The organism is Acinetobacter sp. ABJ-A23_2, from assembly GCF_044538765.1.
GTDB lineage: Bacteria > Pseudomonadota > Gammaproteobacteria > Pseudomonadales > Moraxellaceae > Acinetobacter > Acinetobacter nosocomialis_A.
Window position 1 is genome coordinate 1 of record NZ_JBIUCP010000023.1, and the last position, 57,671, is coordinate 57,671.

The following is a 57,671-nucleotide window of genomic DNA, read 5'->3' on the forward strand; positions in this document are numbered from 1 at the left end:
AATTTACTTAATATGATTAAAAGTATAATACTTTAATCTTAAGTCATTTTATGGGAATTCTTCATCTTATGAATTTTCCCACATTTCCTGCACTCTCTTACTTCATCATGTGAAATATCAAAGTCGTATTCCCAGATGTGCATACAGAAAAACTGTCTAAAATTATGGAGCATAGACACCTCCTTTTAAAAAACCAACACATATGAAAGTTCTTTATAGATTCAGAATACATCTAGACTAAACTGTCTACAAGAGAGCCTTTTACCCTATCTTTATTTGAAAAATACGAGAAAAGCTCGGGTTCAATGGAAAAAGAATGTATTTTAAAATTTCTATATCTCCTTCATGAGTGAAGATAATTAAAAACTAACATTGATTTCTGTATCTGTTTTTATAGCGAACAAGCAAGTTATGTTCACAGTGAAAACTTATGTGAATAGATCCATATCAACATAGATTGTTAAGATCAAAAAAAAACCGCCCCAGAAGGCAGTCGCTGAATTTTGACAGCGATACATAGAAGTGTGGTGGAAACACTTCTATATTCTTTAAATTATTTTTCTTCTTTTATCATTTTTATAAAAGCTTCTGATTTAAAGTAGTTGATGATGAGTTCACCATCATCACTTGTCTGTGCTGTTACTGATGAATTTTTAAAGTTATCAAACTCATTATTAAATTTAAAATCTGGAGGAATAAATTTTGAAATAGGTGGAAGTTGTGTCTCCCCACCTGTAGTCATTCTTTCTATAAATCCTGCTAACCATAAGATATATTCATCCTTATTTTTATGACTAGGCATTAGACTAATATCAATCTTAACGGCGCATTCATCTAGTGGTTTTGTCAGACATTCTTCGAAGTCAATAAAGTTATATTTAAGCTTAAATTTAGTGCCTTTAATTTCTTTACGGATTACGCCTATTAAGTTATTTAGGTGTTCCGTGGGACTATCCGAGAAAAGATCTTGTTCTTCAATTTTCTTATATACCTTTTCAGCAATCATTAAATATTGTGGCATTTCCTATCTCCTTTTCCTTCCTATTCTTGGGAGGTTGCTTACTCAGCTTTTTAAGGAAGTATGATAGAAATCATGTGTTTTAATGTAGTTGTTATTGAACTAATTGTAAGTAATGTGAATTTGTGCAGCTCGATTATTTATTAAAGCACAACATATAAAAATAATGAGAATTAAGACACTATTTTATCGATAAAACTCCTAAATTATCGAAATAATTTCTTGCAGTAAAATGCAGCTCACATTGTCAAAATGATCATTAAATAGACCTCTTATGATGTTTTAAAAATATCTTTTAAAACAATATTTTATATGAATTTTAATTTTATGATTTTTTAGAGTACAACAAAATCATACTGTTATTGTGATTTTTGACATATAAATTGAATATAAGAATGCTCAGATAAGCCTAACTTGGATGCAAATTAAATGCTTACATGATCAATCAGCTATATCAGCAATATAGTAATATGGCCTTAAGTGCTTGGGGTTTTACTGATTTACCTTCTTATACAGATAGATACGATTCTAATGAGAAAGATATAGTGATAAAGACAAATAACTGGTTGAATGATGATGCAGCAGAAGAAAAAACGCGTCAGGGTCTTACTGCCTTTGTAGCCCTTGATGATGCATTTATGAGTATCGCCTCACGCATCTATTTAATTAGAAATGCCAAGGAAACGATAGATTTACAATATTACATTTGGACCAATGATTTTGTGGGTAACCTCATTCTGCATGAATTGCTTAAGGCAGCAGATCGAGGAATAAAAGTTCGACTGTTAATTGATGATCAAAACGGCATAAAACTTGATGGCATATTAAGAAGTCTCTCACAGCATACCAATTTTGAAATTAGATTATTTAATCCCTACAAGTTTCGATATCTACGTATTTTTGACTATATTTTTCGGTTCAAAAAAGTAAATCACCGCATGCATAACAAGCTCATTATTGCAGATGCTTCGATTGCAGTAACAGGCGGTAGAAATATTAGTAGTGAATACTTTGAAGCAAGCAGTAAGTTTCAATTTACAGATATGGATATTTTGTTCTATGGAGACGCCGTAAGGCATGCTCAAGCTGTATTTGCCGATTTTTGGGAAAGTACTTTAAGTGTAAATGCAACTACCATTATTGGAACTTGTGCTGAGCATCATTTAAAAGCTTTAAGAGAGCATTATGAACAATTACACCATGAAGACCATAGCCTTACCGAAGATAAGCTTTATGATGCGCAGAGCTATTTAAAAGAGCTTTTAGAGCATAACCCTATTCAGTGGTCTAAAGCACACTTTGTAGCAGACTCGCCCAAGAAGATTTTGGGTACTGCAACTGAACATGAAATGCTTTATGGGCAAGTCATGTCTATTATGGGTAAACCTAAGCAGCACTTAGAACTCGCTTCGGCTTATTTTGTACCTACACAACAAGGTACTTATTATTTAAAGCAACTGCGAGTTGAAGGAATCAAAGTTCGTGCTTTAACCAACTCTTTTGCTGCGAACGATGTTGCGATCGTACATGCTTTTTATAGCCAATACCGCGTAGAAATGCTTAAAAATGGCATTGAGCTTTACGAGTTTAAACCAGTGTTAGAACGGCGACGTAGAACATGGTACGAAATTGTAACGGGTAGTGTTATACCAGCAAAAGGTAAAAACAAATCAAGTTTGCATGCTAAATTTTTTGATGTAGACGGCAAAGTATTTATTGGTTCTTTTAACTTCGACCCTCGCTCTACTTACTTAAATACTGAAGTTGGCTTAGTGATTGAGTCTAACCAATTACAAACCCAAATTTCCGTTATGTTAGATCGGCATTTGCCGCAAGTAGCCTATCAACTAAAACTAAATAGCCAAGGGCAAATTACTTGGCTAGATTATCAGTCGAATGGGCAAGTTATTGAATATGATAAAGACCCGGGAACTAGTCGCTTTCAGAGAACAATGATTAAAGCTGTTTCTTACCTGCCTATTGAATGGATGATGTAATTTTGAATATTACAAGAATCCAATTTCACTAAAGAATTTTTGATAGGCTTCTGCTTTCTTCTCAAGAGCTAATGGATAGGCTCTAGAAGAGGATGGTAACCGATATAAATGAATATTACGGTCTGCAAAGTAAGTTGATGTCGATGTCCCAATTAAAGGTTTTTCAGTGTTTTCAGGTAAAACCGAAATTAAGGTATCAGTGGCTTTGTCGCCTGTCATCATAATCGTCTGACATAAAGGAATTTGCTGAAGTAAAGCAGCCAAATCTGTTGGAGTTACAATTTCCAGAAATTTATCGGAAGCATTACCTTTGAGGCGTTTAATTTGATAAGCCGTATCGAAAATAGCAATACCTGTTTCAGTTAAGAAATTTCGGATCCGTTCTTCATTAAATGTTTTCTGATTTTCACTTAAAAAATAGGTTTTATCTTGGAAGAAGATTAAGCCAAAAATTCTCCACATGTCATTTTGAAAGTTTGGATAGTAAAAGTCCATCTTCCATTTATTACGGGGTGGTGGAAAACTCCCTAGCATTAATAAACGGGCATTTTCAGGTAAAAATGGTTGTAGTGGATGGGTTTCTATCTCAATTATCATAAAAAATCAGTATTTACTTTAAAAATTTATAAGTAACTTAACGCATTTTTAGGTTAATCACGAGTCAAGAAATGCAAATTCTGTTAATCAAAGCGTTAAGTTATTTCATTTTCCTCTTGTTGAGGAATGCTAATTTTAAAAATGCTGTGTGAATTTTGGTTGATGTAATCAACCTGTCCTTTATGTGCAATCACCAGCGCTTGTACAACTGAAAGTCCTAAGCCAGTTCCACCTAGCTCTTTATTTCTTGACTGCTCAAGCCGAAAAAAAGGATTAAATAATTCTTTATGGTGCTCAGCTGAAATACCTGGCCCTTCATCTTCTATTTCTAAAACCCAATCATGTTGATGATATTGGGTTGAAATTTTTAACTTGCCCGGATTTGCATATCGCGTGGCATTATCAAGTAAAGCAATTAAAACTTGTTCTATTCGTCTATGATCGCACTTCACTTCTGGTGCCTGAATATTGAAAGTTACTTTAAGTTGAGCAGTCTGTAGTTTTTCTTGAAACATGTGCACGACTTTATAGGCAGTCTCATTAAAATTTTTCGTTTCAATATTAAGTCTGAGTTGCTGGTTTTCAAAAAGACTTAGAGTACGTAAGTCTTCCACAAGGTTCGACAATCCTTCAACTTGACTCAGTAAATTTTTAAATAAAGCCGGCTCGGGTTTAAAGACACCATCGATAATACCTTGTAGCCGTCCTTGTAAAATTGTGACAGGTGTTCTTAACTCATGGGCAATGGCAGCATTCCAAACGTGCGCGTTTTGTACAGAAGTTTCAAGCTTTTGTGCCATATCATTAAAATTATGCATCAGTTCAGCAATTTCGGAAGTATGATGCACAGGGCTGTCCACACGTGCAGATAAATCACCCTGACTAATTTTTTTTGCTGCATCTGCTAATAGATTAATCGGCACAATAAAACGTTGAGCAAGTTTAATACCTAAAATAATTGAAAATGCCGTACCAAATAGAAGCACGGCGAATAACCATACGCCGTCTAAATAGTGGAAAAATTCATCGCTTTCTTTTAATTTTTCAAGAGAAATAAGACCAACTTCAATCGCAACATAATAGGTACCATAACCTAATATAAGCGAACTCAACGTAACAATTAGACTGGTAAAGCTAAGAGCAATAATCAGTTGTTTACTAATACCAGTTTTATTTTTCATGCGGATTGTCCAAACGGTAGCCTACCCCACGAACATTAATTAGCATGTTCTCTAAACCTAGCTCTTCCATTTTCTTTCGTAGCTTACTGACATGGCTATCAACTGTACGCTCAAGCGCATCACGATCTGGTAAGCAATGATTCATCAGTTCAGAACGGGTAAAAACTTTATGTGGATGAGGTAGCATTAATAGCAAAATTTTGTATTCAGTCAGGGTCAAATTAAGCGCTTGTTGCTTGTTACCTAAATATATATAAGCAGTATGAATTTCGGTATTAACCTCAATATTTTTATAAATCAGATTTCGGTTAGACATTTGCTGGTTTTGTTGAGTACGTCGTAGTACTGCTTGTACACGTGCAACCACTTCATTGGGATTAAATGGTTTTACGACAAAGTCATCTGCCCCAATTCTTAGAGCCATGACTTTATCAATTTCTTGATCTAAAGCAGTTAGCATAATCACAGGTGTAGCTGCTTTTTGCCGAATTTTATTTAGAACTTCCCATCCACTTAATTCGGGCATTTTTATATCGAGTATGACCAAATCAATAGGCTGAGTTGCATGTATTTCAATGGCCTGCTTACCATTCATGGCTCGTACGACACGCATGCCTTCGCGTTTTAAATAATGCTCGATAATATCGCCAATATCATAGTCATCTTCCACCACAAGAATAAGCTTGTCTTGACAATTAAACGTAAAGGTTGACTCGAACATAGCAATAAAACACGAGAAAAATTTGATTTATGATACGCGCATTTTTCCGCAAATCTCCACACTTTTTCCACACATTGGTGATTTTTGTTACACACACATCAAAAATAATGCCAGCATCTAGAAGTCTATTAGGTGTTACAAAAGTGCAGAAGCATTTTTTAGTTCCATTCATATTCTCAATTAGTCTTGCTTTGTATGGCTGTGGTAAAGAACAAGCGACAGATCAAGCTCAAGCGCAAGAAGCTAAAGTGACTGTTTTAGCAATTCAACCGCAGTCGGTGAACTTTAGTGAAAATCTACCTGCGCGTGTTCAGGCTTTCCGTACAGCCGAAATTCGTCCTCAGGTAGGTGGTATTGTTGAAAAAGTTCTGTTTGCACAAGGTAGTGAAGTTAAGGCTGGACAACCTTTATATAAAATAAACTCGGAGATTTTTGAAGCTGATGTAAATAGTAATCGAGCTGGCCTAAACAAAGCTGAAGCAGAAGTTAATCGTTTAAAAGTACAACTTGAACGCTATCAACAACTCTTACCAAGCAACGCAATTAGTAAGCAAGAAGTAAGTAATGCGGAATCGCAATATCGACAAGCGATTGCAGATGTTGCTCAAATGAAAGCTTTGCTTGCTCGCCAAAATCTTAATTTACAGTACGCCACAGTGCGAGCACCAATTTCCGGTCGTATTGGTAAATCATTTGTGACCGAAGGTGCTCTAGTCAGCCAAGCTGATAGCAATACGATGGCTACCATTCAACAAATTGACCGAGTGTATGTCGACGTAAAACAGTCTATTGGTGAATATGAGCGCTTAAAGGAAGCTTTACAAAGTGGCGAGTTATCTGCCAACAATCAAAAGGGTGTGCAAATTTTAAATAGTTTGGGACAACCTTATAACGTGTCGGCAAAAATGCTTTTTGAAGATATTAATGTTGACCCTGAAACGGGTGATGTCACCATCCGTATTGAAGTGACCAATCCTGAAAGAAAATTACTACCGGGCATGTATGTGCGCGTCAACATTGAACGCGCATCTGTTCCTCAGGCTTTACTTGTTCCGGAACAAGCTATTCAGCGCAATATGAACGGCGACCCACAAGTTTATGTTGTAAATGCCAAAGGTGGTGCAGATATACGTCCTGTAGAGCTGGGCCAACAATATCAACAATTTTATCTCATCAATAAGGGCTTGAAAGCTGGAGATAAAGTTGTCGTTGAAGGGATTGAGCGTATTCAGCCTAACCAAAAGCTAGCGATTTCAGCATGGAAAGTCGCCTCGGCAGAAAATACGGTGAAGCAAGGAGATGCTAAATGATGTCTCAATTCTTTATTCGCCGCCCTGTTTTTGCGTGGGTAATTGCGATTTTTATTATTTTATTTGGTGTACTAAGTATTCCGAAGTTGCCTATTGCACGCTTTCCGAGTGTCGCACCGCCTCAGGTGAACATTACAGCAAGCTATCCTGGCGCTACTCCCAAAACGATTAATGATAGCGTTATTACCCTCATTGAACGGGAAATGTCGGGAGTAAAAAACTTACTCTACTATAGCGCGACAACCGATTCGTCAGGAACCGCTGAAATTACTGCAACGTTTAAACCCGGCACTGATGTCGATATGGCTCAGGTCGATGTACAAAACAAGATTAAAGCGGTTGAAGCCCGCTTACCGCAAGTTGTTCGTCAACAAGGTCTAGCAGTCGAAGCATCGTCTTCAGGCTTTTTAATGCTGGTCGGTTTAAACTCACCTAACCATCGTTATTCAGAGGTCGATTTAAGTGATTACTTGGTCCGTAATGTGGTCGAAGAGCTTAAGCGTGTTGAGGGTGTCGGAAAAATTCAGTCTTTTGGTGCTGAAAAAGCAATGCGGATTTGGGTTGACCCCAATAAATTGATTTCTTATGGTCTATCGATTAGCGATGTAAACAATGCGATTCGCAGCAATAACATTGATATTGCACCAGGTCGGCTTGGTGACCGCCCTTTAGTTAACGGGCAGCTAATTACAGTGCCTTTATCTGCTCAAGGGCAACTCGAAACAGTTGAGCAGTTTAAGAATATTAGCTTAAAGAGCAATATTAGCGGTGCTCATATTAAGTTATCGGATGTAGCCGATGTAGAAATGGGCGCACAATCGTATAGCTTTGCAATTTTAGAAAATGGTAAACCTGCAACGGCTGCGGCAATTCAGCTTAGTCCTGGTGCAAATGCAGTAAAAACAGCCGATGCGGTAAAGCAGAAACTCGATGAATTAAAAGTAAACCTACCCGAAGGAATGCAATTCAGTATTCCTTATGACACTGCGCCTTTCGTTAAAATTTCGATAGAAAAAGTAGTTCATACCTTACTTGAAGCCATGGTGCTGGTTTTTATTGTGATGTATGTATTTCTTCATAATGTTCGCTATACCTTAATTCCTGCGATCGTAGCACCAATTGCCCTGCTCGGCACCTTTACCATCATGCTTTTGACAGGTTACTCAATTAATGTGTTGACCATGTTCGGTATGGTGCTTGCCATCGGAATTATTGTTGATGATGCGATTGTGGTGGTCGAGAATGTTGAACGGATTATGGCAACTGAAGGCTTATCGCCTAAAGAAGCGACCTCTAAGGCCATGACCGAGATTACCAGCCCAATTATTGGTATTACCTTAGTGTTGGCGGCTGTATTTCTACCTATGGCTTTGGCAAGTGGTTCGGTTGGTATTATCTATCGCCAATTTACGATTACCATGTCGGTTTCAATTTTATTCTCGGCATTTTTAGCTTTAACTTTAACTCCTGCACTTTGTGCAACCTTGCTCAAACCAATTGATGCGAACCATCAAAAAAAAGGGTTTTATGCATGGTTTGATCGAAGCTTTGATAAAGTCACAAAAAAATATGAAGTTATTCTTTTAAAAGTAGTTAAACATACGATTCCGACATTCATCATTTTTGTGGTGATTACAGGCCTAACTTTTGCCGGTATGAAATATTGGCCAACCGCTTTTATGCCTGAAGAAGATCAGGGCTGGTTTTTAACTTCGTTCCAATTGCCTTCAGATGCAACTGCAGAACGGACTCAAAAAATTGTCAAAGAGTTTGAAGGTCATCTAAATGAACAATCAGATGTAAAAAGCAATATTTCAATTATGGGTTGGGGATTTAGTGGCGCTGGCCAAAACGTTGCGCTTGCTTTTACAACCTTAAAAGATTTTGGCGAACGGGATAAATCTACAACTGACTATACCAACTTTGTTAATGCAGAAATGGCGAAAAGTAAGGAAGGTACAACGATGTCTGTACTTCCTCCAGCCATTGATGAGTTAGGTACATCTTCAGGCTTTAGCTTGCGTTTACAAGATAAGGCCAATTTAGGAATGCCGGCTTTAATTTCAGCGCAAAATAAACTCATGGAAATGGCCGCTCAAAACAAAAAGTTTTATATGGTTTATCCAGAAGGCTTGCCACAAGGTGACAATATTAGTTTGAAAATAGACCGTGAGAAGTTAAATACCTTAGGTGTTAGCTTTGCTTCTGTTTCAGATATTATTTCGACTTCTATGGGGTCTATGTATATTAATGACTTCCCAAATCAGGGCCGTATGCAGCAAGTTATTGTTCAAGCCAATGCACAATCGCGAATGCATTTAAAAGATATTTTGAACTTGAAGGTTGCAGGCGCAAATGGACAACTGGTGTCTTTATCTGAGGTGGTTACTCCGCAATGGAACAAGTTACCGCAGCAATATAATCGATATAATGGCCGTCCTTCATTAAGTATTGCTGGGGTTCCTAATATTGGAGTTTCTTCAGGCGATGCAATGCGAGAAATGGAAAAATTGATTGCTAAACTTCCTCAAGGCATTGGCTATGAATGGACAGGTATTTCTTTGCAGGAAAAACAGTCTGAATCGCAAATGGCATTTCTCATTGCTTTATCGATGTTGGTCGTATTCTTAGTGTTAGCTGCACTTTATGAAAGTTGGTCAATTCCACTCTCCGTTATGTTGGTTGTTCCTTTAGGTATTTTTGGAGCTATTTTGGCCATTATGTTAAGAGGAATGCCAAATGATATTTTCTTCAAAATTGGTCTGATTACTATTATTGGTTTGTCTGCCAAAAATGCGATTTTAATTGTTGAGTTTGCAAAAATGCTTAAAGAAGAAGGTATGAGCTTAATTGAAGCGGCGGTTGCGGCAGCGAAGTTACGTTTACGTCCAATTTTAATGACTTCCCTTGCCTTTACTTGTGGTGTAATTCCGTTGGTAATTGCAAGTGGTGCGAGTTCAGAAACTCAGCATGCTCTAGGGACTGGTGTATTTGGAGGTATGATCTCTGCAACTATTCTGGCTGTATTTTTCGTGCCGGTCTTCTTTATTTTTGTATTGGGAGCCGCAGAGAAACTATTTTTAAAGAAGAAAACTAATCCATAAAACTGATTGAGGCGAAACAGTTAAGTGTTTCGCCTCAATCATTTCTTTTATATTCATGCTAAAACCAAATTGTTTAAGAGTTTAAGACCTTAAAGACTTTGCCTGTTCTTGGATGAGCAAAGGTATTGTCTTGATCTAAATTGATGACTTTGTCTGAAATTACAATCTTGGAAAGCGGTAACCAGTTTTGCTCTATTGCGGTTGAAGCCAAATTTTTTTCAAGCGCATTTTCAAAAATTTGCTCTACTACGATTTCCATACCACACATACTTTTTGCATTAACTTCTTTTAAAATATGACGTTTAGACATTTTAGTCTCCATTTTTTTATTCTTAACGTTAAAAATGATAAAGGGTGTTTTGCTACAACATGTAAAATTTAGCATTTGAAGTGTTTTTTTTGTTTTAAACATATTTATTTAATAATTAAATGAATAGTGAAATAATTATTTCAAATAGGAGTTATTATTAAACTAGCTTATAAAAAAGCTTAATTATTTTAAGTAAATTTAATTTATAAGACTATATTTAAAGGGTTCACGTATGAACCCCTTTATTTAACTTTAAACCTGTACAGCATTGTCGAGTGAACTATCATCTTTATTTTTATTATTATCCTTACTAATCAAAGAGTCAGTATCGCTATCGGTACTAAAGCTCTTACTGTTTTTTTGCTTCTTCTTGTACACGCACATGCCAATAGCAATACCTGTTCCTAGTACTAAAATTGATTTTAACATTTTGCACCTCTTCAGTTGACGGAGAAACTTTTGAGAAATCAACTTAAATTAATAGCACATTCTTTGTTATTTAAGGACTTTGATTTGAGTCGCTTTTGTAAGGTATTTAATTTTTATGTTAATTGAAGAGTGTAATAGTTTCATAAATAAATTTTGATACAAAGCAAAAAGCCTATTCTAAAAATAGAATAGGCTTTCTACTGTATTTCAGGATTAAGCAGTATTATTAATTGCTTTATGCAATCTTATTTATCTTTAAATACAATTCCAATGTATTTAATGCTGAACTTTTAGTCAAGATGGGAAAGGGATCATTTGCAATTAATTGGTCATTCTTGTGATGAGATTCACATTTTATAATTGGGCAATAAAAAACGCCCATTTCTACTTCTCATAAAGAAATGGGCGCATGTGAAAACCACTAAAGACCTGAAATACCAAATGTTCTTACATTTAGTAATATCGATTCTAATTAATTTACCGAATGGTTGACAATTAAACTATTTGTACTTTTTCTAGTCATTTCGGCCAATAAAAAATGCAAAATAATTCGCTATTTTTAATATGTTTAGCAATAAATTATTTATTTAGAATACAATTTAGTACGGTTAACCAGTTAGAAAAACAAATCTTTTCTATAGTCTTATTTGAATAATGCCTTTTTTGCATTGCTTCAATGAGTAGTTGTAGCCCCCTAACATCTTCAATTTCATGGCTAATGAGTGCTCCATCAAAGTCGGAACCAAAACCGACATGATCTTCCCCCATTTGATCTATTAAATATTCAAGATGCTCTAAAAGTACATCAATGGATGTGTTGGCATCACGTTGCCCGTCTTTACGTAAAAAAGCCACATCAAAATTTACCCCAACTATGCCTTTAGAGTCTCTGATCGCTTTGAGTTGGTCATTTGTTAGGTTTCTGGCTTGTGGACATAAAGCATGGACATTCGAATGAGTCGCGACAATTGGCTGCTGAAGAATGTGAGCTGTATCCCAAAAAGCTTTTTCATTCATATGGGAAACATCAATCACCATTTTTTTATCAGCACAGCGCTTTATAAATGCTTTGCCCTCGTGTGTAAGGCCAGCTCCCGTATCGGGTGAATGGGGAAATTTAGCGTTTAAACCATGTCCAAAACGACTGGGTCTATTCCAAAGCGGTCCAATGCTACGAAGCCCTGCATCATAAAATACATCGAGTAAATCTGGATTGTGCTGTAATGCTTCGGCGCCTTCCATATGCAATACAATGGCTAACTTTTGTTTTGCTAAACAGTGCTGAATATCCTGAACAGTTGTGCAAATTTGAATATCGTTAGAATATTCAGCCAGTTGTTTTGCTAAATCGAGTTGTTCCAGACAAATTTGTTCAATTTGCTGTTGTGTGAAGTCAGATGAAGTTTGGTCAAAAAGCTTATTAGGATGGTGCTGCTGAACATAGGCAAAAGGTGGCAAGAAAATAGCAAACATACCGCCAACAAAGCCTGCTTCTTGACAGCGTTTTAAATCGAGATGTCCCGCTAAACGGTCATGAATAAAAGCTTGAGCAGGATTGCGATGATCGCTTAACCACAGGCGCGTTAATGCATCGTTATGACCATCAAAAACAGGAACTGAGCCATGATTCATATTTACGTTCTCACCGCTATTCATCTGCAATATTTTGAACAGGAATATTTTGCTGAACCGTAAATTGCTTTGAATTTTTAGTGTTACGGAACACCAGTTTTTCTAGTGAGGAATCGAGTTCGCTCTCGGCACGTGCCTGTTCAATCAGCTGATGATATGGCGATTTACCACAGACAGGGTCTGCATTGCTTGCATCGCCTGTTAACATATAGGCTTGGCAACGACAGCCACCAAAGTCGCGGTCTTTATCTGGACAACTACGGCACCCTTCTGGCATCCATGCATCGCCACGGAAGTGATTAAAACCTGTAGATTTATACCAAATATTGGAAAGGCTTTGTTCACGAACATTTGGGAAAGAAATAGGCAACTGTCTAGCGGCGTGACAAGGCAAAGCCATACCATCTGGCGCTACCGTAAAGAAAATTTTACCCCAGCCATTCATACAGGCTTTTGGTCTTTCTTCGTAATAGTCAGGGACTACAAAAATAAGTTTGCAAGGATGATTTTGCGCTTTTAACTTGTCGCGATATTCATTGGTAATACGTTCGGCACGTATGAGTTGTTCTTGTGTTGGTAATAAACCCTGACGGTTTAAAAATGCCCAACCATAAAACTGACAAATTGCTAACTCGACTGTATCTGCATTAAGTTCAAGGCAAAGCTCGATAATTTTATCAATCTGGTCAATATTATGCCGATGGATCACAAAATTAAGAACCATCGGATAATCATATTTCTTAACAAGTCGGCACATTTCATACTTTTGTTCAAAAGCATGTTTTGATCCTGCCAAAGCATCATTAACAACTGGGTCACTTGCTTGAAAGCTAATTTGAATATGGTCTAGGCCAGCTTGTTTTAAATGAGAGATACGCTGTTCGGTAAGTCCCATGCCTGAGGTAATGAGATTGGTGTAGAACCCGAGTTGGTGTGCATGTGCCACAAGCTGTTCCAGATCTTGACGTACTAAAGGTTCACCACCTGAAAACCCGAGCTGTACAGCACCCATTTGCCGAGCTTGATTGAAAACGTCAAACCACTCTTGAGTAGTCAGTTCATTTTTGTGCTGTGCGTAGTCTAAAGGGTTCGAGCAATATGGACATTGTAGCGGACAACGATACGTTAGCTCCGCTAGTAGCCATAGGGGTAAACCAACACCATTGGTCATATAAAATCAATCCAGTGCTGTTGCTGGGCAACTAACATGTAATCAATAACATCGTTGTCAATTTCGGCTATATCGCCAAATTGTTGCTTGAGTTGGGCAATAATGGCAGAAACGTTATTTTTTCCATCAATATACTGTCCAATGGCCCCTGCACTTTCATTTAATTTGATCATGCCTTCAGGATATAAAATCACAAAGCCATTTTGAGCGGGTTCAAATTGAAAGCGATAACCTTGTCGCCATGTCGGCACAAGATTTATATCAAATTGTTCTTTATTCATTTAAATAGTCCTTTGTGCCATACCCGTTCTTTGGTCACGCTATGATACGGTGCTTCATTGTGTACGTATGCCAGTGTTAAGGCATCTAAAATGCTCCATAAAATATCCAGTTTAAATTGCAATATTTCCAGCATTCTTTGTTGTTGTTCATGTGTGGTAAATGAATCAAGCGTGATTGTTAAACCATGTTCAACATCACGGCGTGCTTGACTTAAACGAGAGCGGAAATATTCATAGCCCTTGTCATCAATCCAAGGGTAATGCTGTGGCCATGACTCAAGTCGTGACTGATGAATTTGAGGCGCAAATAGCTCAGTTAAAGAGCTGCTTGCTGCCTCACGCCATGACGCACGGCGTGCGAAATTTACATAGGCATCTACGGCAAAGCGTACCCCAGGTAAAACTAATTCTTCGGAAATAACCTGTTCACGGCTCAAACCAACAGCTTCAGCTAAACGTAGCCAAGCCTCTCGGCCACCACCGTCAGGATATTCACCATCCTGATCAATCATGCGTTGAATCCATTCCTGACGCACACGTTGATCAGGACAATTTGCCATGATCGCGGCATCTTTGAGTGGAATATTGATCTGATAGTAGTAGCGGTTTGCAACCCAAGCCTGAATCTGTTGCTGGGTCGCTTTACCTTCATACATCATCACATGAAATGGATGATAGATATGATAATACTGACCTTTATCAATAATGGCTTGTTTAAATTGTTCGGTTGTTAAAGCTTCAGGTGTTTGAGTCATGTTTCACCTTAGAGTTCGATCTGCATGCCATCATAGGCAACCTCTACACCATTTGCCTTTAGTTCGGCAAACTGAGCGGAGTCTTCATTTAAAATCGGATTGGTATTGTTAATATGAATCAGCACTTTTTTCGGTGTATTGAGTTGGTTCAAATAAGACAGTGAACCACCTTCACCACTAATATATAAATGCCCCATTTCACGGCCAGTTTTTTTACCTACACCCGTTTGTTGCATTTCATCATCGGTCCAAAGTGTACCGTCAATCATGACACAATCAGAACTTTGCATAATCTGCATGATTTGATCGTCAATCTTTCCAAGCCCTGGCGCATAAAACAACTGTTTTTGCGTTTTATGATCTTTGATGATTAAAGCAATATTGTCGCCTTCATGCGGGTCATGGCGATGTGGCGAGTATGGCGGCGCAGCGCTTTGAATAATTAAAGGTAAAAATTCTAAATTTTCGAAACCATCAATTTTAAAAGCTTGTTTAGGATTAATTTCATTGTATTGAAGACCGCCATTCCAATGCTTCAACATGTTAAAGACTGGAAAACCTGTGGTCAGGTCTTGATAGACCATTTCAGTACACCACACATTCATTGGACAGCCTTCGCGTAAAGTTAACAGTCCAGTGGTATGGTCAAGCTGGCTATCCATTAAAATAACGTTGGTAATGCCCGTGTCACGTAATTTACGCGCAGGTTGAGCTGCTTTAAAATCAAATAATTGCTGGCGGATATCTGGTGATGCGTTTAATAAAATCCAGTCTACGCCATTTTCTGAAATCGCAATTGAAGATTGAGTACGTACTTTGGCATTAATCGTACCTGTACGCACACCATGACAATTAGGACAATTACAGTTCCACTGAGGGAAGCCGCCTCCAGCTGCTGAACCTAAAATATAAATATACATAAAATTAATATCTTATTAGAAAGACATAAGCCCTAGAACAAAACTAGGGCTTATGACAGATTTGAATAGAAATAATTAACGTACTTCAAAGTACATTGTTACTTCAAAACCAATACGTAAATCAGTGAAAGCTGGTTTTGTCCATTGCATAAATTTTTCTCCAGTCAGGATTAATCTTGTGAAATGAATCACTTGATCAAATCTTATAAAGCAATTAAAAATTTATTCTAATTAAAAATGTCACGTTTGTAGATAAGCTTGGTACAAGATATTGTTCGATAATTGTGTTTTTTGTCCAAATTTTAATAACTCCTTATCAATTAAAGGTGATTAAAAGGCCATAGCAGATGTATATTCTTCTATGACGGATGTTTTACACGGCTGAGTTCATTAAGTGTTGCTGCGCAATATAAAGCTCTTGCCCCTCTTTAGGCTGACATTGCACCCAAGTTCCATCGGCTTGTAGCTCCCACGCTTGACGATTATCTTTTAGATAATTGTTTAGCCCATCTTCAATCACTTGTTTCTTTAATTTTTTACTTTCAATTGGGAAGCAGGTTTCGATACGCGAGAACAAATTACGTTCCATCCAGTCTGCACTAGCGCAAAATACTTTTGTATCACCATCATTATAAAAATAGTAAACCCGAGTATGTTCTAAATAGCGTCCAACAATTGAACGTACTCGAATGTTATCGGACAACCCTGCAACTTGTGGTCTTAAACAGCAAATTGAGCGAATAATTAAATCAATTTGTACACCCGCTTGGGAAGCTTTATAAAGTGCGCTAATGAGCTGTGGTTCAGTGAGTGCATTCACTTTAATGATGATATGTGCCTTCTTGCCAGCAAGACGATTTTTAATTTCCTGCTCAATAAGCTCTAGCAACTGAGAGTGCAAGGTAAAAGGTGCATGAAAAAGTTTTTTAAGCTTCGCCATTTTGCCCATACCAGTCAGTTCTTGGAAAATCTTATGTACGTCTTCACAAATTTCAGCATCACTGGTAAGCAGGCCAAAATCGGTATAAATTTTGGCATTCACCGCATGATAGTTGCCTGTACCTAAGTGGACATATCTTTTCATTTTGTCTTGTTCACGGCGAACGACCAAAATCATTTTAGCGTGAGTTTTATAGCCAACAATGCCATACACCACAACCGCGCCCGCTTCTTGCAATACGTTGGCTACTTCAATATTTGATTCTTCGTCAAAACGTGCCCGTAACTCAATGACCGCAGTAACTTCTTTTCCATTACGCGCAGCTTCTGCCAAAAGTTGAACAATTTCCGAGTTGGCGCCACTACGGTATAAGGTTTGTTTAATTGCCAAGACATTTGGATCTTGTGCAGCCTCACGAAGGAACTTGATAACAGGTGCAAAAGAGTCAAATGGATGATGAAGTAAAACATCGCCTGCTTTTAACACATCAAAAATTGGCTTTTTGCTATAGAGAAGTTTTGGTAAAACTTGTTGATACGGTTTATAGCGTAAATCTGGCAAATCAAAGTTTGAAATAAAACGGGCTAAGTTGACAGGACCATCGACGTAATAAAGATGTTCAGCATCTAAATCAAATTGTTCTAATAAATAGTTAGCAATTTCTTCAGGACATTTTTTTGCTACTTCCAAACGAACCGCTTGGCCAAAACGGCGTGAAGACAATTCACCCTTTAAAGCTGCAGCTAAGTCTTCTACATCTTCAGAAACTGTTAAATCGGCATTTCTGGTTACACGAAATTGGTGGCAGCCTGTCGCTTTCATGCCGGGGAATAAATCGGAAATGTGCTGATGAATAATAGCCGAGAGCAGAATGTAATGCTCTGCACCACCAGAAATATGTTCTGGAATTTTAACAAGTCTTGGTAACGAACGCGGTGCCGGTACAATAGCTAAATCAATTTGGCGTCCGAAAGCGTCTTTACCTTCCAAAGTCACAATAAAATTAAGGCTTTTATTGACCAATCTTGGAAATGGATGCGCAGGGTCTAAACTAATTGGAGTAACTACAGGTTGTACTTCTTTAAAAAAGTACTCTTTAATCCAGTCTTTATGCTTTTCTAATATATCGCCGTGCTGAATAAAGTGAACGCCATAACCTTGTAGCTGTGGCAACAACGTATAATTTAAAATGTTATATTGCTCTTCAACGGCTTCATGCGCATTTTTCGAAATTTGCTTTAATACTTCTACTAATGGCAAACCTTCTGGCCCAGTTGCTTGACTCATTAAGCTAATTTTCTGGATTAAACTTGCCACACGGATTTCGAAAAACTCATCCAGATTACGCGAAAAAATGATTAAAAAATTTAAACGTTCAAGTAATGGGTGTTCAATATCTTTGGCCTGAGCAAGCACTCGTTTATGAAACTCTAATAAAGAGAGTTCTCTATTAATATATGTCTCTAAATTATGCTGGTTTGAGCTAGATAAAGTAGGTAATGATGTCATTCTTGACTCTTATAATTGATAAAAAGTGAACATGAATAAAAAAGATTAATTTAGTAATGTATAACCGATTTTATTCACCGGACATTTTGTAACTGTTTTATTGCAAATTCATGAATTTTTTATGAAAACCTTAAAATTAAGATCTATTTTAGCGCCTTATCTATTTCCTTTTGATCATGCTTATCTACCATCATCTTAGCATTATTTTTTTAAAGATCATCTGGTTTTGATTAAGATTTAGTTTTCATCAAATATTCACACAGTATGCGTATTTTTTATGCATCTTAATTCACCAATTGATAAAAAATGACGACTTTAAATATATTGTTTAAGACAACATCTTTATGTCTGGCGATGGCTTTATTAGCCGGTTGTAATGATAACAATGACAGTGATTCAAATACATCTGCACCACGAAGTAACCAGACTGTCGATATTTTAGCTTTTAATGACTTTCATGGAAATTTAGAACCGCCTAAACGTTATGTTGACGCAGCTAACCCAAATGATGCATCTCAGACAGTACGTATTCCAGTTGGGGGTGTGAGTTACTTTGCAGACGCAATTAAGAAACTTAGAGCTCAAAACCCTAATAATGCTGTTGTTTCAGCGGGTGACTTAATTAGCGCTTCCCCACTGACTTCTTCACTATTTTTAGATGAACCTACCATTGATGTCATGAATGATATTCAAATTGACTTTAATGCAGTGGGTAACCATGAGTTTGACCGCGGTACAGATGAATTACGTCGTTTGCAAAATGGTGGCTGTCAACAATATACAAGCACAGCACCCTGCCAAATTAATAAAAACTTTAGTGGTGCAAAATTTAACTTCCTTGCAGCAAACGTCGCGATGAAAAACGATGCAAGCAAAACGATTTTTCCAGCCTATAAAGTCAAAACTTATGGCGGAATTCCGGTTGCATTTATTGGTTTAACGCTTAAAGCGACTCCAAGTATTGTATCTGCGGCGGGCATTAAAGACGTTGAGTTTCGTGATGAAGCCGATACGGTAAATGCCCTAATTCCTGAACTACAAAAACAAGGCATTCAGGCATTTGTGGTGGTAGTCCATGAAGGTGCAGCACCAAGTACTAAGCTTAATCAAAAAACATGTGATGGTTTAAGTGGGCCTATTTTAGGTATTTTAGATCGCTTAAATCCGGCAGTTGATATTGTTGTTTCAGGTCACACACATCAATCTTATATTTGTGACTATGCAACTAAAAACCCGGCTAAACCGTTCTTACTGACTTCAGCTGGTCAATATGGCACACTGATTACCGATATTAAGATTGAGCTAGATGGTAAAACCGGCGACATCATTAAAAAAGATGCTAAACAAGTTCCGGTTCAAAGTGAGGCCTATACTTCAGGTACCACCACTGTAAGCCTTACAGATCTTTATCAAAAATTTAGTAAGACACCAAGTATCGAAGCGATTTTAGACAAATACCGTCAAGCAGTAACTACTATTTCTGGGCGTGTGGTTGGAACGTCTACTGCCGTTGTGAGCCGTACTCAAGTCGAAAGTGGTGAAAGTCCGTTAGGCGATATGATTGCCGATGCACAGCAAGCCTCTGCTCTTAAAGCAAGCGACCAAGGTTCAGACTTTACACTCATGAACCCAGGCGGTGTACGTGCCGACCTACTGATTAACAGCAGTAACCAAATTACCTTCGGTGATATTTTTGCGGTTCAACCTTTTGGTAATTCGATTGTGACGCTGAGCTTAACCGGTAAACAAATTCGAGATGTGCTTGAGCAGCAATGGACTGGTGGAAATGCAAGCTCACCTAAAATTTTACAACCATCTAAAGAGTTAAGTTATCAATATTCAGCAAATACAACTGTTTCACCGAGAGCAAGCAATATTATGATTGCTGGTTCCCCATTGGTTGACACCAAGGTATACCGTGTAACAGTCAATAGCTTCTTAGCAGATGGTGGTGACAACTTTACGGTGTTAAAGGATGGTCAGAACCGTGTTGGTGGTGGTCAAGATATTGATGCCTTTGAGAGCTATGTTGCTAAAAATTCACCGTTAATTATTCCGGCTACGACCCGAATTAAAGTCATCAAGTAATTGATTGAGTGACGTATAAAGGACAGTAGAAGCTGTCCTTTATTTTTTTATATGAAAATTTAGAAGGGATTCTTTATTCAGTATAGAGATTAAGTTCTACACTGCTGATGTCTGCTCCAGTATTTGCAAAAATAATATCCATAACTTCGTGCAATAGTTCCTTCACTTTTTCATGTTCAAAGCTTGAAGTTTCGGCTGTTTTTAAGCAAATCAGATTACAACTCATTTTGTCTTTTCTGAGTTTATAAATACTTTTACTTTTTCCCAAAAACACTCTTTTGACGAGTTTACGATTTTCAAATTCAGATAAAATTCGGTAAATAGTTCCTAGCGTAATTTTATATTCATTTTTAAGTTGTGCATAAATACTATCGGCACTTAAGCCGTGAGGGTTCTGATTTAAAATTTCAAAAACCTGTATTCTCGATTTTTTTATCGGTAGTCCATTTAATAATGATTTTGATATTGTCGTCATGTTAATTAACCTTAAAGTTTAGAAATATAGAAAGTTTTAAAAATTATTTTGTCTATATTTACCTGAAAATTATGGATATTTACTCACTAAAAAGCTCAAAGCCTATTCCCCTATGAATAAGCTTTGAGTCTAGATTTAACTTAGAAACTATAAGTCGCTTTCACAAAGTAATTGCGGCCATAAAGTTTGGTATTAAAAGTTTTGTTTTTATCTTCCAAGTCAACATCGGTCAGGTTTTTTACACCGTAGTCCAGTGTTAAACGTGGCGTAATAGGAGATGTAAACGTGACGTCATAGGTCGTATAAGCTGGTAATTCTTTAGTCGCTGAGTACATTTGTTTGCCGACATAACTCACGCCTGCATTTACACGGAAGTCTTGAACTGGTGCCCAAGAAATAGAGCCATTGGCAAGCCATTCTGGTCGTTCGGTTAAGTCTTTACCTGTAGTTTTGTTTTTCGCGTCTAGATAAGTTGCGTTTGCCTTAACACCTAAATTGTCAGTGAAATCATATCCACCTGTAAGCTCCACACCTTTGAGTTCTGCGCGGCTCACATTGGTCCAGATTTTTCTAAAATCACCTACTAAACGCGGGTCACCATCACTTAAGGTAATGGCTTCAATCAAGTTCTTTACATCATTTTGGAAAACCGTAACGCCAGCATTCCAGTTTGGACGGGTCACAATTAAGGATGCTTCATAGTTGGTACTTTCTTCTGGCGCTAGGTTTGGATTACCTCGAATATGACAGCTGCCACCACATGAAATCATTGAGTAGTTAATATCTAGCTGAGCAGGTGCTGGTACTTTATAAGCTTGTCCCACACCACCTTTAAGTATGACTCCTTCAGCAAGTTGATAGGCTAAATAGGCTTTACCCGTCGTTTTACCATCAAAGTCATCAAAATCGTCGTAACGACCACCTAATGTTAGGGTGAGTGCATCATTAATATGGGTATCGTTTTGCACAAAAATGCCGTAGCTCTTTTGCTGATTCTTTCCAGTCCCGATATAACTTACAACATCTGTAATTTTCTGATCTTTATAATCGAAACCAGCAGTCGTGTTATTCATGAGCCAGTCAAAGTTGGCAAAAGCACGGCCAATTAAATTTTCTTGTTTATAGTGACGGCTTTGCGGCGCATCGTACTCACTATCATAGTCATAAATTTTGGCTGTTTCTTTACCAATATAAGCTTCTGTTTTACCCCAAGCCCATTTACCACGGTGAGCAATGCCTACATTGGTTCGCTTCATTTCAGATTCTTGAATGGATGTCGCTGCATCTTGTGTAAGTGGGCGCTTATCGTTGTTATAACCCAAATCTAGATCTAGAGTTTGCTGATCATTAATGTTCCAACTTAAAGTACCATTTACATTCTTGGTGTCTTTTTCTACAAAATATGCACCGTCCGGATCTGGTTTGCCTTTTCTATACCACGCATCACGGTTATAGGCATCACCTGCCAGAGTGAAACTTAAATTATCGGTTAAACCACCATATAGGTTAAATCCATAATGGTACTGGTTTTTACCATCGCCTCGGTCTGCTCGGTTATATTGACCAAAAATAGAACCATGTAATTGTCCATCTTCTGCTTTTTTAGTAATGATGTTAATGACACCGCCCATCGCATCTGCGCCATAGAGTGATGACATAGGCCCACGAATCACTTCAACACGCTCAATGCTATTTAAAGGAATTGCGCTCCAGTCAAAGTCATTACCTCGCCACATGGCGCCATTAGATGACATGCGTTTACCGTTTAAAAGAATTAAGGTGTAGTTCCCCGAGGTATTCAGCATTCCCCGTATAACGATTTTATCTTGGCCACTGTTATAGTTATAAACCCCAGCTTGTTTTTGTAAAACATCGGCAAGGCTCAGCGCAGCACTTCTTTCAATATCTTCACTTGTGATTACACTAATTGATGCGGGTGCTTTATCTACATCTTGTTCTTTTAAAGCAGCAGAAACCACAATAGTTTTAAGTTTTTGAACAGGTTCATTTGTGCCCTGTTGCCCAATATCTGTATTTGCTTGGACTGCGAATGGAAGCAGTGTTGAGAGAGCGACCACCAGCGCCTTTTTCGTTAATGTCATTTATCGGTCCTTATACTTTATAACGATTACCATATGATAATTGTTATCATTTATGATGTGCCGAGCATGATAGCCCCATGACTTTTATTGTTCAAGATAAAAGTAATTATTATTTATATAATGATAATCATTATTGTTTGTTTGGTTTAAAAAAGTTAACATTGCAATTTGGTATGCCTAAAAACCTATTGAAAACAAGCTTAAAGTAGACATAACAATGCTCTCTCGATTTTTTATTTATCACCCCATTTTTGTATCTGTCATTGCCATTACTATTCTTATTTTTGGTTTTTTCTCTATTCGGGCAATGCCAGTTGAACGTTATCCAAACCTTGCTCCTCCAAGCGTTAGAGTGGTTGCTAACTACCGCGGTGCTTCGGCCGAAACAGTTGAAGAAAGCGTAACGCAGATTTTAGAACAACAAATCAAAGGACTGGATAACTTACTTTATTTCACTTCAAATAGTGAATCTTCGGGAACGGGTAGTATTGATATTCACTTTAAAATTGGTACGGATATCGATAAAGCACAATTACAAGTACAAAATCGCATTAACAGTGCATTAAACCGTCTCCCCGAGCAAGTGCAACGGCAAGGGGTAAATATTTGGAAAACCACAGGTGATATGCTGTTAATTGTGGGGCTATACGATGAGACAGGTAAAGCCAGCAATATCGATTTATCAGACTATATGGTTAATCACTTTGAACACCCCCTCTCACAATTGCAAGGAATTGGTGAAGTGGATGTGTTTGGTTCAAGTTATGCAATGCGTATTTGGTTAAATCCAAATCAGCTTAGAAATTATCAACTTATGCCGAGTGATATTAAACAGGCACTTGAAGATTACAATACTCAAATTGCTGCGGGCTCAATTGGTGCCATGCCTTCTGCTTCTGATCAGAATATTTATGCCAAAGTTACTGCTGGTTCTCGGTTAAAAACAGTCGATGATTTTAAATCGGTTGTCGTTAAAGCTAATGTAGATGGCAGTTTGGTTTATTTAAAAGATGTGGCGAGAGTTGAATTAGGTGCTGAAAACTATGAAAGTATTAATACGCTAAACGGCTACCCTTCTGCTGGTTTGGGCATTTCATTGAGTCCTGATGCGAACGCAATTGAAACCTCTGCTCTAATTAAAGCAAAAATTGAACAGCTCAAGCAGCACCTACCCGTTGGATATAAAGTGGTTTATCCACGGGACAATACGTCGTTTATTGAAGAGTCGATTAAACAAGTCATTATTACTTTGCTTGAAGCAGTAGTTTTAGTCGTCATCGTCATGTACCTCTTTTTGCAAAATTGGCGTGCTACGCTCATTCCCACCATTACTGTTCCTATTGTGATTTGCGGCACTTTTGTTGTGTTGTATTTATCTGGAATGAGCATTAACACCCTTACCCTGTTTGCACTAGTTCTAGCAATCGGATTATTGGTTGATGACACGATTGTCGTGGTTGAAAATGTTGAACGGCTTATACATGAACAACAATTAAGTGTTCGGGATGCATGTTCGGCATCCATGCAGGAAATTAGCGGTGCATTGATTGGTATTACCTTGGTACTAACCGCCGTATTTATCCCAATGGCTTTTTTTAGTGGTTCAACGGGGATGATTTACCGCCAGTTTTCAATCACCTTAGCGGCTGCGATGTTGTTATCTTTATTGGTAGCCATGTTTATTACGCCTGCTTTGTGTGCTGTCTTACTAAAAAAACAAACTCAAAAACCTAAATGGGGACAGAAGCTTGAGACTTTGCTTGAAAAAATTAAAGTTGGTTTTAGTTTTTTAGCGACAAGCTTAATCAAATTTAAAACACTTTCATGTCTTGTCGTGTTGGCTTTGGTCGCTGTTTTAATCATTATTTATCGTGGTTTACCGACGAGCTTTATTCCAAATGAAGATCAAGGTTTATTGGCTGTGCCTTATAGTTTGCATAACAGTGCATCTATGAGCCAAACGCAAGAAGTAGGTAAACTGGTTAATAACTATTTCTTTGAACATGAAGCCAAAAATATCAATACCGTACTTGTAGTCAATGGACAAAATTTTTCAGGTAGCGGTCCAAACTTAGGTATGGCGTTTGTTTCATTAAAACATTGGAATGAACGTAAAGGTGAAGCCAATACTGCAAGTGCTATACGTGAGCGTGCGCAAAGTTATTTGCAAAAAAATTTACCGGCTAAAGTCATGGTAGGTATGCCTGCAAGTGTTTCTGGTTTAGGTCAGTCTGATGCCTTAGAACTTTGGCTTAGAGATGTAAATGGTCAAGGACGTGATGAACTCATTAAACAATATAAAGCCTTAGAAAAAGAATCTCACAATTACCCTGCGTTTGAAAATTTAAGTCCGCTTGTAGATGAAAATAAGGCTGAAGTTTTTATTCAACTCGACCAGAATAAAGCCAAGATATTAGGGATTGATCAACAAGCGATTCGTTCAACTTTATCGACTGCTTGGGGTGGAAACTATGTGGGAGATTTTGTTGAAAGAGGCAAAATTAAACGAATCATTATGCAAGGTGATGCTGAATTTCGCTCTAAACCTGAAGATTTAGCTTATTGGCACGTCCGTAATAATACAGGTGGAATGCTTTCTCTTGCGCATTTTGGTCAAAGTGAGTGGACTGGTGGCCCAGAAACACTAACAAGATTTATGGGACTTGCTGCAATACAACTTGAAGCAAATGTTAGTTCTGGCTTTAGCTCAGGTCAGGCAATGCAACAGTTAAGTGATATGGTGAGCAAACAATCTGGTGTAGATGTCGCATGGAGTGGCCTTTCGTTACAAGAGCAACAATCGAGCCAGCAAGCCTTATTCTTATACATTATCTCTATTTTATTTATTTTCTTATGTTTAGCTGCTTTATATGAAAGCTGGAAAGTGCCTCTTATTATTTTGCTTGGGCTTCCGCTAGGAATTACCGGAACTATTGTATTTGCTCAAATCTTTAACTTACCAAATGATGTGTATTTCCAAATCGCGTTACTTACGGGTATTGGCTTATCTTGTAAAAACGCGATTTTAATTGTGGAGTTCGCAACTAAAGCCATAAAACAAGGTAAAGGCTATGTTACTGCTGCGTGTGAGGCTTTAGCTTTACGCTTACGTCCAATTTTAATGACGTCTTTAGCTTTTGGTGCAGGTGTTATTCCCCTTGTCGTTGCTACAGGTGCTGGTGCCGTGAGTCGCCATGAAATTGGTATGAGTGTATTTGGCAGTGTAGTTATAGGAACTTTACTGGTGCCTGTATTTACGGTGTTTTTCTTTGTTTTTGTACATAGTTTACCGGCTTTGCAATGGTCGCTTGGACGGGTTTGGTTTAGACGCGTATCTAAATATAGAAAAGATCATCCATCTTTATAGAACAAAAAAAGCAGATCAATGATCTGCTTTTTTATTGTTTAAATTTAAGCGACTAGTTTCTCAATCCATACTTCTAAAGTTGGTTGTTCTGCTAAATCTTCAAAGCTTACCTGAGCACCGTAAGCCTGCCATTTACCCACTAATGTCATGAGTCGTACCGAATCAAGCCCAAGCATAAGTAAATCATCATTTAACTGAATGTCTGAAGCTGGAATCTGTAGTTGCTCACTTACCGCTTGAACAATCCCTGCTTGGGTTAATGGCGAGGCTGCTTGTTCTAGTTCCCAAGCACGAGTCACTTGTTGAGTTGTCATAACTTGCCCACAACGTGTACTTGCATATTTTAATGCCATGTCGTGTTCTTCACGGCTAAAGTCAGCGAGTGCATCTCCACATAAAAATGGTTGTATGTTGAGCATAAATGCTTCTGCTGCACTCATGAGACAGCCAATATGGGCATAAACACCACAAATAATGAGCTGATCACGACCTGACTCACGCATAAGTTGTTCAAGCGGTGAAAACTTAAATGCGCTATAACGCCATTTTGTTAAAACGGTATCATTTTTCTGAGGCGTAATTTCCGGCAAAATTTGAGTAATATACGGATCATCTTTTAGACCAGTTCCCCAAAAATCAGTTAATAGTTGACGATGTTCAGGCGTCTGATTACCGGGCTGTGCAGTATAAACCACTGGAATATTAAATTTACGTGCGGTTTCAATCAGTTCTTTGGTATTTTTAATAAGCTCTGGAATAGGCGCTTGAGTTTGGTCATAAAAATCTAAAAAATACTGCTGCATGTCATGGACCAGTAACACTGCGCGATTGGTATGTAACTGCCAATGGGTTTTATTGGGTGTAAACTCATGGGCTTGAGGCATGTTGTAACTCGTAATTTTAGGAATACTCATCAAATTTTTCCTTTTTTATATTTAAGCAAGAACATTGATTTTAGTTTCAAGTTGTTGACGTAATCTTTTTTTGTCGATTTTTCCAAAGGCTGTATATGGAAACTGTTCGATAAATTCCACTCGATCGGGAATTTTGTAGGTAGCAAGACCATAGTCTTTAAGATGCTGACGAACTGACATTGCAAGGCGAATTGGGCTTGGATCATCGGTTTGTGATTGCCATGCAATAAAGGCACAGCTTTTTTCACCCATAATCTCATCAGGCATAGCAACCAGTGCTGCCAAGCGGATTTGTGGATGGGTTAATAACGCTTGTTCCACTTCTTCAGTCGCAATTTTTTCACCAGCACGATTAATTTGTTCTTTTGAACGGCCTTCCACAACAATGCAGCCATCTTCGCGAATACGTACTAAATCGCCTGTGCGATAAAAACCGTCTGGTGTAAAAGAACGAGCATTATGCTCCGGTGCTTGGTAATAGCCTCGAATGGTATAGGGGCCACGAGTGAGTAAATGCCCTATCTCTCCAGCTTCTACGGGTTGGTCATGATCATCTAGCACCAAAATTTCATCATCTGGCGAGATTTTTAAACCTTGGGTATGAATAATTTGTTCTTTTGACATGCCAAAACGGGTGTAGTTCACAAGTCCTTCAGCCATGCCAAAGACCTGTTGCAAATTAACCTTAAACTCATCAATTAAACGTAAGGCAACAGCATCAGGTAATCGTGCTCCTCCAACCTGTAAACAGCGTAAAGTTGATAATATTGGATCTTTATCTTTGGCCGCTTTATCCATCCATGGTCGAACCAATGCAGGAACTAAACAAGCATCTGTCACACCATGTTTTTTAATAAGTGGGAATGCAGTTTCAGGGCTTGGGTCCGTCCCTAAAACCACTGCGCCACCAGCATAAAAAATACCTAAAGAACCAGCCGAGCTCATTGAAAAGTTATGTGCTGCGGGTAAAACCATCAGTAAACGTGATGACTGATTAAGTTGGCAGATTTTGGCGCTCTCACGCACACTATATAAATAGTCGTCATGGGTACGTGGAATCAGTTTCGGAACACCTGTGCTGCCCCCTGAAAGCTGTAAAAAAGCCACTTGATCTGCTGTAGTTGGCGAGATGGCTTCATCTGAAATATAGGTTTCTTTTAATAGGTTTTCGATAGCAACAAAATGACCAACGTCACCAAGTACAAATACATGCTCTAAGCAAGGTGCTGTTTGCTGAAGCTTTTCGGCAAGCTCTCGGTAGTCAAATTTTTGTGCACCAAAATCAGCACAGAAATAAGCTTTTGCTTGAGTTTGTTTAAAAAAACTACTGAGTTCTGCATAGCGATGTGCAGGTAAAGACATCACAGGTAAAGCGCCTAATCGAATCAGTGCGAAAAATAGAACATAAAACTGGTAGCGGTTTGGCATTTGTACGACGGCTTTATCACCCGCACGTAAGCCATATTGATATAAATGGCTTGCACAACAGTCAACTAAGTTATCAAATTCTTCATAACTAACAGCTTTATCCCCATCATATACTGCAATATTTTGTGCATACTTTTGAGCACTTTCACGCAAGAAATCACTCAGATTTTGCCCAATCCAATAGCCTTTTTTACGGTAAGCCATGGCAAATTCTGCTGGATATGGCACAGCGCCAACTAAATAATTCTTAGTTGTCATTTATTTATTCCTTATCTTGGTAATTGGTCTGGTGAAATGTGCAAGCCATCAAGTACGGTACGAAACTTTGCAGCAGTTTCGGCATGTTCAGCTTGTGGACGTGAGGCTTCAACAATTCCTGCACCAGCAAATAAACGGGCAATATTTTGATAAATGCGAGCACAGCGCACGGTCACTGACCATTCACCATTACCTTGTTCATCTGCCCAGCCCATCGTTCCTGCAAATAATTCACGGTTAAATGGTTCAAGTTGCTGAATTAGTTCTTTCGCAATTGGACTAGGCTCCCCACAAATTGCAGGGGTTGGGTGCAAGCGTTCAATTAAGTCAAAAACATGTGTATCGGCTTGCTTAAGTTCGCCAGTAATGTGTGATGCCAAGTGCCAAAGGCGTTTGGTACGAATGAGTGATGGTTGCTTAGGTACTTTTAACTGCTTACAAAAAGGTGTGAGCTCATCGGCAATCATTTCGATGACGAGTGCATGCTCATGTTGATCTTTTTGTGAAGCAAGTAATGCTCTGCCGTTGTTTTGGTCTAGGGTTGGATCGTCATCACGAGCCAATGTGCCAGCAACCGGTTTACTCCAGATTCTTGTATTTTGCTTTGCAATTAAAAGTTCGGGGCTTGCACCGACAAACCATCCTTCACTTTGAGGATGCCTCGCGACGGCATAGTTATAGCCTTCGGGATTATGCTTAGCTAAGTTATAAAATAAGTCCGAGACGGAAATATTTTGTTCAAATTCAAGTTGTAAAATACGAGCAAGTACAGCTTTATCAAGTTTTTTTGCTTGCATCTGCTGAACTAAATACTCAACTTGCTGTTGGTAATGTTCACCTAAAGGGAAATAGTCCGCCTTTTCTAAAGATAAAGAACCAAAATCAATATCAGACTGTGCATAGAGTACTTTCTGATAGATTTTTGCATTTTGCATCAGCATTAAATTGACATCGGCTGCCGAGCAAAATGGTAGTCCACCCATAATCTTGACGTCTTTATAACCGTCATTCATTGCAAGTTCTAATTGAGCTCGTGCTTCATCTAACCAATCTTTTAAAAGGCTATTTTTAGCGACTTGAATATCTCGTAATTTTTGATGACTATTGATGGTGTATTCTGGCGTTGTGAAAATAAAACCTGCGTCATTTCCACAATTTAAAATTTCTTGGGCTAATGCAACGCGGCTTTCAGTAAAATTTTCTCGTTGGATAAAATACGGATGCTGTGCCGACATCTCGCAACTCCTTATACAGTTATTTTGTTGTAATGAATAAATGTTTAAACGCCTAAAGTGGCTCCTCCATCAACCACAATTTCTTGCATGGTAATTTGTGCAGCTTGATCAGAAAGTAAAAAGCTGACCGTATTGGCAATATCTTCAGGCTGGGCTAATTTTCTTAAGGGAATGCCTGTACGGTATTGGCTTAAATCTCCATCGATTACCGCAGGCGGAGGTGAATTATCTGTCCAGAGCTGCTGCTGCATTTGAGTTAGCGTAGAGCCTGGTGAAACAATATTAAGCCTTACTTGGTGAGGTGCGATTTCAAGCGCAAGATTACGGCAGTAATGGCTCAGTGCAGCTTTACTCGTTGCATACATGCCAAGTTGTATACGTGGCATACGTGAACTGTTCGAGCTAATCGTGACAATACTTCCCTGCTTTTTTTCACAAAAGTGCTTGGCAAGTTGTTGACTTATTGCGATGGGTGCCATGACATTTACAGCGAAAAGTGTTTGCCAGTCTTCTGTTTTTGCTTCAAGCATAGAGCGCATAATCAAAACGCCCGCCGCATTCACTAAACCCGTTACGCTATGTTTGTTTAAAATATCTGTAATGAGCTTCGCTGTTGTTTCTTGATCAGTAATATCTTGCTGAAAGCCATGCCAACGTGATATTTCACTGCTTTCTATCTTTTGTGTGATTTCCCATTGTCCGGGATTTTCCTGTCGGTCGATGCCGATCACTTGATACCCTTGCTGCAATAATTTTTTTGTAATAGCAGCTCCAATACCTCTTGCAGCACCTGTGACTACGATGGTAGAGCTCATGTTTTACTCCAGTTTGACTCGAATAGTAAATTCCGCGACATAATTGCAAATAATTATCATTATTATCAAGTGCGATAAATATCAAACATAAGATTACAATCTAAATCAAGTTATTTATTAACCAAGAATTAGACTTATTTTATTGATTTTTAATAATTTTAATAAAACCTGTCTTTTTTTATTGATTATAATGATAATTGTTTTCATTTACTAATGAGAATCATTTTGTTAATTTGACCGCGCTTTCTTGTCGAGATGGACTCAAAATGAAGCCATTTTCTCATCCCTTACATCCCCTATTTCAACAACTCAATGTTGGGAGTGAGGTCTGGTGGAATACCGTTAAAAAAATAGGTAGTCCGCTAGTTAACCTACAAAAAAATAAAGCGCTCTGTACCTTTGTTTGGCGTGGTCCTGAGCCTAAAGAAAGTATCTTTGTCTATATTGATATTTATTCACAAAGCTCTTCTATCTATCAAAAGTGGAATCGTTTTAGCCATATAGCTGGAACAAATGTGTACTTCTTTGAAATAGAGCTGCCCTTAGCTTGGACTGGTAGTTATGTTGTAGTGACCGCTAGTGAAGAAGCGCCAGAAACAGATTGTGCGGCAACACGACGCTCATGGTGGCAAACACAGCTTAAACAAAATTCTCAAATTGACTCATTCAATCAACATCAGTTTTATAAGGGACATCTGGCCCGATACATCAATCAAATTCAACTCGAAAACACAAAAGCTTTCATAGACGATTGCCCAATTACAAAGATATTTCAATGGTCAAGTCGCTTATGCCAACAGGACTATTTGGTCGACATTTTTATTAGTCATCAAGCAACTCAAGAAGTCTTGCCTCTCGTTATATTGCTTGATGGCCAAATCTGGAGTCGAGAGCTTTCAATTCTGCCCGAAATTCAACATTTGTCTGATTCAAATAAGATTCGTCCAGCAGTTTATGTTTTTGTTCATAGTTTAAATAGTCAACAACGCCAACAAGATTATGGTTGCCATGATGCATTTAGTCAGGCGTTGGTTGATGAACTCATTGAAATACTCTTAAAAGAATATTCTTTTATTTCTAAAACAGACATTACGTTATGTGGTCAAAGTTTAGGTGGTTTATGTGCTTTACATAGTACTTTGTTGTTCCCGACCATTTTTACTTCCCTGATTTTGCAATCTGGATCTTATTGGTGGTCAGATTTTTCAAACAGTATTTTAGGGCAAAAACATAAAGGTAATCTTTTAGAACTGCTTCAAAACGTATCTCATCAATTATCAAAAACAACTCGAATTTATATCAGTGCCGGCACGTATGAAACCGATATGCGGGACGATGCCCTTCAGCTTTATCAACAATTGCAATCATTCAATCAAGTGAGCTTTCACACTTTTCAGGGCGGACATGATGCCGTGAATTGGCGTACTGACTTGCTTAAGGCATTGCAACAAACTCTTTCACTATAACCATTTGTTTCATCAAGGATAACAATATCATGAGCAACTTACAGGAAAATTATATTAATCCTTTCGATAATGAAAGTTTGTCTTTTCAGGTTTTAAAAAATCAACAAGGTGAGTTCAGTTTATGGCCTGCTCAACATCAGGTGCCATCGGGGTGGGATATTCAGCATGGACCTGATACACGGGCTTCGTGTATCGCATACGTAGAAAAGCACTGGCTTGCAATTAACCCCTTTCAACAAGCGTAAAGGAGTATTGTCATGAATCAAGCATTAAACAATGAATTTACTCCGGACCTTTCTCAACCCGCTCGTTTTGAATTGGCATCTACTCAGCTCGGTATTTTTCTTGCCGATCATTTAAGTTCAATTGAAGATTTATATACCATTGCGCATTGTTTGGAATTACCAAAAACTGTCGATATCCCAACGTTTAAAAAAGCAATTCAGATCGGCTTAAATGAAGCCGACACAGTCATTGCTTCGTATTCATCTGACCCATCTCAACCGTTTATTGAGCTTAATAACCAAGTTCAGTTTCAAATTGAAGAATTTGATTTTTGTCATTTAACGCCTAAAAAAGCTCAGCAACGTTTATGGGACTGGATGCCATCAGATCGTCAATGTGCTAAATCACTTAAAGCGGGTGAATCTCAACTGTTTCGTCAGGTGTTGTTTACAACGCATGACAAAGTGTATTGGTATCAACGTTATCACCACATCATGCTTGATGGTTTTAGCATGATTAACTTGACTAAACGTATTGTTGAACTCTATCAGCAATTACAAGAAGAAAAAGACCTTTCAATTTCTCCGTTCATTGGCGTTAATGATGTTATTTCTGAGCGTCAGGCTTATGAAAATAGTCATCAATTTAAAATAGACCAAGCTTTCTGGAAGGCATATTGTGAAGATTTACCTAGTCCAGTTAGTTTAAGTACACATCATTTAGCGGCAAAAACCACAGCGACATTTATTAAGCATCAGTTGCGTTTTTCGACAGGAATTTTAGAGCAAATTCAGGCTTTAGCTGCGCAATCTAAATTAGCTTTGAATGACATAATGATGTCATTGTCATTACATTATATTTACAAACTGACTGATAAAGCTGATTTGGTTAACGGTATTCCATTTATGCGCCGTTTAGGTTCAAAAGCGATTCGCTCAACCTTACCTACGGTAAATGTCTTGCCTGTGAAGTTTAAAGTTGCTGAAAAAGACAGTTGGGTAAGCTTGGCTCAACATGTACAAGAGCAATTACGACAAATTCGTCCACATCAGAAATACGATGCTGAACAAATTTTAAGAGATTTAAATAGTATCGATATTCATGAACGAATGTACGGCCCTATTTTAAACTATAAAGCTTTTGATCAAGACCTGATGTTAGATGGTGAAAAAGTCAAAACACACCATATTTCTACAGGGCCAATTGATGATTTTGAGTTTTCTTTTATTGTTCAAGATCATGAACTCATTATTGAACTACGTGCAGATTCGCAGCGTTATACACAAGATGAACTATTTAACCATGGTCAACGCTTAACTTTATTGCTTGAACAGGCTCTAATTCGTCCAGAACACGCATGTAGCAATTTTAATATTACGACACCACAAGAGCTTGCTGCCCTAACTCAAAGTGGTATTGGTCCACGTGTTAGTCACCCTGAACAATATAATAATGTTCTAGATATTTTTTATGAGCAAATTAAAAAGTATCCCGAACGTACCGCAATTGTGAGTGGCGAACGTCCAAGCCTTCAGCATCTTAGTTTTGCTGAACTTGCAGTACAAGTGAATCAACTCACTCGTTTTTTACAAGAAAATGGGGCCAAAAAGCAAACTGTCATTGCTGGAGCTATTCCTCGTTCGATTGACTCAGTTGTGGTGATGTTATCTGTACTCAATTCTGGTGCGAGTTTCTTACCTCTCGATTTAGATTATCCAATCGATCGTATGCAGATGATGTGTGAAGATGCCAATCCATTATTTGTATTAACCACACAAGCACTTGCACAGCAATTACCACAAAATATTCAGCAGTTATACCTTGATCATGAAGATGTTCAAACGCAAATTCGAAAGCAAGATGCGAGTGATATTGCTGCCGAAAATCGTAAATTTGATTTCCAAGATGTCGCGTATGTAATTTTTACCTCAGGTAGTACTGGCCGCCCTAAGGGGGTAATGAATACACATGGTTCTTTACTCAACCTCATTTTGTCGCATAAACCAACCATTTACTGGCCCGTATTAGAAGCTGTAAATCAGCGTTTCCCTGAGCGTCCGTTACGTGCAGCGCATACACACTCTTTCTCTTTTGATTCATCTTGGTTGCAAGTTTTCTGGATGTTATGGGGCCAAGAGCTACATATTTTTGATGAAAACATGCGTCGAGATGCATTTGGTTTAGTGCAAGAAATTCAGCAACGACAAATCGATACACTTGATTTACCGCCATCTTTTTGTGCGCAAATGATGACGAATGGTTTATTTGCTGAAAATCAGCATCACCCAAGTCTTATTTTGATTGGTGGTGAAGCTGCACCTTTAGCTTTATGGCAACAGCTAAATGCTCAGCCAGCGCTTTTTGCTCATAATTTGTATGGCCCAACCGAATATACGGTTGATACTTTCCGAGCAGAATTAAAACAGACAGCTCGCCCTGTCATTGGTAACCCTATTGGTAATACACAGGCCTATGTACTAGATCGTCATTTACAACGATGCCCTACAGGCGTGATTGGTGAACTTTATATTTCTGGCTTTGGCATTGCCAATGGTTATTTAGGTCGAGCTGATTTAAGTGCTGCCCGCTTTGTAGCGAATCCATTTGAACATGGACAGCGCATGTACCGTACGGGTGATTTAGTCCGCTGGAATAGTTCGGGTAAACTTGAATTTATGGGACGCTGTGATGACCAGATTAAAATTCGTGGTTATCGAGTTGAGATCGGTGAAGTTGAAAATGCACTTTCGATTTTAGCCAATGTTGAAAGCGCAGTCGTGATTGCAGAACCGATTAATAACAGTCATCGTTTACTCGGTTATTGTGTGGTCAAAGATATTGAACTTGATGAAAAAAACAGTGAGCAATTAAGTCAGCAATATTTAAGTCAGTTACGTCAAAACCTGCCTGAATATATGGTGCCTTCTGCCCTGACTGTTATGTCCGAATTTCCACGAAATGTAAGTGGTAAAGTCGATAAAAAAGCACTGCCAAAGCCTCAAATTCGTACCCATAGCCGAATGGCCGAAACGTCTGAACAACAACTTTTATGTCAAATTACTGCATCTGTTCTTAAGCTTGACGCAATTGGAATTGATGACGACTTCTTTATGACAGGTGGCGATAGTATTTCGGCCATTATGCTTTGTACTCAATTACGCCAACGTGGTTACGGCTTAAGACCAAGTGATGTATTCCAATTTAAAACAGTCGCCGCTATGGCACCGCAACTCACCCGTTTAGATGAACAACAAACGGCTGTTTCAAAACCGTTATTTTCAGCAGACCTAGAACAAAAGGTTCAAGAAAAATATGGAAAGAACAGCACTATTTTACCTTTGCTTCCTTTGCAAAAAGGTATGCTGTTCTTGTCTCAAGTAGAAAATCAATCGAACTATAATGCCTTTACTCGTCTTAGTTTAAATGGAGACATTGATCCAGTACGTTTACAGCAAGCGTTGATTACCGTATTAAAACGTCACCCGCAACTAGGTGGGCATTTTGATAGTGAATTAGCTGAAGAACCTGTTTTTATCTATTCATTACATCCTACTCAAGCTTGGCCAGTTCAGTTTTGCTCAGTCACTCCCGATCTTCTTGAGCAAACTATTCAAGAGGCATTACAGCAACCGATTCACCTCGACCAACCCTACGGCTTAATTCGGGCAACCTTAATTCAACATGCCCCAGAACAATCCGAATTACTGATTATGGTGCATCATCTGTTAACTGATGGTTGGTCAACTCCGCTGTTTTTACAAGACTTTATTAAGGCTTATCAGCAAACTAATCAACAATTGCCAGTGCTTGAATATAGTTATGAAACAGTGATTAAAGCTTTATCTGGACGTGACCATGAAACATCAAAAGTAATTTGGCAACGTGATTTAGCAGATTTACAGCCACTTATTTTATTTAATCAAGCACAGCAAGCTGTACAGGAAACTTCATATCGTTTAAGTGCTGAGTTGGGTGCGAAACTTCAACACAAATTACGCCAGCAAGGCATCACGCTCAATGTCTTCATGCAAATGATTTGGGCAATGACTTTAAATATTTATGCTCATCGTGAAGATATTGTGTTTGGTACACCTGTTTCTGGGCGTTCAGCACCTATCAATGGTTTAGAGCAGCAGATCGGATTGTTTTTAAATACGATTCCAGTACGTGTAAAGCTCAACATGCAGCAAACACTTTGGGAACAATTGACTCAGTTACAACAATTACATGTTGAACATTTAGAGCATGATGGTTTAGGACTAGGCGCAATTCAGCAACTAGTGGGGCAAGGCAATCTTTTCGATAGTTTGTTAGTCGTAGAAAACTATCCTGATAATCAGTATTTACAGCAAAAACTTGGTGATGCTGCGATTTCAAGACTCACAAATCGTGGTTATAGCCATTACCCGCTTGCTTTGTTAGTTATCCCTGATCATCAAATTGAGCTATTGCTTGAACAGCGTGGTGTAATTGATCAGCCTGAACACTTCCTTGAGCGAATGGTTCAATTGATTGAAATTGCATTAAATGAACCAGAGACTTCTCTAGCTCACTATCGCTTACAACTGGCCGAAGAACGCGATTTAATCCAGAAAAGGAATCAAACCCAATACTATGTTCGCCAGAGCACGTTACAGCAATTACTCAGAGAACAAGCTCGAATTACGCCTGAACAAACGGCGTTATTTGATGAAAATCATCAGCTCAGTTTCAGTGAAGTGCGTTTGCAAGTTTGTGCTTTAGCACAGCAATTGCAAAGCGCGGGTGTACAGGCTGGAGATATTGTTGCGGTTGCCCTACCAAGATCAGTCAAACTGAGTATCGCTATTTTAGCAGTGATTGAAGCAGGTGCAGCTTATTTACCTATTGATTTACAACATCCGACTGAACGCATCAAATTTATGTTGCGGGATGCCAAATCTAAACTTGTGATTGGTGAACAAAAAGATCTAGCTGCTATTGCCCATCCATCAATAGCCACCTTTGGTTTTAATGAATTGTTTGATGAAACAAAGGTTGATTTAAGCAGCTATAAAACGACAGTCATTACCCCACAGCATCCGGCCTATTTAATCTATACATCGGGTACAACAGGTCAGCCAAAAGGCGTCATGGTTTCTCACCAAGCCATTGTGAACCGTATTTTATGGATGCAATCAGAATATCCACTGTCAGCCAACGATACGATTTTGCAAAAAACGCCATGCACTTTTGATGTTTCAGTATGGGAGTTTTTCTGGTCATATTTAGTGGGTGCACGATTAGTTATGGCACCTGTGGATGCACACCGTGACCCATTGGCATTATTAAGTCTCATTCAAAAATATCAGGTAACAACATTACATTTTGTACCATCAATGTTGGCTGTTTTTGAAAATGCTGCTACCGAAATTTTGTCATCTGCTCAGCGTCAAAGTTTGCCAATCCGCCGAGTGTTCTGTAGTGGTGAGGCATTACCAACGGCTTTAGCAAAATCATTTACCGACCACTTTAGCTGTGAGCTACATAACTTATATGGCCCAACGGAAGCTGCGGTAGATGTAAGTTATATGGACGCAACACTGGGATTACATTCGCAAGAAAGTAGCGTTGCGATTGGATATCCAGTCTGGAATACCCAGCTTTATATTTTAGATCAATACTTACGCCCTGTTCCTATTGGAGTAGACGGTGAGCTTTATTTAGCAGGCCACCAACTCGCCATGGGATATTTACATCGAGCAGACTTAACAGCAACACGTTTTGTGGCCAACCCATTCGCAGCAGGTCAACGCATGTACCGTACTGGTGATATTGCCCGTTGGCATGCAGACGGTAGTATTCAATATGTGAGCCGTGCTGATGACCAGTTAAAGATACGTGGGCAACGTATTGAACTGGGTGAAATTGAACAACAATTACGCTTAATCAGCGGTCTTGATGTGGTTGTACATCCTATCGTTACTGAACAAAATAAAGCTGGTGTTCAGTTGGTTGCTTACTTGCAAACAAAAGCACCTGTGGACATCGACCAGTTAAAGAAACAATTGGCGAAACAGCTTCCTGCATATATGGTGCCAACACACTATATGTTGGTCGAGAAATTCCCATTAAGTCATAATGGTAAACTGGACCGTAAAGCACTGCCGCAACCACAACTTAACCCTTCAAATACAGAAAAACAGTACGCCACCACTGCTTTTGAACATGAACTGACACGTATTTTCCAACAAGTTTTAAATACCAATCAAAATATTGGTGTTAACGAAGATTTCTTTGCTATTGGTGGGCATTCCATTTTGGTGATGAAGCTTGCAATTGAAATCCGAAAAGTATTTAAGCGGACCATTCCAATTGGCCAGTTGATGAGTCATGTCACGATTCAACGTTTAGCTGCTTTACTGCTTACACAAGAACGTTTAGCAGAAGTTGAACAAACTGGCATGCAACCAATTTTACCAATCCGTTCTGGCTCTGGGCATCCATTGTTCTGTTTCTACCCAGGTTCTGGTTCGGCATGGCAATATACGGTTCTGAATCGTTATCTGCATTCTGATTTACCCATTATTGGATTGCAGTCACCTCGACCAGATGGCCTATTGGCAAATAGCAATGACATGGACGAACTGGTTGAAAAACAACTTGAGATTATTCGCAAGCAACAAACAACAGGACCTTATACTTTATTAGGTTATTCACTTGGCGGCACTGTGGCTTATGCAGTTGCAGCAAAGCTCACTGAACAAGGTGAAAAAGTTGATTATCTCGGCTTGTTAGACACTTACCCTGCTGAAATTCATCAGTGGTTAGATTTGTCGGTAGAAGAAATGAATGCTGAAGCTGAACAAGAACAGCTTCAATTCTTCAATGATATTTTAGCCGATGCAGATACGGCATTAAGTGAAGAAACCCGCCGTTTACAAGAAGATATTTTCGCGAACTATCGCGATGCCGTCCGTTTATTAAAACCGTATAAAATGCCGCAGCTTAATGGTGAACTACACTTAGTTGTTGCTGAAAAAGACTTGCTGCCGTATATCCAACCAGAACAACAATGGTCACCTTTAGTTAAAAAACTCAATATTGTTCGACTAAGTGAAGCGGACCATACCGATATATTGTCTCCGCAGCAGCTTGAAACACTTGGCCCGATTTTAAACCGCATGATCTGTCAAGCACGCGGTTTAGAGGAGCACACGCCATGAGCTTCAAATCTATATTGACCGATTTTAGTCTTTTAAAACGTAATGCTCATTTCCGACATGTATTTATTGCCCGCACATTGTCATTGTTAACCATTGGCATGTTGGTCGTGGCTATTCCAAAACAGGTCTATGACATTACGGGTAACTCGCTTAACGTTGCCGTCGCAATGGCTTTTGAAGGCATAGCCATGTTTATTGGCTTGTTACTTGGTGGTTTGCTGTCAGATCGCAAAGATCGAAAATGGCTGATTTTATTGGCACGTGGTGTGTGTGGTTTAGGCTTTGCTGGCCTCGCCATCAACGCCATGTTTGAGCACCCTTCGCTCTATGCCATTTATTTTCTCTCAGCATGGGATGGTTTCTTTGGTGCACTGGGTGTAACGGCAATGATGGCGATCATGCCTGTGATTGTAGGGCGCGAAAATATTGTACAAGCCCGTGCGATCAGTATGGTATCCGTACGGCTTGCAACCGTTATTTCACCAGCAATCGGCGGTATTTTAATTGCTGCTAGCGGTGTAGCAACTGTGTATTGGGTCTCAACCGTGGGTACTTTACTCACTGTGTTTTTATTAATGGGGCTGCCTGCACTTAAACCGCAACATTCATCAAATGGCGAAAGTCCTCTTCGCCAATTAGCTCAAGGGTTTAAGTTTGTTTTTAAAAATAAAGTGGTTGGCAGCACCATTTTAATTGGAACATTGCTTAGTTTTAGCAGTGCTATTCGCATTATTTTTCCGCAAATGGCAGATGAAATTTTTCACGGTGGTGCATTTGAACTCGGACTTATGTATTCAGCCGTGCCTTTAGGCTCAACTTTGGGTGCCTTACTAAGTGGATGGACAACAAGGTTACTCAAACCAGGCTTAGCCATGCTCTATACGTGCTTAGGTGTTTTTAGCTGCATGATTATGATTGGACTTTCACCTTGGCTCATCGTGACTTTACCCATTTTGTGTGTCTTCGGATATTTGATGTCGATTGCCAACTTGCTTCAATACAGCATTGTGCAAGGACATACACCTGATGAATATTTAGGGCGTATTAACGCAATTTGGCTTGCGCAAGATGCGTTAGGCGATTCGATTGCCACTACAACTTTAGGTCTATTAACTCGGTTTTTACCAATATCAGGAAGTATCCTCTTCTTTGGCATATTAAGCTTTGCAGTAGGATTTATGTTCTTATTCAACTCTCAAGATATGCGTGAAACTGGATTCCAAGATCCTAAATTACAAGAAAATTAATCTCTAAATAAAAAAGAAGGCAATTTGTTGCCTTCTTTGCTTTAAGCAGAATGACGTGCCTGAAAAACCCAAGTCATAATATGGTCTTGTTCTACAGCCCAGCCACCTTGATATTGTTCCAAGAGTTGATAGCGCTGCTGAATTTTTGGCAAAAAAGTGAGCGTTAATGTTTTATTTTCAAAATTAATATCAACGATAGATGCTTCTAAGAAATCTATATATTGCTTTGCAGTGGGATAAACCGCTTTATATAGACTTTCTTTTATAGAAAAAATTAAGCTCACATAGCGGGCAAAATCAAAAAACTCAGCCGCTTTATTTTTCCATAAATCAAACTCAGATGGCGTTAAAACAAGATGTGCGCTCTCTCGAGCAAATTCTGAGGTCACCCAGTGCTCAATATCAATTCCCAAATAAACTGCATTGTTAGATAGCGCAACAATTAACTTATTTTGTGAATGACTAATACTACCCAAAACATGAGATGGCCAGATGGGTAAAGGTTCGTGCATCGAGGTTATTGGCTGATCTAAACAGAAATGATGATTTAAAACAGCTTGAGCTAATACCCTGCCACATAAGTACTCATTTTTACGTTTGACACACGCTTGAGCAATTTTTAGAGGATGCTCTAATTGTTGGTCTATATACAAATGCGTTGTTTGCGATAAATCTAACCCATAACAAAATAACTCTGATGTAAGAAAAATAGGACTCGAAATTTCATAAATTGATGTACTGATTTGTTCAGGAATGTATAGATAATGACTCACTGTATTCGACTTCAAAATAAATATTTTTAATGAGTTATCTCCTATCTTAACTTACTTACTGCAAATCAATAAATAATTATATTTATCATTTGATAATAATTATTATTTACTTATACTATTTGGTAAATTTTGACTTTAATTTACTTATAAACAGCGATTATGAAACTTATAGGACTTTTTTTGACCCTGTTGGGAGCGGTCAGTATCTATTGTAGTCATAGCAACCAAAATTTGTTGTCTCAACACCTTCCTACTTTCTTTAAGTATTTGGGTTTAGTGCTATTAAGTATTGGATTCATTGCACTTTTTGCAAGCTTACCGAAAGTGGTTGCCGCTTTTTGCTGGTTCATGCTCATCATTTTTGCGTGGTCTTTCCTCCCTTTTATGGCGCTTTTTAAACGGAAACTGATTTCATGAAAGCTAAAATTCAGTCTCCTATCCAGCCAGACTGGTGGAGTAAAACTTTTGCTGGTGGTGTTTTTGGTCTAAGTCTTTCTATCGCGATTGGTAATTTGATTGTTTTATTAGGCCAACCTTATGTTGCCATGGATTTATTGGTGCAAGTGGGTATGTGGAGTGTTCCTTGGTTTTGGATGCCTATTATGTTTGGCAGTTATTTTTTTACGACCGGACGAAAAGCGCTGATCTATTTATTCATTGCTAATGCCCTAGCGTATAGCTGTATTTTTGTCTTACGGGGTTAACCATGAAAGTACGTTCAGACATCATGAAATTAGCAAAAAGCATGCATACTTGGGTGGGTGTATGTGCAGGTATTTTGCTTTTTATCTGTTTCTTTGCTGGTGGGCTCAGCATGTTTCAGCACCATATTAGTAAGTGGGCTACGCCAACACAGCAAGTTCTACCGAAAGTCTCACCCGATCAATATAATGAGCTTATTCAAAAAGTACAGACTGCCTATCCTGCTGCGCAAAAGAACTTCACACTCAATTTATCGTCCAATGAATTTCACTATGCACCCATTACTTGGAGTGAACATGAACGTGGAGATGGCTTTAATGCGGCTCAGTCTACGTGGATGGCAAGCTTAAATAACAATGGCGAGTTAATTGTTGCTCAAGAAAACTTATCTAAAGCAGGCTGGCTAATTGAACAATTGCATGAAACAGCAGGCATACCGGGCATGGCAGGCCATCACGGATTAGGTCTCTATGTGATGGGCGTGGTTTCAATTTTATATTTTCTTGCCCTGCTTTCAGGAGTGATCATACTTTTACCAACCTTAGTAAAGGATTACTTTGTCATTCGGCCTGGCAAAAATAAAAAGCGCTTTTGGCTAGATGCGCATAACGTGATTGGAATTACGAGCTTACCATTCCATATCATTATTAGTATTAGCGTTATTGTGTTTGCTTTTCATGACTTTTTTTATGATGCGATTGGACAACTTGCTCTCAAAGGACAGCCAGTTTTTCAGCGTTCTCCCCCAGCGCTGATTCAACCTAAACAAACACAAATTGATGTGCAGCAAATATTAGCTCAAACAAAAAAAGTAGCACCTGAATATTCAGTTGACTATATCCAGTTCAGTAACCTCGATAAACCTGAAAAAGCCAATGCACGTATTGCTCTCTATAGCTCAGATCAGATGTTACGTGGAGCAAATCAAGACTTTATGCGTATGAACCCCTACGCCGTTGAGCACTTTAATCATAAAGGTATTAACACACAGACTGATGCTGGAAATAAGTTAATCAACGCCATGTTTAGTCTACATTTTGGAAGTTTTGGTGGTACGGGCGTACGCTGGATTTATTTTGTGTTAGGTGTTGGTGGCGCTTTCTTGTTTTATACAGGTAACATTCTTTGGGTTGAAACCCGCGCACGTAAACAAAAGCGTGCTGAAGATCCTGTTCCTGTTCAACGTAAAGATGTAGTGTTCCTTGCGAACTTAACGATAGGTGCATGTTTAGGGTGTGTTTTAGCCGTCGTAGGTACAATGTTGGCCAGTCGTTGGCTTTTCGCAGCGCTTAACATTGAAAGTATGAACCACCTCTTTATGTATGGTTATTATGCGGTTTTCCTACTGAGTTTGATTTATACCTTTGTGATTGGCTATGCAAAAGCTTTACCACAACTGTTGTTAACTTTGGTTTTAGTGTTATTTGCGATTCCGCTTACATCCCTTTTAGCCTACTTTATTCCTCAAAGTGGCTTATGGGTACATGGTGGAGAAATCTTAGTGGTTGATTTCTTAGCTATCATTTTTGCTTTCGCTTTCTGGCGTTTTTATCAACAAGCCCAAGATCGCCGAAAATCTGCTCCAACTGGTAGTTTATGGGCTAGCTAACAACCATGAACTAACTAGACTGAAATAATGTGTGAAATATGAAAAATTATAAAATCCACATTGTTTCGGTCAGTTGTTTAATCTCTTGAATATCATGACTCACATAAATCATCGGAATTTTTATTTCCTCTTTTACCTTCTGAAAAAAAGGAATAATTTCAGCTTTATGGTTTGCATCTAGTGCCGATAACGGCTCATCAAGCAGTAACAGCTTAGGTGAATATAACAATGCTCGACCCAGTGCTACGCGCTGTTTTTCTCCTCCTGAGAGTTTGATAGGCATACGTTGTAATAAGTGGTCTAACTTTAATAACTCAATAATATAATCTGCTTCAAAGTGACGTTCTTGTTGGGACAGGTGCTTAAGACCAAATAATAAGTTTTGCTTTACCGTTTTATGCGGAAAAAGCTGAGCATCTTGGAAGACCAATCCAACATGCCGCTTTTGCGTGCTCAAGTTAATTTTTTGATCTGAATCAAACCATGTTTGGCCCTGTATTTTAATGAGCCCACTACGCGGTGTGTTCAGCCCTGCAATGGCATGTAAAATAGACGTTTTACCTGACCCAGATGCACCAAATAATCCAATAACAGTAGCATCTGACTGGAAACTAGGTTCAATATGAAATTGACCCATGTATAGCTGAAAACGGCAATCAATCAACATAATCTTACCGCCCTAAGCGCTTCTTTTGATAACGATGAAACCACTGTGCAAACCATAGCGCTAAAAAAGCCACGCTTAACGATAAAATAATTAGCCTTTGAATAGCGGCCTCGGTATCGGGTTGTTGCATTAAGCTATACATGGCCAAAGGCAAAGTACGTGTTTCATTTGAAATATTACCTACAAAAGTAATAGTGGCTCCAAACTCACCTAAACTGCGGCAAAAGCACAAAATGGCACCAATTAAAATGCCACTGCTGGCAAGCGGTAAAGTGACATGAAAAAATGCCCCTAAAGATGAGGCACCTAATGTCTTTGCTGCCATTTCTAAACGTTGATCGACCAGTTCAATCGCTAGACGAATAGATTGTACCAATAGCGGAAAACCCATTACTGCTGAAGCAAGAACGGCACCTTTCCAGTTAAATGCAAAATCAATTCCGAGCGGTGCCAAATATTGTCCAACAACGCCGCGGCTCCCAAAAACTTGTAAAAGCAAATAGCCAGGAACAACTGGTGGTAACACCAAAGGTAAAAACACCAATGTTTCAATGAATGACTTACCCCAGAACTCTTTTCGTGCCAAAAACCATCCCACACAAATTGCGGGAATAATACTGACCACAAGACAACTTGCCGCTACCTTACAAGAAAGTTGAAGAACGCTGAGTTCTTCTGGGGTTAAAGAAAACATCATGGTTTAACTGGAGCTAGCACACTAAAGCCATATTTTTTAAAGACTGCTTTAGCTTGGTTGCTTTGTAAAAATTGATAGAACTTTGCTGAGTTTGAGTTCTTTTTAATCAACCCTACAGGATAAATAATTGGCGAATGTGTATTTATCGGAAATACACCAGCTACATTCACGTCTTTGCTAATGGCTGCATCGGTTGCATAGACAATGCCAACCTGACATTCACCACGCGCAACAAAATTTAATGCAGCTCGAACATCTTCTGTTTCAACTAACTTTGGCTCAATACGACTCCACCAACCTAAATTGGTAAAAGCTTGTTTAGCATATTTGCCTACAGGCACACTTTTGGTATCCCCTGTACAAATCTTGCCTGTAAATACTTTATTGGGATCGGTCGTTTTATCTAGTTTTATATTTAGTGACTGCCCTTTAGGGGTAATTAGAACCAGACGGTTGCCTAATAAATTTATACGGTCATTTGTTGCAACTCGTTTTTTATTTTGCAGATAATCCATCCACTGGGTATCTGCTGAAATAAAGATATCTGCCGGTGCCCCAGCTTCAATTTGTTTCGCTAATGTCGATGAGCCTGCATATGAGGTTTTAACTTCTACTTTATTTTGTTTTTCATAAATTTTTTCTAAATCGTTAATCGCATTGGTTAAGCTCGCTGCTGCATAAATGGTAACCGATTCAGCCTTGGCTGGAACATTAAAGACCAATCCTATGCTGAAGACTGAATAGGCTAAAGCCAACTTTTTTATCTTCGTATCACTTACCATTATATTTACCTTTTTGTCGTTTTTTGCAGCGATATATACCCAAGAATATAGCGATAACTATAGACGATGAAAAGTAGAAGTTATTTATAAAGATGGGTATTTTTTCTGAACAATTAAAAATTATAGTTAAGCAAAACTGATTCGCTCTTAAATTCTTTGATTTATAAAATATTTCTCATCTTATTTCTTTAAATAGCTACTCATAATTTGATAATCATGTTCTAAGGCTTGTCGAGCATTGATTTCCATTTGTCGGTAATGCTGTAAGACTTTCTGGCCCAAAGCTGTAATGGCTGCCCCACCACCATGTGTTCCGCCTGTTTGAGTTTCCACCAAAGCTGTTTCGAAGCATTGATTCATAGTGTCGACCAACTGCCACGCACGTCGGTAGCTCATATTCATAGATTTTGCGGCTTGTGAGATCGAACCAGTTTTCTCAATCGCCTCAAGTAAGTCTGCCTTACCCGGACCAAACGCAATGTTCTGCTCTAAAAGAATTCTAATCTGTAATTTTAAGTTTTGTTCTTTCATAGACTTAGTTCACAAAAGTTTATTTTATGCTCGCTAACATTATAGGGAAGTTTAACAAGCTAAGACATATACAAATTTAAATCTCGATTAGCTCTTAAAAATAGTCTTATTAAAAAATTAAAACTGCACAAAGTGGATAAAGATCTGGAAAAAACGGATAGAGGCCAAAGCCTAATCGCGGTTCAATCAGTTAAAAGCTGAATGAATAGGATTGAGCAAATGACCTCATCTAATTTAAAACAATGGAATGATTTTGTAGATGGATGTATCGACTTCCGTCCTAACGATGGCGTGTTTCGCATTGCACGTAATATGTTTACTGAGCCTGAACTATTTGACTTGGAAATGGAACTTATTTTTGAAAAGGTTTGGATTTATGCATGCCACGAAAGTGAGATCCCAAACAATCATGATTTCCTAACAGTTCAAATTGGTCGCCAACCGATTATTGTGAGCCGTGATGGTAAAGGCGAACTACATGCCATGGTCAATGCTTGTGAACACCGCGGTGCCACTTTAACCCGTGTTGCCAAAGGCAACCAGTCTACATTTACCTGTCCGTTCCATGCATGGTGCTATAAGTCAGATGGCCGCTTGGTTAAAGTCAAAGCACCTGGTGAATATTGTGAAGATTTTGATAAATCAAGTCGTGGTTTAAAACAAGGCCGTATTGCCAGCTACCGTGGTTTCGTATTTGTAAGCCTTGATACTCAAGCAACAGACTCTCTAGAAGACTTTTTGGGCGATGCAAAACTGTTTCTTGATTTAATGGTTAACCAGTCCCCAACAGATGAACTCGAAGTATTACAAGGCAAGTCATCTTATACCTTTGCAGGTAACTGGAAGCTACAAAATGAAAATGGCCTAGATGGTTACCATGTAAGTACTGTTCACTATAACTATGTTTCTACAGTCCAACATCGCCAACAAGTCAATGCATCAAAAGGTGAAGAACTCGATACTCTTGACTATAGCAAGTTAGGTGCCGGTGACTCAGAAACTGACGATGGCTGGTTTAGTTTCAAAAATGGCCATAGTGTTTTATTCAGTGATATGCCGAACCCAACTGTTCGACCAGGCTATAGCACAGTTATGCCGTATATGGTCGAAAAATACGGTGACAAATATGCTGAATGGGCAATGCATCGTTTAAGAAACTTAAACTTGTACCCTAGTCTATTCTTTATGGACCAAATTAGTTCACAGCTTCGTATTATTCGTCCTGTGGCATGGAATAAAACCGAAGTCATCAGTCAATGCATTGGGGTTAAAGGCGAATCTGCTGAAGCGCGCCGTAACCGTATTCGCCAGTTTGAAGATTTCTTTAACGTATCAGGCCTTGGTACACCAGACGATTTAGTCGAATTCCGTGAACAGCAAAAAGGTTTCCAAGCACGTCTTGAACGTTGGAGCGATATTTCTCGCGGCTGTCAGTCTTGGGAATATGGCGCGACCAAAAACTCACAAGATTTAGGCATTCAACCCGTCATTACTGGCCGAGAGTTTACCCACGAAGGACTCTATGTAAACCAGCATGGACACTGGCAACGTCTAATGCTCGACGGATTAAACAAGAAAGCATTAAAAATGCAGGATATTACTTTTGAGAACAATGCCCTAATGGATGAGGTGTAACCATGTCACAAGAACTAAATTTTGCTGTATCTCAGTTTTTGTACAAAAAAGCAGAACTTTGTGACGCTTATGACTGGGATGCCTACCTAGAGCTTTACGATGAAGATAGTGAATATCATATTCCACAGTGGATTGATGACCATAACTATGTTCAAGATCCAAATCAGGGTTTGTCTTATATTTATTATGCAGACCGTACAGGACTTGAAGACCGTGTATTCCGTATTCGTACAGGAAAAGCAGCGTCTGCAACACCGTTACCACGTACGTTACACAGCATAAACAACATTCGAGTTAAAACACTGGAAGATGGATTAATTGAAGCAAAAGTTGCATGGCAAACGCTCTATAACCGTCAAGGCTTAGAAGGCTGTTTTTACGGACATGCCACTTATCTTTTACGCCAAACCGCAGATGGTTTCCGCATTCGTCGTCAGCACAGCATTTTGCTGAATGACAAAATTGATTCCGTTTTAGACTTCTATCACGTTTAAGGGGAATGAAAATGGGACATTCAGTTGCACTTAACTTTGCCGATGGCAAAACCTTTTTCATTTCGGTGAATAATGACGAATTGTTGCTTGATGCAGCAGTTCGCCAAGGAATTAACCTACCGCTAGACTGCCGTGAAGGTGTTTGTGGTACCTGTCAGGGACAATGTGAAACTGGGATTTATGAACAAGAATATGTCGATGAAGATGCATTAAGTGAACGTGATTTGGCTGAGCGAAAAATGTTAGCTTGCCAGACGCGTGTGAAATCAGATGCAGCTTTTTATTTCGATCATGATTCTGCTATTTGCAATGCTGGAGATACTTTAAAAATTGAAACCAAAGTGACTGCGGTTGAACTGGTTTCTGAAACGACAGCAATTTTGCATCTTGATGCGAGCAGTCATACTGCACAACTTCAGTTTTTGCCGGGTCAATATGCTCGTTTGCAAATACCGGATACCGAAGACTGGCGCTCATATTCATTTGCGAATAGACCAAACGCAACCAATCAATTGCAATTCTTAATTCGTCTATTGCCAGACGGTGTGATGAGCAATTATTTGCGTGATCGTTGTAAAGTCGGACAAACCCTACTCATTGAAGCGCCACTTGGTAGTTTTTATTTACGTGAAGTACAGCGACCACTGGTTTTTGTGGCGGGTGGAACAGGTTTATCAGCTTTCTTGGGAATGCTTGATAACTTGGTTGATCAGCCCAACTCGCCTGCCGTTCAGTTGTATTACGGCGTAAATAATGAAACCGATTTATGTGAACAACAACGTTTACATGCCTATGCTGAACAGCTACCCAACTTTAGTTATCACCCAATTGTGACTAAAGCAACTGAAGCTTGGCAAGGTAAAGCAGGCTATATTCACGAGCACTTAAATAAAGATCAACTGGCTGAGCAGGCTTTTGATATGTATTTATGTGGCCCACCACCAATGATTGAAGCCGTTAAAAATTGGTTGGATGAGCAAGCTTTGCAAAACTATCGTATTTATAGCGAGAAGTTTTTACAAAGCAATACCTCACGTTAAAAGTATAAATAATTTAAAAACTACTAAACCTGAAATGATTCAATATACTCTGCAAGGGGTATATTGAATTTTTGCATTTAAATTAAAAGTTTTTATATATCAACAATATAAAATAATTAATTCCGACAAAATAAATTGACCAGCTCACTCGGATTTGCTATAAATTTTGATAGATCTTAAGGAATAAGATCATGATGAGATTAAGTTATAGCACCTTTTATATCCCCCTATTCTATTTCTCAAATGTATTAAATTGATGGACAAAATCCGATGTAAAAGTTTGAGAAAATCATATTAATTAGCGGTTAAATTGGTCTGTATTTTGCTTATATCTCATTGTAATTTGCGAGTAACTTAATTTTTTAAGTGCCGTATTTACTTGCTGAACAGTGAAGGTTTAAGGCTTTTGCAATACAAGTAAATACAGGAGTGAGCCAAAAGGGATAAATATGAACCAAGCCAACTCCCCAGAACTCAGTGGGCGTCATTTTCAAAATGAGTCTATCTTTACCAATCATAATCTGGTCTTTGATCACCACGATTTAAGCGAAACTTGCCGAAATGTCGGGCAAATTTTTAAACCACATGATCTTAAAATCTCTCAGCAGAAGCGAGATTTCAGTGCAACCATGCACCATGTTAAAACAGGCGCATTGTCTATTAGTCGCTTGGAATATGGTGCAGATGTCATTATTGAACCAGATCATCTGGATAACTTTTACTTAATTCAAATTCCAACTCAAGGCTATGCAGAAATCGAGTTTGGTTCACAAAGGTTTATTTCTTATTCTCAAGTTGCTTCTCTTATTTCACCTCAGCAATCTTTACGTATGCGCTGGCACGCGAACTCACCACAGCTCATTTTAAAAGTTTCAAAGGATGATTTTACTTACCATTGCCGTCAACATATTGCTGATTCAGAAAACAACTTACTCGTTTTCGACCCCAAATTAGACTTTGCTACACAAAGTGGAGCCTACTTTTTACAGCTCGTTAGAACATTGATGGATGCTTTGGCTTGTGAACAACACCCGCTTCATCATCCTTTAGCCTTTAAACAATTTGAGTCAAATCTATTTAATGCACTTATTTATGGCCAACCTAATAATGCGTTACATAAAATAGATCAGTATAAAGAAAAAACAGTCTCTCCTTATTTTGTGAAGCGTACAGAAGCCTATATAAAAGAACATTTACATGAGCCACTTAATGTCGAAATTTTAGCTGAACATGCAGGCGTGAGCGTAAGAACCCTATTTACTGGTTTTAAAAACTATTTGGGGACAACCCCAATGTCTTATTTAAAAGAATTACGCTTTGAACAAGCTCATTTAGAGCTGATGCATAATGAAAATCTGTCGGTTACTGACGTTGCATTTAAATGGGGATTTAGCCATTTAGGCCGTTTTTCTCAAGAATATAAACGCCGTTATGGTGAGTTACCTTCGTCTACTCGCCGTTCTGGTCACATTGAAGGTTCAGGCTTAATTACTTCAATTTTTTCGTAAACTAAAAATAGACGAAAGCCTTTTATATTGATTGATATAAAAGGCTTTTTTATGATTTAAAAATGATGGACATAACGAACTTGTAGTCGTGTTCCCTCTGGACGATTTTCAGCATCTTGCTCAAAATAAGCATTTGCAACCAAGTGATCATTTTTAGAAAAACTAAACATCGCACCCGGACCAATCGCCCAGACTTGCTCACGTCTACCTTTGACTTTTTCACCATCCACTTCGGTATCAGTGACTTGTTTTAGCCAATAGCCATTTAGTCCTAAGCGAAACTGTTCGGTAATGGCATAGTCTGTTGCGAAGTTTGCATGAATTGCTTGCCCAGCTTGCATATCATTTGCTCCAGCAAAAGCATAGCTTGGGTCATTATTCTTAAAGTTATAGAGATAATGGATACGTGTAGATGCGGTCCATTTAGGATTAAACCAATACGTTGCAGCCCAATAAGGGTCAAATGAAACAGCGTTATTACTGGGGTTAATATCTTTTTGCCGATCGTATTCGCCCGTAGGTAAATTCACCTGAAACTCAAAACGATGTACAAACTTCGGCCCTTGCGCGCCCATGACTGGATCGAATTGAATAAAAGGTCCAATCATAATGTCCCCAAAGCCACTTTGGGCTTTAATAGCAGCATTATTCAAGCCATCATCCATGTCCATTTTGCTGACAAAAGGAATTAAAAAATTCATACCTAGGCTGGCTTTATCCTTTACTCGGACATTCGATAAATAACTAATCTGTTCAACCAGTACTTGATAATTTAAATCTGTTTTAGGTAAACCTAATTTTTGTCCATTGGCATCGACCAGTTTATTACTATCGTAATTTTGAAAGTAAGTTTGAGCATACCAGCCAGGCCCTGCGGGTAAACCTCCATCGAGTAAGCTGGTCATACCTAAGTTTACGGTCGGTAAATCGTAGGCATGAGAAACTAATGGCAAACCCAACAATGTCCCTGCTAAAAAGCCATGTTTAATTAAAGTGCTTTTCATCTTCTTATTTCCTATAAAAAAATCACGACCGGATTGATCGTGATTGTTGTGAATTAATGTGCTAATTCTGGATGCTCAGCGGCAATCCGATACTTTCCTGCGTGGAATACCAATGGTTCACCTTGGCGCTGTTGGTATTGTTCAATTTGACCAATAAAAATCAGGTGATCTCCGCCCTCATACTGATTTACATTGCGGCAAACCAAGGTTGCGAGTGCATCGGATAAAATTGGAACGCCTGCATTGCATTGTTGATGAGCAATGCCTGCAAATTTATCTTCAGCACCTCGAGCAAAATGTCCCGAAAGCTGGTGATGCTCTTGTGCCAACATGTGAATGGCAAAATATTCAGCTTCTACAAAATCAGACAAACTTGGCGCTGTTTTTGAAAGACTCCACAAAATTAGTGGCGGATCTAAAGACAGCGATGAAAATGAATTGGCTGTCATGCCTATTTTTCGACCATCTTTACCACGAGTTGTAATCACGGTAACGCCAGTTGCGAATTGCCCAAGTAAATTACGGATTTCTCTTGGGTTTTCAGTGTTAATTGCTTGTAAGCCTAAAGTTTCAATTGTGTCCATTTTTAATTCTCCCTTTGCTGTTTTGACCTTAGGCCACTTTTGCTGTGGTTTTTGAGGCCAAGAATGTTTGAGCCTGATTTGCATCAAACCACCAAGGGGCAAAAGAGCGCGGGTCATCAAAGTTATTGGCCATAATTGAGGCAATGCTTTGGTTTTGGCTTGCGGCTGCTAATAGTTCAACGACATGTGGCTGCGGTGGTACTAACAGGCTATTGGTCCAAGCTACGACTTTTTCTGCATAAGCCCAATAACGTTCAAAAGTTTGAACCATCCATTGTTCGCTAAAGTTTTGATTATCATTGGCTAAAATGGCATCGAAATAGATTTTGCTACACTTAGCAGCGTTGTTTGAGCCTTGACCAGTAATCGGGTCATTCACCACTAAGGCATCTGCCATCCCAAAAATTTGCTTGCCAGATGGTAATGTCAAAATTGGTTTGCGTACGGTCGGTGGGAAACGTCCTGCCAAATAACCGCCTACGTCGGTCAACTCAACATTTGTGCAACGCTCATATTCCCAAGGCACAAATTTCTTGAGTAAATCCAAACTGCACTGCAAATGCTGTTCCGGTGTTTTGACATCTTGCCAACAGTCCATTGGCCCATTTGGAATTCCTTCAAACACCATGATGTCGCAAGGACCATTAACGGTAAGTGCTGGAAATGAAAAGTATTCGCCAACTTCAGGAATAATGTTAAAAGTCACACGTGAATAAGGTGAAATCGGTTTCATGTTTTTGACATAGGTCAAAGCCAAAGCGCGCTGAGGTTTATCAAAAACACTGCGTGCATCATCACGCTCAAACTGTTTAACAACTTCACCTTTACCAGCCGCGAGTAAGACAAGTTCGTAGTCGTTTGCGAGTTGTTCTAACTCTTCTATACCAACATCCTGAATCACCAATCGACCACCACGGCGTTCAAATTCTTCCATCCAATATGGCATTTTGACGCGTTGATCGACTGATTGAGCGTAGCGCTCAAGACGAGCACTCCATTCAAATGCTTTACCGCCATTTTCAGGGTTAACTAAAGCTAGCCCAATGCCTTCTACTGCTGGACATTGTTCTTCCCAGAAATTTAGTCCCAAGTCACGTTCAGTTTGTAAAGCGGTATGAAACATACACTGGCTTGACATGACTTTACCTTGACGGATTTCGTCGGCAGTTCGATTGGTGATCATGGTCACGTCATAACCTGTATCTAATAACCCCAAACCAAGCTGTAAACCAGACTGTCCTGCTCCAACAATTGCAATACGGCGCATAATATTCTCCATAATTTTCTAAATGTACTTTTAAAACGCTGTGCTATTCGGCTAAGCGTGGAATAGCAGGCTGTGATCCTTCAGGGCCCATCACTGAATAGCCACCGTCGACTGCGTAATCTGCTCCGGTGACAAAGCTCGCAGCAGGTGACAATAAAAACAAAACAACATTGGCGACTTCTTCGGGATGGCCCAATCGGCCTAGCAAGTGGTAATCGGCTGCCACGCTATCGGCCTTTTCACGGTTATTACCACTGACTTCTGCAATGACACGAGACCATGTCCAACCGGGAGAAACTGAATTGACGCGAATACCACCGGCAGCAAAATCCATTGCCATGCTTTGTGTGAGTTGACGTATCGCGGCTTTAGACACTGGATATAACCAGCGCCCTGTTTGTGCCACTTTGGCCGAGATTGAAGTAAAATTAACGATTGAACCTTGCTGCTTTTTTAGGTCAGTGTATAAAGCACGGCTCAGCTCAACTGTGGAGACCAAATTAATATCGAGTGCTTGTAACCAGTCCTGACGTGAAGATTTAAAACCATCATCTAAGTAGGTACATGCCAAATTCACCAAGTAACTCACTTCACCTAAATGTTGGTGAATATCTACCACAGCTTGTCGAATAGCCGCATCACTGGTTAAATCGGTTTGAATAAACATCACGTCATGGTTAAAGCTTTCTGCAATTGCCTTGCCTTTGGCATCAATATCTAAGATAGCGACATGAGCACCTGCACTGACCAAAGCTTGTACAACAGCTTTACCAATCAGTGTTGCGCCGCCGCTCACCACAGCGACTTTTCCTTTTAAATCTATATTCATTACAGATACTCCTTAATTGACTGGCTTGCCTTCACTACTTGACCAAGATGGCATCAACGTATTTGAAGGAAGATCTTCATCAAGAAGTTTTCGTGCTGTCTCGACACCTGCAACTGGTAAGCCTGTTGGGTCTAATAAACCAATTTGAACGAGCACCGATGCTTGGTCCCAGTAAATATGCTCATGGCACAACTTTGAACCTCTGAACTGAATTACACCCAACATTGGAATTTCGACATATTTACCAGTCGGTTTTACACCCGGTAATAACCAGTCAATTTCAGCGTCGTGGGTAAAGCTCATAATGAACTCGTCTACCACTTGCGTTGAGCCAACCGTACGAGAGATCGAAGTAATCTTCATATCTTTCGGGTTTTGGTGAACAAAATGATATTGATAAAAACGAGCAAGCTGGCTTTGGCCTACACCACCAGTTAAAGTTGGAATATGGTTGACATAAGGTTCTGCGACCATCGTTGCCATGGTTGCTGGCACATCACGCGTATCAAACTCATGACGAATATGCTCTTCCCATAAAGCAACTAAGTCATATTTCGGTCCAATCGTGTCATGTAGAGCGGTTACTGTACGCTCGTGGGCAAAACGTGCTGACGGTTTGTGATAATGATTGCTTTTAGGGCGTGCAAACGCATGATCAACACCTTCATAAACATAGGCTTGTACATTTGAATACTGGTTGGCTGCATTCACAATCGCTTGCCTTGCATCTGGCGGTGTAAATTGGTCCAGCTCTGCAATATGTAAAACCAAACGCCCTTTTACGTTGGCTAACTCATCTAACGCTTTTTCAATGCCTACGCCGTAATAACCTACGGCACATGCCACGTCAGAAAGTCGGCAGCCTGCTAGATACGCCAGCTTTCCACCTAAACAATAGCCCACTACGCCGAGGCCTGTGGAAGTGTCACATTCTGGTCGAGTCTTTAAAAAAGATAAGCTGTCCTGAATATCTTCAACCCCAAGATTTTCATCATATTGCTGATAAAGCTCGAAAGCCTTTTGAAAATCTTCTGGTGTATAACCCAGTTCTATATTAGGTGCGACACGCCAAAATAAATCAGGAACTAAAACGGTATAGCCTTCTTCTGCAAGATATTCTGCTTTTTCTCGCATGGCTGCATTAACCCCAAAGATTTCCTGACAAAGCACCACACCGGGTCCTTTTCCTGTTTCTGGCGTCGCTAGATATGCACTGAACTGCTTTCCAGATGCTGTTTTAATTTGAATGGTTTGACCAGCCATAGTGTCAACTCCTGACATTGTTATGGCTTTATCTTCTATCCGAATTTTTTTTTAGACTGTCCAAAAGCTGCAAGCATTATCCAATCTCTGCGCAATTATCAAAATCAATTAAACTGGATAAAAAATTAAAAACAAAGAAACACCTATATTTCAAAATTTTAAATTAAAAATGAAATAAATGCTTTTTATCTAATTTGGAAAAAATGGATGAAGATTAGGACTTATTGGATAGTGAAGACTGGCTAAAAATAGTTCAATCAAAGATACAGGTTTTGTAACGAATACATTGAATTACTCAGGGAATTAAATAATTTTAAGAAGGAATACATATGAAAACGATAGATGCAAACACGATTATCAACCGTGAGAAACTATCTCCATTACAGTGGATGGTTTTTATCCTAGGATTTTTTGTCTTCTTCTGTGATGGTCTAGACACAGGAATTATTGGTTTTGTTGCTCCTGCATTACTGGATGACTGGGGAATTACCAAACCTCAACTTGCTCCCGTTTTAAGTGCTGCCTTAGTCGGCATGTCGATCGGTGCAATTATTTCGGGACCCTTAGCCGATAAATTTGGCCGTAAAGGTGTTATTGTTTTTACAAGTCTTTTGTTTTCCATATTTACCATTTTGTGTGGCTTTGCCAATTCAACTCAAGACTTAATGATTTATCGCTTTATTACAGGTGTTGGTTTAGGGGCAGCTATGCCGAATATCAGTACTATTGTCTCAGAATATATGCCTGTAAAACGTAAAGCATTCCTTACAGGTCTTGCTGGCTGTGGATTTATGCTAGGTATTTCGTGCGGCGGTGTGCTGTCAGCTTATCTATTAGAAAGCTATGGCTGGGCCAAAGTGATTATTATTGGCGGAAGCATTCCCCTAATTTTAGTGATTGCTTTGTTGCTTAAATTACCTGAATCAACGCAATACTTAATTACACGTCATCAACAAGATAAAGCACAGCGTATCTTAGAAAACATTCAAGGCTATGCTTTCCAAGAGCCTGTAAAACTTGTTTTAACTCAAGCAGAAAATACCTCAGATAAAAATCCGGTTAAAGTGGTTTTAGGAAAATATCTTTGGGGTTCAAGCATGCTTTGGCTCTGCTGTTTTACTAGTCTTTTGGTGTTCTATCTTTTAACAAGCTGGATGCCAACGATTTTAAAAACAGCAGGTTTCAGTACCCAACAGTTTAGTTTAATTGCTGCGATTTTCCCTTTTGGTGGTGTAATTGGCGCAACCATTATGGGATGGTACATGGATAAACTGAACCCAACTACAGTCATTAAATATTCATATCTGATTGCTTTCGTCCTATTCATTGTTGCAGGTTTGGTGAGCTCAAATATTTTCTTATTGGGTCTTACTATTTTCTTAATTGGTGCTTTACTCGCTGGTGCGCAGTCTTCATTACTGCCACTTGCGGCTATGTTCTATCCAGCAGTATGCCGCGCGGTTGGTGTTTCATGGATGCATGGTATTGGTCGTATCGGTGCAATTTTAGGCGCTTTCTTTGGTTCGCTCATTTTCACTTTTAACTTAAGTTTAAGCGGTATTTTCTTTATTCTCGCTTTACCAACCTTCATCTCATTTATTGCACTT

45 protein-coding genes and 1 pseudogene (1 of these 46 running past the window's edge) are annotated in these 57,671 nt (G+C 38.9%); 16 read left to right on the top strand and 30 right to left on the bottom strand.

Annotation, left to right across the window (positions count from 1 at the left end):
• Positions 1-553 precede the first annotated feature (553 nt).
• Complete coding sequence (locus ACH63V_RS09660) at positions 554-1,021, bottom strand: hypothetical protein (RefSeq protein ID WP_396463368.1); 468 nt, start codon at positions 1,019-1,021, stop codon at positions 554-556.
• Positions 1,022-1,455: 434 nt separating this feature from the next.
• Between ACH63V_RS09660 and ACH63V_RS09665 the strand changes: the two genes are divergently transcribed.
• Positions 1,456-3,015 carry a phospholipase D family protein gene (locus tag ACH63V_RS09665; RefSeq protein WP_396463369.1) on the top strand — a complete coding sequence of 520 codons (1,560 nt, stop codon included), beginning with the start codon at positions 1,456-1,458 and terminating at the stop codon, positions 3,013-3,015.
• A gap of 9 nt (positions 3,016-3,024) precedes the next feature.
• Here ACH63V_RS09665 and ACH63V_RS09670 read toward each other — a convergent pair whose 3' ends face one another.
• From ACH63V_RS09670 to adeR, 3 genes are all read right to left on the bottom strand, one after another.
• The gene (locus ACH63V_RS09670) at positions 3,025-3,612 is read right to left on the bottom strand and encodes a uracil-DNA glycosylase family protein (RefSeq protein WP_396463370.1); all 588 of its coding nucleotides are present in this window, start codon (positions 3,610-3,612) and stop codon (positions 3,025-3,027) included.
• A gap of 95 nt (positions 3,613-3,707) precedes the next feature.
• The gene (gene adeS, locus ACH63V_RS09675) at positions 3,708-4,793 is read right to left on the bottom strand and encodes a two-component sensor histidine kinase AdeS (protein ID WP_396463371.1); all 1,086 of its coding nucleotides are present in this window, start codon (positions 4,791-4,793) and stop codon (positions 3,708-3,710) included.
• Positions 4,783-5,514 (bottom strand): efflux system response regulator transcription factor AdeR, encoded by a 732-nt coding sequence (gene adeR, locus ACH63V_RS09680; RefSeq protein ID WP_311087617.1) that lies wholly within the window; start codon positions 5,512-5,514, stop codon positions 4,783-4,785. Before adeR ends, adeS begins: the two co-directional genes overlap by 11 nt.
• A 143-nt stretch (positions 5,515-5,657) precedes the next feature.
• Here adeR and ACH63V_RS09685 point away from each other — a divergent pair, with 143 nt between their 5' ends.
• Both ACH63V_RS09685 and ACH63V_RS09690 read left to right on the top strand, forming a co-directional pair.
• Positions 5,658-6,824, top strand: a complete 1,167-nt coding sequence (locus ACH63V_RS09685; protein WP_396463372.1) for an efflux RND transporter periplasmic adaptor subunit — start codon at positions 5,658-5,660, stop codon at positions 6,822-6,824.
• Entirely contained in the window at positions 6,821-9,928 is a 3,108-nt protein-coding gene (locus tag ACH63V_RS09690) for an AdeB/AdeJ family multidrug efflux RND transporter permease subunit (protein WP_396463373.1), read from the top strand. The genes ACH63V_RS09685 and ACH63V_RS09690 overlap by 4 nt, the downstream gene beginning before the upstream one ends.
• 73 nt (positions 9,929-10,001) lie before the next feature.
• Here ACH63V_RS09690 and ACH63V_RS09695 read toward each other — a convergent pair whose 3' ends face one another.
• The 9 genes from ACH63V_RS09695 to ppk1 form a co-directional block, all read right to left on the bottom strand.
• Positions 10,002-10,238 carry a hypothetical protein gene (locus ACH63V_RS09695; protein ID WP_311071070.1) on the bottom strand — a complete coding sequence of 79 codons (237 nt, stop codon included), beginning with the start codon at positions 10,236-10,238 and terminating at the stop codon, positions 10,002-10,004.
• A 252-nt stretch (positions 10,239-10,490) separates the two neighbouring features.
• Positions 10,491-10,667, bottom strand: a complete 177-nt coding sequence (locus tag ACH63V_RS09700) for a hypothetical protein (protein ID WP_002049853.1) — start codon at positions 10,665-10,667, stop codon at positions 10,491-10,493.
• A gap of 579 nt (positions 10,668-11,246) precedes the next feature.
• The gene (locus tag ACH63V_RS09705) at positions 11,247-12,299 is read right to left on the bottom strand and encodes a dipeptidase (protein ID WP_396463374.1); all 1,053 of its coding nucleotides are present in this window, start codon (positions 12,297-12,299) and stop codon (positions 11,247-11,249) included.
• Positions 12,300-12,315: 16 nt separating this feature from the next.
• The gene (gene pqqE, locus ACH63V_RS09710) at positions 12,316-13,470 is read right to left on the bottom strand and encodes a pyrroloquinoline quinone biosynthesis protein PqqE (RefSeq protein ID WP_396463375.1); all 1,155 of its coding nucleotides are present in this window, start codon (positions 13,468-13,470) and stop codon (positions 12,316-12,318) included.
• A complete protein-coding gene (gene pqqD, locus ACH63V_RS09715) occupies positions 13,467-13,751 on the bottom strand; it encodes a pyrroloquinoline quinone biosynthesis peptide chaperone PqqD (protein ID WP_272373145.1) in 285 nt (94 codons plus the stop codon). The genes pqqE and pqqD overlap by 4 nt, the downstream gene beginning before the upstream one ends.
• Positions 13,748-14,506, bottom strand: coding sequence for a pyrroloquinoline-quinone synthase PqqC (pqqC, locus tag ACH63V_RS09720; protein WP_077163918.1), 759 nt, complete (start codon positions 14,504-14,506; stop codon positions 13,748-13,750). The genes pqqD and pqqC overlap by 4 nt, the downstream gene beginning before the upstream one ends.
• 8 nt (positions 14,507-14,514) lie before the next feature.
• Positions 14,515-15,426, bottom strand: a complete 912-nt coding sequence (gene pqqB, locus ACH63V_RS09725; protein WP_263613723.1) for a pyrroloquinoline quinone biosynthesis protein PqqB — start codon at positions 15,424-15,426, stop codon at positions 14,515-14,517.
• A gap of 75 nt (positions 15,427-15,501) precedes the next feature.
• Entirely contained in the window at positions 15,502-15,576 is a 75-nt protein-coding gene (gene pqqA, locus ACH63V_RS09730) for a pyrroloquinoline quinone precursor peptide PqqA (protein WP_125698836.1), read from the bottom strand.
• Positions 15,577-15,799: 223 nt separating this feature from the next.
• The gene (ppk1, locus tag ACH63V_RS09735) at positions 15,800-17,875 is read right to left on the bottom strand and encodes a polyphosphate kinase 1 (RefSeq protein WP_396463376.1); all 2,076 of its coding nucleotides are present in this window, start codon (positions 17,873-17,875) and stop codon (positions 15,800-15,802) included.
• A gap of 306 nt (positions 17,876-18,181) precedes the next feature.
• On the opposite strand from ppk1, the gene ACH63V_RS09740 reads away from it, so the two are divergent.
• The gene (locus tag ACH63V_RS09740) at positions 18,182-19,963 is read left to right on the top strand and encodes a bifunctional metallophosphatase/5'-nucleotidase (protein WP_396463377.1); all 1,782 of its coding nucleotides are present in this window, start codon (positions 18,182-18,184) and stop codon (positions 19,961-19,963) included.
• A gap of 73 nt (positions 19,964-20,036) precedes the next feature.
• Here ACH63V_RS09740 and ACH63V_RS09745 read toward each other — a convergent pair whose 3' ends face one another.
• Both ACH63V_RS09745 and ACH63V_RS09750 read right to left on the bottom strand, forming a co-directional pair.
• The gene (locus ACH63V_RS09745) at positions 20,037-20,438 is read right to left on the bottom strand and encodes a transcriptional repressor (RefSeq protein ID WP_077163922.1); all 402 of its coding nucleotides are present in this window, start codon (positions 20,436-20,438) and stop codon (positions 20,037-20,039) included.
• A gap of 140 nt (positions 20,439-20,578) precedes the next feature.
• On the bottom strand, positions 20,579-22,540 hold the full coding sequence (locus ACH63V_RS09750) for a TonB-dependent receptor plug domain-containing protein (protein ID WP_396463378.1): 1,962 nt from the start codon (positions 22,538-22,540) through the stop codon (positions 20,579-20,581).
• A 217-nt stretch (positions 22,541-22,757) separates the two neighbouring features.
• Here ACH63V_RS09750 and ACH63V_RS09755 point away from each other — a divergent pair, with 217 nt between their 5' ends.
• On the top strand, positions 22,758-25,907 hold the full coding sequence (locus tag ACH63V_RS09755; RefSeq protein ID WP_396463379.1) for a multidrug efflux RND transporter permease subunit: 3,150 nt from the start codon (positions 22,758-22,760) through the stop codon (positions 25,905-25,907).
• Positions 25,908-25,951: 44 nt separating this feature from the next.
• Here ACH63V_RS09755 and ACH63V_RS09760 read toward each other — a convergent pair whose 3' ends face one another.
• The 5 genes and pseudogenes from ACH63V_RS09760 to ACH63V_RS09780 form a co-directional block, all read right to left on the bottom strand.
• A complete protein-coding gene (locus ACH63V_RS09760; RefSeq protein ID WP_373368118.1) occupies positions 25,952-26,152 on the bottom strand; it encodes a phosphopantetheine-binding protein in 201 nt (66 codons plus the stop codon).
• 18 nt (positions 26,153-26,170) lie between these two features.
• Positions 26,171-26,821 (bottom strand): annotated as a pseudogene (locus ACH63V_RS09765) (isochorismatase family protein); the annotation flags it as partial.
• Between the two features lie 21 nt (positions 26,822-26,842).
• The gene (locus ACH63V_RS09770; RefSeq protein WP_396463380.1) at positions 26,843-28,507 is read right to left on the bottom strand and encodes a (2,3-dihydroxybenzoyl)adenylate synthase; all 1,665 of its coding nucleotides are present in this window, start codon (positions 28,505-28,507) and stop codon (positions 26,843-26,845) included.
• Positions 28,508-28,518: 11 nt separating this feature from the next.
• A complete protein-coding gene (locus ACH63V_RS09775) occupies positions 28,519-29,742 on the bottom strand; it encodes an isochorismate synthase MenF (RefSeq protein ID WP_396463381.1) in 1,224 nt (407 codons plus the stop codon).
• A 44-nt stretch (positions 29,743-29,786) separates the two neighbouring features.
• Positions 29,787-30,557 (bottom strand): SDR family oxidoreductase, encoded by a 771-nt coding sequence (locus tag ACH63V_RS09780; RefSeq protein ID WP_396463382.1) that lies wholly within the window; start codon positions 30,555-30,557, stop codon positions 29,787-29,789.
• 266 nt (positions 30,558-30,823) lie between these two features.
• On the opposite strand from ACH63V_RS09780, the gene fes reads away from it, so the two are divergent.
• The 4 genes from fes to entS are packed head-to-tail and all read left to right on the top strand — an operon-like array spanning position 30,824 to position 40,679.
• Positions 30,824-32,023: an enterochelin esterase gene (gene fes, locus ACH63V_RS09785; RefSeq protein WP_396463383.1), complete on the top strand. Its 1,200-nt coding sequence runs from the start codon at positions 30,824-30,826 to the stop codon at positions 32,021-32,023.
• 29 nt (positions 32,024-32,052) lie between these two features.
• A complete protein-coding gene (locus tag ACH63V_RS09790; protein WP_005305165.1) occupies positions 32,053-32,268 on the top strand; it encodes an MbtH family protein in 216 nt (71 codons plus the stop codon).
• A 12-nt stretch (positions 32,269-32,280) separates the two neighbouring features.
• Positions 32,281-39,432: an amino acid adenylation domain-containing protein gene (locus tag ACH63V_RS09795; protein ID WP_396463384.1), complete on the top strand. Its 7,152-nt coding sequence runs from the start codon at positions 32,281-32,283 to the stop codon at positions 39,430-39,432.
• Positions 39,429-40,679: an enterobactin transporter EntS gene (entS, locus tag ACH63V_RS09800; protein ID WP_396463385.1), complete on the top strand. Its 1,251-nt coding sequence runs from the start codon at positions 39,429-39,431 to the stop codon at positions 40,677-40,679. Before ACH63V_RS09795 ends, entS begins: the two co-directional genes overlap by 4 nt.
• A gap of 41 nt (positions 40,680-40,720) precedes the next feature.
• On the opposite strand, the gene ACH63V_RS09805 is transcribed toward entS, so the two are convergent.
• The gene (locus tag ACH63V_RS09805; RefSeq protein WP_396463386.1) at positions 40,721-41,452 is read right to left on the bottom strand and encodes a 4'-phosphopantetheinyl transferase; all 732 of its coding nucleotides are present in this window, start codon (positions 41,450-41,452) and stop codon (positions 40,721-40,723) included.
• 413 nt (positions 41,453-41,865) lie between these two features.
• On the opposite strand from ACH63V_RS09805, the gene ACH63V_RS09810 reads away from it, so the two are divergent.
• Positions 41,866-42,156, top strand: a complete 291-nt coding sequence (locus ACH63V_RS09810) for a hypothetical protein (RefSeq protein WP_077163931.1) — start codon at positions 41,866-41,868, stop codon at positions 42,154-42,156.
• Positions 42,157-42,158: 2 nt separating this feature from the next.
• On the top strand, positions 42,159-43,763 hold the full coding sequence (locus ACH63V_RS09815) for a PepSY-associated TM helix domain-containing protein (protein ID WP_396463387.1): 1,605 nt from the start codon (positions 42,159-42,161) through the stop codon (positions 43,761-43,763).
• Positions 43,764-43,809: 46 nt separating this feature from the next.
• Here the strand turns inward: ACH63V_RS09815 and ACH63V_RS09820 are convergent, their stop codons facing one another.
• The 4 genes from ACH63V_RS09820 to ACH63V_RS09835 all read right to left on the bottom strand — a co-directional run bounded on the left by ACH63V_RS09820 (position 43,810) and on the right by ACH63V_RS09835 (position 46,440).
• Positions 43,810-44,430, bottom strand: coding sequence for an ATP-binding cassette domain-containing protein (locus ACH63V_RS09820; protein ID WP_396463388.1), 621 nt, complete (start codon positions 44,428-44,430; stop codon positions 43,810-43,812).
• Positions 44,431-44,434: 4 nt separating this feature from the next.
• Positions 44,435-45,127 (bottom strand): molybdate ABC transporter permease subunit, encoded by a 693-nt coding sequence (modB, locus tag ACH63V_RS09825; protein WP_396463389.1) that lies wholly within the window; start codon positions 45,125-45,127, stop codon positions 44,435-44,437.
• The gene (gene modA, locus ACH63V_RS09830; protein WP_396463390.1) at positions 45,124-45,909 is read right to left on the bottom strand and encodes a molybdate ABC transporter substrate-binding protein; all 786 of its coding nucleotides are present in this window, start codon (positions 45,907-45,909) and stop codon (positions 45,124-45,126) included. Before modA ends, modB begins: the two co-directional genes overlap by 4 nt.
• Before the next feature lie 180 nt (positions 45,910-46,089).
• The gene (locus ACH63V_RS09835; RefSeq protein ID WP_396463391.1) at positions 46,090-46,440 is read right to left on the bottom strand and encodes a winged helix-turn-helix domain-containing protein; all 351 of its coding nucleotides are present in this window, start codon (positions 46,438-46,440) and stop codon (positions 46,090-46,092) included.
• Positions 46,441-46,659: 219 nt separating this feature from the next.
• On the opposite strand from ACH63V_RS09835, the gene antA reads away from it, so the two are divergent.
• The 4 genes from antA to ACH63V_RS09855 all read left to right on the top strand — a co-directional run bounded on the left by antA (position 46,660) and on the right by ACH63V_RS09855 (position 51,117).
• Positions 46,660-48,075: an anthranilate 1,2-dioxygenase large subunit gene (gene antA, locus ACH63V_RS09840; protein WP_396463392.1), complete on the top strand. Its 1,416-nt coding sequence runs from the start codon at positions 46,660-46,662 to the stop codon at positions 48,073-48,075.
• Between the two features lie 2 nt (positions 48,076-48,077).
• Entirely contained in the window at positions 48,078-48,569 is a 492-nt protein-coding gene (gene antB, locus ACH63V_RS09845; RefSeq protein ID WP_191105280.1) for an anthranilate 1,2-dioxygenase small subunit, read from the top strand.
• 5 nt (positions 48,570-48,574) lie between these two features.
• Positions 48,575-49,609, top strand: a complete 1,035-nt coding sequence (antC, locus tag ACH63V_RS09850) for an anthranilate 1,2-dioxygenase electron transfer component AntC (protein WP_396463393.1) — start codon at positions 48,575-48,577, stop codon at positions 49,607-49,609.
• 449 nt (positions 49,610-50,058) lie between these two features.
• Positions 50,059-51,117 carry an AraC family transcriptional regulator gene (locus tag ACH63V_RS09855; protein WP_396463394.1) on the top strand — a complete coding sequence of 353 codons (1,059 nt, stop codon included), beginning with the start codon at positions 50,059-50,061 and terminating at the stop codon, positions 51,115-51,117.
• 56 nt (positions 51,118-51,173) lie between these two features.
• On the opposite strand, the gene ACH63V_RS09860 is transcribed toward ACH63V_RS09855, so the two are convergent.
• The 5 genes from ACH63V_RS09860 to ACH63V_RS09880 are packed head-to-tail and all read right to left on the bottom strand — an operon-like array spanning position 51,174 to position 56,064.
• On the bottom strand, positions 51,174-52,121 hold the full coding sequence (locus ACH63V_RS09860; RefSeq protein ID WP_396463395.1) for a transporter: 948 nt from the start codon (positions 52,119-52,121) through the stop codon (positions 51,174-51,176).
• A 53-nt stretch (positions 52,122-52,174) separates the two neighbouring features.
• The gene (locus ACH63V_RS09865; RefSeq protein WP_191105283.1) at positions 52,175-52,705 is read right to left on the bottom strand and encodes a flavin reductase family protein; all 531 of its coding nucleotides are present in this window, start codon (positions 52,703-52,705) and stop codon (positions 52,175-52,177) included.
• 28 nt (positions 52,706-52,733) lie between these two features.
• Entirely contained in the window at positions 52,734-53,972 is a 1,239-nt protein-coding gene (locus ACH63V_RS09870) for a styrene monooxygenase/indole monooxygenase family protein (protein WP_396463396.1), read from the bottom strand.
• Between the two features lie 43 nt (positions 53,973-54,015).
• On the bottom strand, positions 54,016-54,801 hold the full coding sequence (locus ACH63V_RS09875; RefSeq protein WP_396463397.1) for an SDR family oxidoreductase: 786 nt from the start codon (positions 54,799-54,801) through the stop codon (positions 54,016-54,018).
• A 12-nt stretch (positions 54,802-54,813) separates the two neighbouring features.
• A complete protein-coding gene (locus ACH63V_RS09880) occupies positions 54,814-56,064 on the bottom strand; it encodes a dienelactone hydrolase family protein (protein ID WP_396463398.1) in 1,251 nt (416 codons plus the stop codon).
• 329 nt (positions 56,065-56,393) lie between these two features.
• Here ACH63V_RS09880 and ACH63V_RS09885 point away from each other — a divergent pair, with 329 nt between their 5' ends.
• On the top strand, positions 56,394-57,671 hold the 5' portion of the coding sequence (locus ACH63V_RS09885; RefSeq protein ID WP_272341939.1) for an MFS transporter. Its footprint extends 66 nt past the window's final position; only the first 1,278 of its 1,344 coding nucleotides appear in the window; the start codon lies at positions 56,394-56,396; its stop codon lies beyond the right edge, outside the window.

Coding starts and splice junctions, on each gene's coding strand:
- ACH63V_RS09660 (WP_396463368.1), bottom strand. CDS start 1,021: ATGCCACAATATTTAATGATTGCTGAAAAGGTATATAAGAAAATTGAA.
- ACH63V_RS09665 (WP_396463369.1), top strand. CDS start 1,456: ATGATCAATCAGCTATATCAGCAATATAGTAATATGGCCTTAAGTGCT.
- ACH63V_RS09670 (WP_396463370.1), bottom strand. CDS start 3,612: ATGATAATTGAGATAGAAACCCATCCACTACAACCATTTTTACCTGAA.
- adeS (WP_396463371.1), bottom strand. CDS start 4,793: ATGAAAAATAAAACTGGTATTAGTAAACAACTGATTATTGCTCTTAGC.
- adeR (WP_311087617.1), bottom strand. CDS start 5,514: ATGTTCGAGTCAACCTTTACGTTTAATTGTCAAGACAAGCTTATTCTT.
- ACH63V_RS09690 (WP_396463373.1), top strand. CDS start 6,821: ATGATGTCTCAATTCTTTATTCGCCGCCCTGTTTTTGCGTGGGTAATT.
- ACH63V_RS09695 (WP_311071070.1), bottom strand. CDS start 10,238: ATGTCTAAACGTCATATTTTAAAAGAAGTTAATGCAAAAAGTATGTGT.
- ACH63V_RS09700 (WP_002049853.1), bottom strand. CDS start 10,667: ATGTTAAAATCAATTTTAGTACTAGGAACAGGTATTGCTATTGGCATG.
- ACH63V_RS09705 (WP_396463374.1), bottom strand. CDS start 12,299: ATGAATCATGGCTCAGTTCCTGTTTTTGATGGTCATAACGATGCATTA.
- pqqE (WP_396463375.1), bottom strand. CDS start 13,470: ATGACCAATGGTGTTGGTTTACCCCTATGGCTACTAGCGGAGCTAACG.
- pqqD (WP_272373145.1), bottom strand. CDS start 13,751: ATGAATAAAGAACAATTTGATATAAATCTTGTGCCGACATGGCGACAA.
- pqqC (WP_077163918.1), bottom strand. CDS start 14,506: ATGACTCAAACACCTGAAGCTTTAACAACCGAACAATTTAAACAAGCC.
- pqqB (WP_263613723.1), bottom strand. CDS start 15,426: ATGTATATTTATATTTTAGGTTCAGCAGCTGGAGGCGGCTTCCCTCAG.
- ppk1 (WP_396463376.1), bottom strand. CDS start 17,875: ATGACATCATTACCTACTTTATCTAGCTCAAACCAGCATAATTTAGAG.
- ACH63V_RS09740 (WP_396463377.1), top strand. CDS start 18,182: ATGACGACTTTAAATATATTGTTTAAGACAACATCTTTATGTCTGGCG.
- ACH63V_RS09745 (WP_077163922.1), bottom strand. CDS start 20,438: ATGACGACAATATCAAAATCATTATTAAATGGACTACCGATAAAAAAA.
- ACH63V_RS09750 (WP_396463378.1), bottom strand. CDS start 22,540: ATGACATTAACGAAAAAGGCGCTGGTGGTCGCTCTCTCAACACTGCTT.
- ACH63V_RS09755 (WP_396463379.1), top strand. CDS start 22,758: ATGCTCTCTCGATTTTTTATTTATCACCCCATTTTTGTATCTGTCATT.
- ACH63V_RS09770 (WP_396463380.1), bottom strand. CDS start 28,507: ATGACAACTAAGAATTATTTAGTTGGCGCTGTGCCATATCCAGCAGAA.
- ACH63V_RS09775 (WP_396463381.1), bottom strand. CDS start 29,742: ATGTCGGCACAGCATCCGTATTTTATCCAACGAGAAAATTTTACTGAA.
- ACH63V_RS09780 (WP_396463382.1), bottom strand. CDS start 30,557: ATGAGCTCTACCATCGTAGTCACAGGTGCTGCAAGAGGTATTGGAGCT.
- fes (WP_396463383.1), top strand. CDS start 30,824: ATGAAGCCATTTTCTCATCCCTTACATCCCCTATTTCAACAACTCAAT.
- ACH63V_RS09790 (WP_005305165.1), top strand. CDS start 32,053: ATGAGCAACTTACAGGAAAATTATATTAATCCTTTCGATAATGAAAGT.
- ACH63V_RS09795 (WP_396463384.1), top strand. CDS start 32,281: ATGAATCAAGCATTAAACAATGAATTTACTCCGGACCTTTCTCAACCC.
- entS (WP_396463385.1), top strand. CDS start 39,429: ATGAGCTTCAAATCTATATTGACCGATTTTAGTCTTTTAAAACGTAAT.
- ACH63V_RS09810 (WP_077163931.1), top strand. CDS start 41,866: ATGAAAGCTAAAATTCAGTCTCCTATCCAGCCAGACTGGTGGAGTAAA.
- ACH63V_RS09815 (WP_396463387.1), top strand. CDS start 42,159: ATGAAAGTACGTTCAGACATCATGAAATTAGCAAAAAGCATGCATACT.
- ACH63V_RS09820 (WP_396463388.1), bottom strand. CDS start 44,430: ATGTTGATTGATTGCCGTTTTCAGCTATACATGGGTCAATTTCATATT.
- modB (WP_396463389.1), bottom strand. CDS start 45,127: ATGATGTTTTCTTTAACCCCAGAAGAACTCAGCGTTCTTCAACTTTCT.
- modA (WP_396463390.1), bottom strand. CDS start 45,909: ATGGTAAGTGATACGAAGATAAAAAAGTTGGCTTTAGCCTATTCAGTC.
- ACH63V_RS09835 (WP_396463391.1), bottom strand. CDS start 46,440: ATGAAAGAACAAAACTTAAAATTACAGATTAGAATTCTTTTAGAGCAG.
- antA (WP_396463392.1), top strand. CDS start 46,660: ATGACCTCATCTAATTTAAAACAATGGAATGATTTTGTAGATGGATGT.
- antB (WP_191105280.1), top strand. CDS start 48,078: ATGTCACAAGAACTAAATTTTGCTGTATCTCAGTTTTTGTACAAAAAA.
- antC (WP_396463393.1), top strand. CDS start 48,575: ATGAAAATGGGACATTCAGTTGCACTTAACTTTGCCGATGGCAAAACC.
- ACH63V_RS09855 (WP_396463394.1), top strand. CDS start 50,059: ATGAACCAAGCCAACTCCCCAGAACTCAGTGGGCGTCATTTTCAAAAT.
- ACH63V_RS09860 (WP_396463395.1), bottom strand. CDS start 52,121: ATGAAAAGCACTTTAATTAAACATGGCTTTTTAGCAGGGACATTGTTG.
- ACH63V_RS09865 (WP_191105283.1), bottom strand. CDS start 52,705: ATGGACACAATTGAAACTTTAGGCTTACAAGCAATTAACACTGAAAAC.
- ACH63V_RS09870 (WP_396463396.1), bottom strand. CDS start 53,972: ATGCGCCGTATTGCAATTGTTGGAGCAGGACAGTCTGGTTTACAGCTT.
- ACH63V_RS09875 (WP_396463397.1), bottom strand. CDS start 54,801: ATGAATATAGATTTAAAAGGAAAAGTCGCTGTGGTGAGCGGCGGCGCA.
- ACH63V_RS09880 (WP_396463398.1), bottom strand. CDS start 56,064: ATGGCTGGTCAAACCATTCAAATTAAAACAGCATCTGGAAAGCAGTTC.